Source organism: Streptomyces sp. NPDC055815 (assembly GCF_053616475.1).
In genome coordinates this window covers 1-53,625 of the sequence record NZ_JBSHDU010000059.1, presented here as the reverse complement: position 1 = coordinate 53,625, position 53,625 = coordinate 1, and the positions used below count along the sequence as shown (strand labels likewise).

The window sequence follows — 53,625 nt, the reverse complement described above, 5'->3', positions numbered from 1 at the left end:
GTGTCGCACCGGCCGCACCACCGGCGCGTTGCAGCGATGCAGTGATCAGCGGCCCGCTCCCCCGGGCCGTGCCCCGGTGGGCGCGGGAGCCCCAGAACCGCGAGGAAGAAGACCATGACCGTGGACTCCCAGGGGACGGCGACCGCCGGTCCCCAGGACGCGCCCGGGAGGGCGGCAGGGAAGTCGCAGACTCCGCCACCCTCTCCGGGCCCGAAGGAAGTCCTTCAGCCTCCACGCGGCAGGCGCTCCCTGCCCAGCGGGGTGCTGCCCTACCTGCTCGTCGCGCCTGCCCTGCTGTCCATGGCGGTGCTGCTGCTCTACCCGCTGATCCGCAATGTGATCCTCTCCTTCCAGGAGCTCAACCGGAAGGAGTTCATCACCCGCGAGACGGTCTGGACCGGCTTCGACAACTACACCGAGCTCCTCGGCGACGCGGAATTCTGGACCGTCGTCGTCCGAAGCGTCGTCTTCACCGCCGTCAACGTCGCCCTCATCATGGCGATCGGCACCGGCATCGGCCTGCTGCTCAACCGCCTCGGCAAGAAGATGCGCCTGGTCCTCTCGCTGGCCCTGATGTTCGCCTGGGCCATGCCGATCGTCGCCTCCGTCACCGTCTTCCGCTGGCTCTTCGACGAGCAGTTCGGCGTCGTGAACTGGCTGATGCGCACCCTGGGCTTCTCCGGCTACGAGCAGCACAACTGGTTCGAGACCGGCTTCTCCACCCTCGTCATCGTGCTGATCCTGCTCGTCTGGGGCTCCGTCCCGTTCGTCGCCCTCAACATGTACGCCGGCCTGACCACCATCGGGTCCGAGCTGTACGAGGCCGCCAAGATGGACGGCGCCAGCGGCTGGCGCACCTTCTGGGCCGTGGTCTTCCCGAACCTGAAGTCCTTCTTCATGATCACGACGTTCCTGGAGATCATCTGGATCTTCAAGGCGTTCGCCCAGGTCTACGCCATGAACCTCGGCGGCCCCGACCGCGGCTCCGAGACGCTCCCGGTCTTCGCCTACATCGAGGGCGTCGGCCAGTTCCACTACGGCGTCGCCGCCGCCATCTCCATCCTGACGATCGTGATGCTCATCGCGGTCATGTCCTTCTACTTCCGCCTGATCCTGAAGGAGGAGGAGCAGCTGTGAGCGCCGCCACCACCCCGACCCCGCAGAAGCTGCGCACCCGGAAGCCGCTCACGGTCGCCGCGGTCGCCAAGAACCTCGGCGCCCTCGTGCTCGCCGTCGTCTTCGTCTTCCCGGTCTACTGGATGTTCTCGTCCTCGCTGAAGCCGCAGCACGAGATCATGACGAAGGACCCGGTCTTCGTCTTCACCCCGACCTTCGAGAACTACGGCACCGCCACCGGCGTCGACCTGTTCTGGACGTACGTCACCAACAGCCTCACGGTCACCATCGGCGCCGTACTCCTCGCCCTGGTCGTCGCCCTGGCCGCGAGCTTCGCGATCGCCCGCCTCCGGTTCAAGGGCCGCAAGGGCATCGTCCTCATCGTGATGATGGCGCAGATGGCCCCCTGGGAGGTCATGGTCATCGCGATGTACATGATCTCCCGTGAGAACGACCTGCTGAACAGCATCCCGATGCTCACGCTGATCTACTTCGTCATGGTCCTCCCCTTCACGATCTGGACCCTGCGCGGCTTCATCGCCGCCGTCCCGGTCGAGCTGGAGGAGGCCGCGCAGATCGACGGCTGCACCCGCGGCCAGGCCTTCCGCAAGGTGATCTTCCCGCTGCTCGCCCCCGGCCTGATGTCGACCTCGCTCTTCGGCTTCATCACCGCCTGGAACGAGTTCGCCATGATCCTCATGCTCAACAAGGAGAAGGAGTCGCAGACCCTGACGCTCTGGCTGACCCAGTTCCAGACCGCGTTCGGCAGCGACTGGGGCGCCACCATGGCCGCCTCCACCCTCTTCGCCCTCCCCGTGCTCGTCGTCTTCCTCTTCCTCCAGCGCAAGGCCGTCGGCGGCATGACCGCCGGCGCGGTGAAGGGATAACGGACCCCCATGACCACACTCGTACACGGCTCGGACACCCTGACCCGTGACGCGCTCACGGTCCTCCAGCCCGGCTTCGTCGGCACCACCGCCCCCGACTGGCTGCTCCGCCGCATCGGCGAGGGCCTGTCCTCGGTCGGCCTCTTCGGCCGGAACATCGTCGACCCCCAGCAGCTCGCCGCGCTCACCGCGCAGCTGCGCGCCGAGCGGGACGACGTCCTCGTCGCCATCGACGAGGAGGGCGGGGACGTCACCCGCCTGGAGGTCAAGCAGGGCTCGTCCTTCCCCGGCAACTACGCGCTCGGCAGCGTCGACGACGTCGAGCTCACCCGGGCCGTCGCCCGCGAGCTCGGCCGCCGGCTCGTGCAGTGCGGCGTCGACCTGAACTGGGCGCCCTCGGCGGACGTCAACTCCAACGCCGAGAACCCCGTCATCGGCGTCCGCTCCTTCGGACCCGACCCGGACCTGGTCGCCCGGCACACCGTGGCGTACGTCGACGGCCTCCAGGGCGTCGGGGTCGCGGCCTGCACGAAGCACTTCCCCGGACACGGCGACACCAACGTGGATTCCCACGACGCGCTGCCCCGGATCGATGTGGACCTCGCCACACTGCACGCCCGTGAGCTGGTACCTTTCCGCGCGGCCGTCGCCGCGGGTACCAAAGCGGTCATGAGCGCGCATATCCTGCTCTCCGCGCTCGACCCCCACCGTCCGGCCACCCTGAGCCCGCAGATCCTCACCGGTCTGCTGCGTCAGGAGCTGGGCTTCGAGGGGCTGATCGTCACCGACGGCATGGAGATGCAGGCCGTCGCGGCGACGTACGGCATCGAGCGCGGATCCGTCCTCGCGATCGCCGCGGGCGCCGACGCCATTTGCGTCGGCGGCGGGCTGTGCGACGAGGACACCGTGCTGCGGCTGCGCGACGCGCTCGTCACCGCGGTACGGACCGGTGAACTGCCCGAGGAGCGGCTGGCCGACGCCGCGGCGCGCGTGCGCGCCCTGGCGGCCTGGACCCAGGCGCACCGGGCCAGGGGGGCTGTGGCGGTGCCGGGCGTGGCATCAGAGGAGGGGACCGCGCCCGGCACCGACATCGGACTCGTGGCGGCCCGCAGGGCCCTCAAGGTGACCCGGGGCGAGCACGCCCACACGCCGATGACCGGTGCTCCCTACGTGGCCGCCTTCACTCCCGTCGCCAACTTCGCGGTCGGCGACGAGACGCCCTGGGGCATCGCGGCCGAGCTGGAGCGGCTGCTCCCCGGCACCGAGACCGGCTCGTACGACGAGTCGTCCGTGGCCGACGTCCTGGCCGCCGCGGGGGAGCGGCGGATCGTCGCGGTCGTACGGGACGCCCACCGGCACCCGTGGATGACCGAGGCCCTGGACGGCCTCCTCGCGGCCCGCCCCGACACCGTCGTGGTCGAGATGGGCCTCAACGAGGCGGAGCCCCGCGGGGCCCTGCACATCGCCACGCACGGCGCGGCCCGGGTCTGCGGCCGCGCGGCGGCGGAGGCCGTGGTCGGCGCCGGCGCCGGCGCCTGACGCCTGACGCCGCGGACGTACATCGCCGTACATGGCCGTACATGAAGGGGCCCGGCACCTGATCCAGGTGCCGGGCCCCTTTGTCTGCGTATGCCCTAGATGCCCTGCCAGGACGGCTTGTTCGCGTAGGTGTGCCGGAAGTAGTCGGCGAGCTTCAGCTTGGAGGCCGCCGCCTCGTCCACGACGACCGTGGCGTGCGGGTGCAGCTGGAGCGCGGAGGCCGGGACGAGCGCCGCCACCGGGCCCTCGACGGTCTGCGCCACGGCCTCGGCCTTGCCCTCGCCGGTGGCGAGCAGCACCAGGTGACGGGCCTCCAGGATGGTGCCGATGCCCTGGGTGATGACGTGGTGCGGGACCTGCTCGATGTCGTCGTCGAAGAAGCGGGCGTTGTCCACGCGGGTCTGCTCGGTGAGCGTCTTGATCCGGGTGCGGGAGGCGAGCGAGGAGCACGGCTCGTTGAAGCCGATGTGCCCGTCGGTGCCGATGCCGAGGATCTGCAGGTCCACGCCACCGGCCTCGGTCAGCGCCCTGTCGTACGCCTCGCAGGCCGCCAGGACGTCCTCGGCGGAGCCGTCGGGACCCATGAAGGCCTCGGGGGAGAGCCCGAGCGGCTCGACGACCTGGCGCAGGACGGTGGAGCGGTACGACTCGGGGTGCCCGGCGGGCAGGCCCACGTACTCGTCCAGCTGGGCGATCCGCGCTCGGGAGGCGTCCACGGCACCGGCGGACACCTGGGCGACGAGGGCGTCGTAGATCGGGATCGGGGTCGAGCCCGTGGCCACGCCGAGCAGCGCGTCGGGCTTGCGGCGCAGGAGGTCGGCGATGCCGTCCGCGATGAGCTCGCCGCCGGCCTTGGCGTCCTTGACGATGACAACTTCCACGCTGTGCCTGCCGATCTGATGAGGGGCTGCTGAAAGGACCGTGTGGTATAGACCAATCTGGGTCCAAATCTAGCAGAGGGGAGGCCTTCCCCTCATGCCGTTCCACCCCGCGGACGGCGCCGCTTCCATCGTCGGCCGCACCCGCCCCACCAGCCACTCGAACCCCGCCCCGCCCCCTTCGCGCGCCACCCCGGCGCACCTCCGCCTCCGCCCCTGCGTCGGCCCGGCGAAATCCGTCCCCGCCCCGCGCGGCAGTCCGGCGAACCTCCGTCCCCGCCCCCGGTCTCAGGCCAGCGAGCCCCCCGTCACGTCGATCCAGTCGCCCGTCACCCAGCGCGCGTCGTCGGAGACCAGGAAGGCGACCACGTCCGCTATCTCCGGCGGCGTCCCGACCGCTCCCAGCGTCGCCATCGCCGCCGCCCCCGCCCAGGCCTCCTCGTTCCCCCGCAGCCATCCGGCGTTGATGTCCGTGTCCACGATCCCCGGCGCCACCGCGTTGACCGTGATCCCGCGCGGGCCGAGGACCTTCGACAGATAGCGGGTGAAGACGTCGAGCGCGCCCTTCGACATCGCGTACGCGATCAGGTCCGGCATGGCCGCCGCCCGGCTCAGGCCCGTCGAGACGTTGACGATCCGGCCGCCGTCCCGCAGCCGCTCCGCCCCCAGCTGCGCCAGGAAGAAGGGCGCCTTCGTGTTGACCGCGAAGATCCGGTCGTACTCCTCGTCGCCGATCGTCGCGAACGGCTGCGACGCCCCGATCCCCGCGTTGTTCACCAGAATGTCCAGACCGTCCGCGTGGGCGTCGAAGGCCCGCCACAGCGCCGCCGCGTCACCCGGGACCCCCAGCTCCTGTCCCACCGCGAAGGCGGAGCCGCCGGCCGCCTCGATCGCGGCGACCGTCTCCTTCGCCGCCGCCTCGTTCGTCCCGTAGTGCACCGCGACCCGCGCGCCCTCGCGGCCGAGCCGCTCGGCGATCCCCCGTCCGATGCCCCGGCTCCCGCCCGTGACCAGTGCCGTCTTCCCGGCCAGCCTTCCGTCGAGCATGCCCATGGCGACGCCCCCCTCTTTCTGTAGCGGTCGTTATGCAAAGACCGTACCCCACGATCCGTAGCGAGCGCTATAGAATTCACTCCATGGTGACGAGACAGCGCGGCCGCCCCCGCTCCTTCGACCGGCTCACGGCCCTGGAGCAGGCGACGATGGCCTTCTGGGAGCACGGTTACGAGACGACCTCCGTCGCCGACCTCACCCGCGTCATGGGCATCAGCGCGCCCAGTCTCTACGCCGCCTTCGGCGACAAGAAGACGCTGTTCGAGGAGGTCGTCGAGGCGTACGCGCTCAGCTACGGGGCCTACGGCGGCCGCGCCTTCGCCGAGGAGCCGACCGCCCGCGCCGCCCTGGGGCGCATGCTGCGCGAGGCCGCCGTGCTCTTCACGGAGCCTGGACACCCGCACGGCTGCCTGATGATCACCGCCGCGGTGAACTGCTCGACCCCCGAGGTGGAGCAGGCCCTGCGGGACCGGCGGAACGCCAATCTGGCCGCCTTCGAGAACCGAATCCGTGAGGGCGTGGAGGCCGGCGACCTCCCGCCGGACACCGATCCGCGCGCCCTGGCCCGGCTGACCGGCGCCGTCCTCCAGGGCATGTCCCTGCAGGCCCGCGACGGGGCGACGGCGGAGGAGCTGACGGCGGTGGCGGAAGCGGCGATGCGGGCCTGGCCGGAGGCCTGAGAGCCGTCCGCTTCAGTCGGCCGAAGGGCGGCGCGAAGGCCCCGGAAAAACCCGCGGGCCGCGGCGCCCGGCGGGACCCTCAGCCCGCCCGGCACCGCAGCCCGGAGTTGCCCGGCCGGGGGTGTGCGGTCCCGCGGCCGTGTGGGAGGTCTCGGCGCAGTCAGGGCAGAGAGCGCCGGGTACCTCGTTCCATCCTCCTGTGCGGGGAGGATGGAGGTCTATGACGTTCATTGTGGACTAGACCATTCTTGTCTGTCCATCCACAGGAACGCGGTCCTTCCCGGCCCATCCTCCAACACGGAGCCCCGGAGATCCAGGTTCACCGCCCCTGTAATTCCGCAGGTACGCTCGCACCGTGCCCTCCATGAACGACCTCGTCCGCCAGCACACCGCCCTGAGCGACTCCGACCTCGAGTGGCTCCATCTGCTGGTGTCGGAGTGGCAGCTGCTCTCCGACCTCTCCTTCGCCGACCTCGTGCTCTGGGTCCCGACCCTCGACGGCACGCGGTACGTCTCCGTCGCCCAGATGCGGCCCAACACGGGCCCCACCTCCTACCAGGACGACATGGTCGGCCACCTGGTCCCGCGCGGCCGCCGCCCGCTGCTCGACGCCGCCCTCGACGAGGGCCGGATCGTCCGCGAGGGCGACCCGGAGTGGCGCGAGGAGGTCCCGGTGCGGGTCGAGTCCATCCCGGTGCGCCGCGAGGGCCGGGTCCTCGGCGTCATCGCCCGCAACACCAACCTGCTGACCGTCCGCACCCCCTCCCGCCTGGAGCTCACCTACCTCCAGTCGGCCTCCGACCTCGCCCAGATGATCGCCGCCGGAACGTTCCCCTTCCCCGGCGAGCAGGTCGACATGGACTCCTCGCCGCGCGCCGGCGACGGTCTCGTCCGCCTCGACGCCGAGGGCGTCGTCCAGTACGCCTCGCCGAACGCCCTCTCCGCCTACCACCGGCTCGGCCTCGCCGCCGACCTGGTCGGCCAGGACCTCGGCCAGATCACCGCCGAACTCGCCCCCTCCCGCGGCCCGGTGGACGAGGCCCTGGTCAAGCTGGCCTCCGGCTACGCGCCCCGCGAGTTCGAGGTCGAGGGCAACGGCGGGGTGATCCAGCTGCGGGCGATCCCGCTCAAGCCCAAGGGCACCCGGATCGGTTCGCTCGTCCTGCTCCGGGACGTCACCGAACTGCGCCGCCGCGAGCGCGAGTTGATCACCAAGGACGCCACCATCCGGGAGATCCACCACCGGGTGAAGAACAACCTCCAGACGGTCGCCGCCCTGCTCCGCCTCCAGGCTCGCCGGATGGACTCCGACCGCGGCCGCGAGGCCCTCAACGAGGCCGTCCGGCGCGTCGGTTCGATCGCCATCGTCCATGAGACGCTGTCCCAGAACCTGGACGAGCGGGTGCAGTTCGACGAGATCGCCGACCGGGTCATCGCGATGGTCGCCGAGATCTCCCCGGGCAAGGTCACCTGCCGGCGCAACGGCCGCTTCGGCATCCTCGACGCCGAGGTCGCCACCCCGCTCTCCATGGTCCTCACCGAGGTCCTGCAGAACGCGCTCGAACACGCCTTCGTGCAGGGCGAGCAGGGCACGGTCGAGGTCAGCGCCGTCCGCGGCGAGACCCGGACGGACGCCCGGCTCCTGATCACCGTCCAGGACGACGGCCGCGGCCTGCCCGAGGGCTTCGACCCGCAGCGGGCCGGCAACCTCGGCCTGCAGATCGTACGGACCCTGGTGGAAGGGGAGTTGGGCGGTTCCTTCGACATGCTGCCGGGCGCCGAGCGCGGCACGAAGGTGGTCCTCGACATCCCCGTACGGCCGCAGAAGTAGTCGTACGGCCCAGCGCACAGCAGCGAGCCCCGGACCGAAGGGAATCGGTCCGGGGCTCGAATGCTGTGGGTTACTGCTGCGCGCTGCGGCTCGGGGCGGTGATTGCGTACGCGGTGTACGCGCCGCTTGCCTCAGGCTGTGCAGGTGGCTCAGGCGCTGGCGTTACGCGCCCGGTTGCGAGCGGCACGGCGCTTCATCGCGCGGCGCTCGTCCTCGCTGAGGCCACCCCAGACGCCGGAGTCCTGGCCGGACTCGAGCGCCCACTGCAGGCACTGCTCCATGACGGGGCAGCGGCGGCAGACGGCCTTGGCTTCCTCGATCTGCAGCAGCGCAGGACCGGTGTTGCCGATGGGGAAGAACAGCTCGGGGTCTTCCTCACGACAAACGGCGTTGTGACGCCAGTCCATGGCTGCTACCTCTCTCAGTGTTACGTGCGAGTTGCTTGTGAATGTGAACGCTTTCACGAATCCCTCCGCAAGGGAAGGGCCGACTGCCAGTTGAACTGGTGTGGTCCTGTTGCTTGGGGTGGGGTTCTGGCTCTCAGTGGAGGCCGGTGTTGCGGGCCGTCCCGATCGCCAAGAAGAGACTCCCAAACCCCAGGGGCGGATACAACCCCTTCCGGAAAGTTTTTTTTGATTCCTCGGTGTCGGCTAGGTCACAGCCGTACTTCTAAGGGGTGGATGCGCGCCTAAACGTTCGAGTGAAAGGACTTTGGGCCCTTCCACTCACACAATCACACGCAGTGCACGGCGAACGCCTGTGAACGTCACGCTCGTACGCAGTCCGAGGTGGTCTCCGTCCATCTGCAGGGGGAGGGGCACCTTCGAATGCAAGGTGAAGTCGGTCAGATCGTGCAGAGGTACGGCATGCTTGCCGCGCGGACCCCGTTCCGGGGTCGAGGTGAGCAGCTGGGTGGCGTAACGGGCCACCGCAGGGGTGGAGAGCCGGCGCAGTCCGAGGACGTCGAGCGCGGTCTCGAAGGACGCCTCCGGGGACGCGTACACCGGGCGATTGCCCAGGTAGGTCCAGGGGGAGGTGTTGCAGATTATGGAGAGGACCAGGTCCTCGACCGGCTCCGCGCCCGGGCGCTCCAGGGTGATCGTGCCGTGCCGACGGTTCGGCTCCTCCAGGAACTGGCGCACCACCTGGCGCAGATAGAGGGCGTGCGTCGATCTCTTGCCGCGCTCGCGCTGCTGTTCGACCCGGCCGATGACGCTCGCGTCGAAGCCGAGTCCGGCACAGAAGGTGAACCAGCGTGCGGGCACGGACTCGTCCTCGGTGCCCGGCGTCCCGGACGCGAGCCCGAGGCTCACCGTCCGTGTCCGCCGCTCACGCAACGCGTCGAGCAGGGCGCCGGTCGCCTCCACGGCGTCGTTCGGCAGTCCGAGGGCGCGGGCGAAGACATTGGTCGAGCCGCCGGGGACGACGGCGAGGCTCGGCAGCCGGTCCGGATCGGGCCCGTCGTGCAGCAGTCCGTTGACGACCTCGTTCACCGTGCCGTCCCCGCCGAGGGCCACGACCAGGTCGATGTTCCCGGCCTCGGCGGCCCGCCGGCCCAGGTCGCGCGCGTGCCCCCGGTACTCGGTGGTGACCGCCTCCAGCTTCATCTCGCTGGCCAGCGCGTGGATGAGCACGTCGCGGGTGCGGGCACTGGTGGTGGTGGCTGCCGGGTTGACCACGAGAAGTGCGCGCATGGGCGCCAGCGTACCTACCCGGCGGTACCGGGGCCCAGCCCAGCCCGATCCCCGGACACCCCGACGGGGCCGGGTCCAGCGGATCGCGCCCGCCTCCGACGGAGCCGGGCCGGGTGGATCCGCGTACACCTCCGACGGAGCCGGCCCGGGCGGATCCGCGTACACCTCCGACGGGACCCGGTGCGGGGCAGGGTGCGGGGTCCGGCCCGGGTTCCCCGGCGCCCCCGTTACGCTGCCTTGCATGAGCAGTACGGAGCAGACCCCCCGCCCCGCCCGCCTGGCCGCAGCCGCGGGCGTGGCCCTCGTCGAGGCCCTCGGGCTCCTCGCCGGAGGCGTCTACATGCTGGTGCGGAGCCTCCTCGACGGCGGCGACGTCACCAGCGGGGTGACGGGCGGTGTGACCGTGATCGCACTCGGACTGATCCCGCTCGCCGCCGCCCGCGGCCTGTGGACGATGCGCTCCTGGAGCCGCGGCCCGGCCGTGATCACCCAGATCCTCGCCCTGCCGGTCGCCTGGCAGATGCTGCAGACCGAGGGCGTGATCCCCTTCGGGATCGTCGTCGCCGCGCTCGCCGTGACCGGGCTCGTCCTCCTGGTGAACCCGGCCACGACCGAGGCGCTCGGCATCAGGCGCCCCGGCCAGGGCGCCTGAGCGACTACTCCTCCACCAGGAGCTTCTCCCGAAGCGACGCCAGGGTCCGGGCCAGCAGCCGTGAGACGTGCATCTGGGAGATGCCCACCTCCTGCGCGATCTGCGACTGGGTCATGTTCCCGAAGAATCGGAGCAGCAGGATCCGCTTCTCCCGGGGCGGCAGGTCCTCCAGGAGCGGCTTGAGCGACTCCCGGTACTCGACCCCCTCCAGGGCCTCGTCCTCAGCGCCCAGCGTGTCCGCCACCGCCGGCGACTCGTCGTCGGTGTCCGGGACGTCCAGGGAGAGCGTCGAGTAGGCGTTCGCCGACTCCAGACCCTCCAGGACCTCCTCCTCCGAGATCCCCAGCCGCTCCGCCAGCTCGTGCACGGTCGGCGACCGCCCGTGCTGCTGGGACAGCTCGGCCGTCGCCGTGGTCAGGGACAGCCGCAGCTCCTGGAGCCGGCGCGGCACCCGGACCGCCCACCCCTTGTCACGGAAGTGGCGCTTGATCTCGCCGACGACCGTCGGCGTCGCGTACGTGGAGAACTCCACCCCGCGCTCCGGGTCGAACCGGTCGACCGACTTGATCAGACCGATCGTCGCCACCTGCGTCAGGTCGTCCAGCGGCTCCCCGCGGTTGCGGAAGCGCCGGGCCAGGTGCTCCACCAGCGGCAGGTGCATGCGCACCAGGCGGTTGCGCAGCTCGGCCTTCTCCGGGGAGCCCTCGGGCAGCTCGCGCAGCTGGACGAAGAGCGCGCGGGCGCCGCTCCGGTCGTGCGGGTCCGGGACGGCGGGGGCCTCCGGACCCTCGTCGTCCTCCTCGGCGTCGGCGTCGTCGGCCTTCTCCGCCGCCTCGGCGTCGTCGGGGATCAGCGCCTCGGGAGCCTCGGGGGAACCCTCGGAACTCGCCGGGGCCTCGGAGACCCCTGGTGTCTCGGGAACCTCGTGGTGCTGCTCGTGCTCGCTCATGTGGTCCGCCTGCTCCGTAGCGACCCTGTTCGGCCGCGCCTGCTGCTCAGGGATGCCGGCCGTCGCGTCCCCGCTCCTCACGCCGGGCCTGGCCCCGCGCCGCGCTGTTTGTACAGGCTGATCGAGACCGTACGGTCCTCGGCCACCGACGACTCCACCTTCCCGGCGAGCGCCGACAGCACGGTCCACGCGAAGGTGTCCCGCTCGGGCGCCCTGCCGTCCGTCGTCGGGGCGGAGACGGTCACGTCGAGGGAGTCGTCGACCAGCCGGAAGACACAGCTGAGGACGGACCCCGGCACGGCCTGCTGGAGCAGGATGGCGCAGGCCTCGTCGACCGCGATCCGCAAGTCCTCGATCTCGTCGAGGGTGAAGTCCAAGCGCGCCGCGAGGCCGGCCGTGGCCGTACGCAGCACGGACAGATAGGCACCCGCAGCGGGCAGCCGGACTTCCACGAAGTCCTGGGTCCCGGGCTCGCCTGCGATCTGGGACACCCTCACCTCCAAGGTGGCACAAGCTCATTCGGGGTCCGGGGGGAGAGGCCCCCGGACCGGGCGGTACGCAGGGAGCCTGCGCGGTCCGCCGTGACGCTATCGCGATCCATCCTGCCGTGTCGCCGGGAACCCCGGAGACCAGGTGGTCCCGCGCCCCCGCCCCTCGGCGGCCGCGGAGAACCCGCGGAGGGGTGACGTACCCAGCGTCCGGGGCATCGAACCGTCCGTGACCGTGCGGGCCGCGAGGCGGCACCCCGCCCATGACCCTCCGGCCGCGGGCCGGCCCCCCCGGCCTTCAGACGATCGAACCGTCGACGAAGCACCAGCGCCAGGCCTCGCCCGGCTCGTAGGTCCGCATCACCGGGTGCCCGGTCGAGGAGAAGTGCGCCGTCGCGTGCCGCCCCGCCGAGGAGTCGCAGCAGCCCACGTGCCCGCAGCTCAGACAGAGCCGCAGCTGGACCGGGTGCGTGCCGTCCGCCAGGCACTCGGGACAGGTCTCGGCCAGCGGCGCCGGTTCGGGGCGCGGCATTTCGGCAACGTGCGGGCACTCACTCATGATGGCCAGGTTACGTTGCGGCACGGGACGGGGTCGGGAGCATGGACGCACTGCAGCTGGTGGGACTGGTGGCGGCGAGCGCCGCCGTGGCGGGGTTCGCCCGCAGGACCCCGGTGCCCGCCCCGCTGCTCCTGGTCGCCGTCGGCCTCGCCGCCGCGTACGTCCCGGGGGTCCCCGACTACACCCTCGACCCGCACATCGTGCTGCCGCTGATCCTGCCCCCGCTCCTCTACACGGCCGCCGTCGACTCCTCGTACCTCGACCTGCGGGCCAACATCAGGCCCGTCGCGCTGCTCTCCGTCGGGTACGTCCTCTTCGCCACCGTGGCCGTGGGCTGGCTCGCGTACGTGCTCGTGCCCGACCTGCCGCTCACCGCCGCGCTCGTGCTCGGCGCCGTCATCGCGCCGCCGGACGCGGTCGCCGCCACCGCCATCGCCCGCCGTCTCGGCCTGCCGAACCGGATCACCACGATCCTCCAGGGCGAGTCCCTCGTGAACGACGCCACCGCGATCACCGCGTACAAGGTCGCCCTCGCGGCCGCCGTCGGCGAGGGCATCAGCTGGGGCGGCGGACTGTGGGAGTTCGTCCTGGCCGCGGTCGGCGGCATCGGCGTCGGCCTCGTCCTGATGGTGCCGATCCACTGGCTCCGCACCCATCTGCGCGAGGCCCTCCTCCAGAACACCCTCTCCCTGCTCATCCCCTTCATCGCGTACGCCGCAGCCGAGGAGGTGGGCGCCTCCGGAGTCCTCGCCGTCGTCGTGGTCGGCCTCTTCCTCGGCCACAAGGCCTGGAAGGTCGACTTCGCCACCCGGCTCCAGGAGGAGGCCGTCTGGAAGATGGTCGCCTTCATCCTGGAGTCCGCCGTCTTCGCCCTGATCGGCCTCCAGCTGCCGTACGTCGTCAAGGGACTCGGCCGGTACGGCATGGGGGAGGCGGCCTGGTACGCGGTCGGGGTCTTCGTCGCCGTGGTCGTCGTCCGCTTCGTCTGGGTCTACCCGGCGACCTTCCTGCCCCGCCGGCTCTCCTCGGGCATCCGGGAGCGGGAGCCCGAGGTGGACTGGCGGGCGCCGCTCGTCGTCGGCTGGGCCGGCATGCGCGGCGTGGTCTCCCTGGCCATCGCCTTCTCCATCCCCGTCGTCACCGACGGGGTGGAGTTCCCGGCCCGCAACCTCGTCCTCTTCCTCACCTTCACCACCGTGATCGGCACCCTCGTGGTGCAGGGCCTCACCCTGCCGCCCCTGATCCGCCTCCTGAAGCTGCCCGGACGCGACCGGTACGCCGAGACCCTCGCCGAGGCCCAGGCCCAGAGCGAGGCCTCGCGGGCCGCCGAGGAACGCCTCGAAGAGCTCCTCGCCGACGAGCGCAACGCCCTCCCGAAGCCCCTCGCCGACCGGCTCCGCACGGTCATGGAGCGGCGCCGCAACTCCGTGTGGGAGCGCCTCGGCGCCGTCAACGAGGTCACCGGGGAGACCGCGGACGACACCTACCGGCGGCTCTCCCGCGAGATGATCGACGCCGAGCGCGCCGTCTTCGTCCAGCTGCGCGACGCCCGCCGGATCGACGACGAGATGATGCGCACCCTGCTCCGCCGCCTCGACCTGGAGGAGGCGGCGGCCTACCGGGAGACCGACGACTAGGGCCTGTCTCAGGGCCCGTCCGGCGTCAGACGGTCTCGGGCGCGCCCGTGATGACGGCCGCGAGCCGGGTGCCCGGCGGGAAGGCGCCCTCCTCCGCGAGGGTCGTCAGGCCGTACAGCATTTTGGCGACATACAGCCGCTCGATGGCGAGTCCGTGCCGCGCCTCGAAGTCCTGTGCGAACGCCTCCAGAACCGGGGGCACGCGCGCGTAGCCGCCGCCGTGGAAGCGCTCGTCCAGGGTCCAGTCGCCGCGCGGGCCGCCGAAGGCCGTCTCCTGGAGGGCGCGGACCTCCCCGCCGAGGAAGCCGCCCTTGAGGACCGGGACGCCGAGCGCCCGCTGCCCGGGGGAGAGTCCGGCCGCGAGCCCGGCCAGGGTGCCGCCCGTCCCGCAGGCGACCGCGACCGTGTCCGCCGCCCCGGCGAGCTCGCGGCCCAGCTCCACGCAGCCGTGGACGGCGAGCGCGTTGCTGCCGCCCTCCGGGACCACGTACGCGCCCGCGGGGGCCCGCTCCAGGAGCGCCGCGCGCGTGGCCGGATCGTTCTTCGCCCGGTACGTGGCCCGGTCCACGAACTCGAGACGCATCCCGTCCGCCGCGCACCGCGCGAGCGAGGGGTTCAGCGGCCGTCCGGCCAGCTCGTCGCCCCGGACCACCCCGACCGTCTGGAAGCCGAGCAGCCGCCCGGCGGCGGCCGTCGCCCGCAGGTGGTTGGAGTACGCGCCGCCGAAGGTGAGCACGGGCCGGCCGGCCGCCTCGCGCAGGTTGAGCGCGAGCTTGCGCCACTTGTTGCCGGGCAGGTCGGGGTGGATGAGGTCCTCGCGCTTCAGGAGCAGCGTCAGCCCGCGCCGGGCGAAGCGCTCGTCCTCCACCGGCTCCAGGGGCGAGGGGAGCCGGGGCAGCAGACGGGAGAGGTCGAACGCGTTCACCGGGCCATTCTCGCCGCCGCGCGGGCCCCCGGCGCGGGCGGCCCGGGCCCTCGGGGCTCAGCGCAGCAGCTCGGCGACCCGCTCCCGCATCGACGCCATCGTGAACCCGCGCGGGTCCACCTTGCCCGGCTGCCACTCCAGGTGCCCGATGACCGAGCGGTGGGTCCAGCCGTGCGCCCGGCAGACGGCCGCCGCCGCCTTCGCGATGGCCTCCAGCTGGACCTTCGGCCACGGGTCCTCGCCGTCGCCGAGGTTCTCGCACTCGAAGCCGTAGAAGTGCCGGTTGCCGTCCGTGGTGGCCTCGTCGTCCGGCGGCAGCCGCCGCTCGGCGATGACCGCCCGGAGGACCTCGTCGTCGCCGAGCCCCGCGTGGTTGGCGCGCCCGTAGCCGACGAGGTGGACCGTGCCGTCCTTGGCGATCACGCCGTGGCAGAGCGGCCCCGGCAGGGCCGCGTAGCCGTCCCGGCAGATCCGGACGGTGTTGGCGGTGCCCCGGGTCACGGTGTGGTGGATCATCACGCCGTTCACCGGGCCCCAGGGGCCCTTGTGGTTGCGGTTGTGGGTGGACCAGTCGCCGACCTGGACGACCGCGAGGCCCTCGTCGCGCAGCGCGCGGAGGAACCTGTTCGCCGACATGGGTGAGGCCATGACCGACTCCTTCCGGAGGACGGGGTGGGCTTCCGGAGTACCGGAGTCCGGCACTCCGCTGCCATGCGTTCGGGCGGTGTGCGAGCCGATCCGGACAGTTCGTCAGGAGACGTGTGGGGCTGCGCTGTTCGGATGGAAATCGTGTGACATACCCCGAAGATCGTCGAACAGTCCCACCCGAATGTGTAATGGCGTCGACACGCTCCGTGCTGAAAGGCTTCTCGCGCAACTCAGTCATACGAGAGGGAGTTCCATGTCCGTTGGTTCGGTTGACGGCGAGGTCCGCGCGGAGCCGCAGTCCCCGCAGCAGAGTCTCGGCACCGCCGCCGCGCGGAACCTCGCCACGACCACCAAGTCGGCCCCGCAGATGCAGGAGATCACCTCCCGGTGGCTGCTGCGGACGCTGCCGTGGGTCCAGGTGCAGGGCGGCACCTACCGGGTGAACCGGAGGCTCAGTTACTCCGTGGGTGACGGCCGCGTCACCTTCGTCCAGACCGGAGAGCGCGTCGCGGTGATCCCCGCCGAACTCGGCGAACTCCCGGCACTGCGCGGCTACGAGGACGAGAGCGCGCTGACCGAGCTCGCGGCCCGCTGCTCCCAGCGGGAGTACGCGGCGGGCGAGATCATCGCCGTGGCGGGCGCCCCCACCGACCGGGTGTACCTGCTCGCGCACGGCCGCGTCGAGCAGATCGGCGAGGGGCCCTACGGCGACGAGACCGTCCTCGGTGTCCTCGCCGACGGCGCCTACTTCGGCGAGGCCGCGCTGGTCGCCGCGGACGCCACCTGGGACTGGAGCGCCCGGGCCGCCACCGCCTGTACGGTCCTGGAGCTCACCCGGGACGACGTGCGGAACCTCGCGGACCGGGCCGGCTCGCTCGCCGCCCACCTCGCGGGCGTGGCCGCGGCTCCCGACCGGAGCACCAACACGTACGGCGAGGCCGCCATCGACCTCTCCGCCGGCCACGTCGGCGAGGCGGTCGTCCCGCACACCTACGTCGACTACGACGCCTCGCCCCGCGAGTACGAGCTGAGCGTCGCCCAGACCGTGCTGAAGGTCCACAGCCGCGTCGCCGACCTCTACAACCAGCCGATGAACCAGACCGAGCAGCAGTTGCGGCTCACGGTCGAGGCGCTCCGCGAGCGCCAGGAGCACGAGCTCATCAACAACAAGGAGTTCGGCCTCCTCTCCAACTGCGACTACGGGCAGCGGCTCCAGCCGCACGACGGCGCCCCCAGCCCGGACGACATGGACGAGCTGCTCTCCCGCCGCCGGGGCTCCAAGATGTTCCTCGCCCACCCGCGCGCCATCGCCGCCTTCGGCCGCGAGCTCAACAAGCGCGGTCTGGTGCCCGAGACGATCGAGGTCGCGGGCAACCGCATCCCGACCTGGCGCGGGGTGCCGATCTACCCGTGCAACAAGATCCCGGTCTCGGACGCCCGGACCACCTCGATCATCTGCATGCGTACCGGCGAGGCCGACCAGGGCGTCATCGGTCTGCACCAGACCGGTCTGCCCGACGAGATCGAGCCCAGCCTCTCCGTCCGCTTCATGGGCATCGACGAGCAGGCGATCATCTCCTACCTCGTCACGGCCTACTACTCGGCGGCGATCCTCGTCCCGGACGCCCTCGGCGTCCTGGAGAACGTCGAGGTCAGCCGCTGGCGCTGAGCCGTCTGCGCCCGGGGGTGGGGCCGAACCCTCCCGCCCCCGGGCGCTTCCGGCCGATCGCCGTGCGGACCGCCGTGAAGGATGCGAAGGAAATGACCGTGACCATGACCAGCGTGGACGCCGACGGGCAGGGGGCCGTGACGCTCCTGGACCGGACGCGTGCCGCCGTCAACCCCCGACTGCGCTCGACCGTCGAGTCCCTGCCGGGCTCCATACGGCGGGTGGCGATGTACCACTTCGGCTGGGAGCGCGCCGACGGCAGCCCGGACGCCGGGCAGCCCGGCAAGGCGATCCGGCCCGCCCTGGTCCTCGCCGCGGCCCGCGCCCTCGGCGCCGACGACGAGCGGGCCGTGAACGCCGCCGCGGCGGTGGAGCTCGCGCACAACTTCACCCTCCTCCACGACGACATCGTCGACGAGGACCCGACCCGGCGGCACCGGCCCACCGCCTGGACCGTCTTCGGCATCCCGGACGCCCTCATGGCCGGGGACGCGATGAGCGCGCTGGCCCTGCGGCTGCTCGCCGAGGACCCGCACCCCGCCTCCGCGGCGGCCTCCGCGCGCCTCGCCGCCTGCGTCATCGAGCTCTGCGCCGGCCAGCAGGCCGACTGCGCCTTCGAGCAGCGCGATCCGCGCGAGGTCTCCCTCGACGAGTGCCTGGCCATGGCCACCGCCAAGACCGGCGCCCTGCTGGGCTGTTCCTGCGCCCTCGGCGCGCTCTACGCGGGCGCGGGGGAGGAGGAGGTCGCGGCCATGGACGCCTTCGGCCGGGAGGCCGGGCTCGCCTTCCAGCTGATCGACGACCTCATCGGCATCTGGGGCGACCCGGACCGCACGGGCAAGCCGGCCGGTGCCGACCTCGTCGCCCACAAGAAGTCGCTGCCGGTGGTGGCGGCGCTGACCTCCGGCACGCGCGCGGGGGAGGAGCTGGCCGAGCTGTACGCGCTTCCGGCCCTCGACGCGGCGGCGGTGCGGGCGGCGGCGGACGCCGTGGAGCGGGCCGGCGGCCGCGACTGGGCGCAGGCCCAGGCGGCCGAGCGCATGGGCCGCGCCGTCGAGCACCTGGCCCAGGCGGTGCCGGACCTGGCGGCCGCGGAGGACCTGCTGGCCCTGGCGGAGTTCGTGACGCGGCGCACGCGCTGATCAGGCCTCCGGGACGATCCGGTTGACCACGGTCTCGATCATGTCGTCCAGGTCCCGGTCGCCGAGGATCCCGGGGACGGTGAAGTGGTCGAGGAGCAGTCCGGTGAGGGCGACGTAGAGCACCCGGACCGTGTCCGCGTCGCCCGGCATGCCGGAGTCGAGGTGGAGCCGGATGTTCAGGTCGAGATCGGCCCGGAGCACCTCGGTGAACCGCTTCTGCAGCTCGGGGCGGCGCGCGGCCTCCAGACGCAGCTCGAAGAGGCCCAGGTAGCAGGTGCGCTCGGCGGTCATGCGCCGGGCGAGCCAGCGCATCAGCTCGACGACCAGCGCGCGGCTGGGCGTCGGAAGCAGCGCGGCGTCGATCGCGCCGGGCTCCGGGGTGAGCCGTACGAAGATCCGGTCGGCGACCTGGGAGAGCAGCTGGTCCCGGTCGCTGAAGTAGTTGGACGAGGTGCCCGTGGGGACCCCCGCCCGGGCGTCGACCGCCCGGAAGGTCAGCCCGCGGGCACCTTCGTCCGCCAGGACCTCGATGGCGGCGTCGAGCAGCGCCGTACGACGTTCGGGGTTTCTCGCCACGTAGGCCTCCTTGGAAAAGGGTCTTGCGCAACCACTACACATGAAGCACTATAACTGTCGTGGTTGCGATCGCAGCCGCACCCCGATCACGAAGAGGACCGGTTTGCGCAAGCTCACGTACTACATCGCCTGCACCATCGACGGCTTCATCGGCGACCCCGAGGGCGATGCCACCTCCATGTTCAAGTACACGGAGGGGCCGTACATGGCCTGGATGGGCACCGAGTACCCGGAGACCATTCCGACGCAGGGCCGGGAGATGCTCGGCATCGACGGCGAGAACAAGCACTTCGACACCGTCATCCAGGGGCTCGGGTCCTACCGGCTCGCCCTGGACATCGGCGTCACCAGCCCGTACAACCACCTGCGCGAGTTCGTCGCCACCCGCTCGCTCGCCGAGTCGTCCCACCCGAACGTCGAGCTGATCGCCGACGACCTCGTCGGCCGCGTCCGCGAGCTCAAGGCCGAGGACAGCCCGCTGGACATCTGGCTCTGCGGCGGCTCCACCCTCGCCGGCGAGCTCATCGAGGAGATCGACGAGCTGGTCATCAAGACCTACCCGCAGGTCTACGGCTCCGGCATGCCGATGTTCGGCGCAGGCTTCGAGCCCCGGGACTTCGAGCTCGGCGACGTCCGCGCCTTCGAGAACGGCGTGCTCGTCCGTACGTACACCAGGAAGCGGTAGCGGCGCCGGGCGGCCTCGCCCGCGGCGACCTACCCTGGATGCATGGGTGACGAGGCACCGCGCACGACGCGGAACCCACTGGCCGAGCGGCACTGCCCGGCCTGCGGCGGACCGCTGGCCGTACTGGCCACCCGGCACAAGGTCCTCGGGGCCTGGGTGCCGGAGTGGGAGGTGCAGCCCTGCCGCAACCCGGAGTGCCCGCTGTACGAGGGGGCGGAAGCCGCTACCACGCACGTGACCGGCAAGAACGGCGAGATCGGGAGAAGTCCGGCCCCGGGGTGACCGGACGCGCGGCGGAGCCGGTCATACCGCTACAGTCCGCGCATGTCATCGGAGTCCACAGAAGTCTGGACCGGTTGGTACCGGGACCGCAGCGGCGCGGAAGCGATCGTCCTCACGGCCGACGGGCGGCACGTCGCCACCCGGATCCGGGGGACCGAGTACACCGGCGAGAGCTTCGCCGCCCTCGCCGCCGCCGACGAGGGCGGGCGGCCCCTCACCAACTGCGTCCTGGAGTGGGACCTGCCGCTCCCCGTCGTCGTGGACGGCGCCGCCCAGCAGGCCACCCTCGCCTGCCTGCTGACGCTCGGTGAGCGCGCCGACCTCAGCCTGACCCTGCACTACGGCGGCGCCGCCTTCGAGGCGTGCGTCGCCGGGGGCGACTTCGAAGGAGCCCTGGAGCGGGTACGCAGCCAGCTGCCGCCCGGCGCGGACTTCGGCCGACGGCTCCTCCAGGCGGCCTGAGGCGCGGGACGGCGGCGCCCCGCGGAGAGGGCGCCGCCGCCACGTACAGACTTCGCGTCAGCTCTTGAAGGCGGAGGCGAGGCCGTAACGCCACAGCTGGTCGACGCGGGAGCGCTCCTGCGCGTTCGGCTGGGCGTTCTGGCAGGACGTGCCGGGGCCGCCGCCGGACATCAACTCGCTGCACGGTCCCGTGTAGTGGTCCGGGAGCCCGAGGACGTGCCCGGTCTCGTGGGCGGTGACCCGGGTCGAGTTGTACTGCTGGTTCTGCCGGTAGTCGAGGAAGATGTAGCCGCTGCCGTGGCCGTCGGTGCTGGCGTACGAGCCGCGGGAGTCGTTGCCCTCGTAGTACGCGAAGTCCGGGTTGCTGCCCTCGACGAGCCGGACGTTCACCACCGAGCTGTTCCAGATCTGCGCGGAGCGCGATATCTGGGTGCGGAAGCTCGGCGCGTTCGCCGCGCTGTAGACGACCGTGACGGCCGTCGCGCCCGGCGTCGCGGCCCGCTTCCTCGCCACCGACTTCACGACGGCGTCGAAGAAGGCCTGGTTGGCCTTGGCCTCCTCGGCCGAACCGGCGTACGCCACGGCGGCGTTGCCGGTGGCGACCGTGGTGACCGTGGTGCCCGTGGTGCCTGTGGTGCCTGTGGTGCCCGTGCCGACCGCCGCCGCCGGGGCCGTACCGAGAGAGGCGGCGAGACCGAGACCGAGGGCGGCGGTCAGCACGGAGGTGAGGACCTTGGGGTGAGTCATGGGGGGCTCCTCCTGTTGGGTTTCGGAGAGAGTCTCGGGGAGCCGACCCGCGAAGGGATGATGTCATCCCCCGATAACCCCACCGCATCACCGGAGCCAAAACACCTCAACCCCCTTGAAATGCAAGGCAATTGAAGGGACGCGGCCGTCTGGTGCGACTCCCGGGACCCGCCCTACCCTCGGGACATGGAGCTGGAGGTGAGACATCTGCGCGCGCTCTGCGCCATCGCGGACACGGGGAGCCTGCACAAGGCGGCCCGCCAACTCGGCATGAGCCAGCCCTCGTTGACCACCCAGCTGCGCCGCATCGAGAACTCCCTCGGCGCCGAACTCTTCTCCCGCGGCCGCACCGGCTGCCACCCCACCCCGCTCGGCCGCTCCCTGCTCAGCCGGGCCCGCCCCCTCGTCGCCGACATGGCCGCCCTCGTCACCGAGACCCGGGCCGCGGCCGCCCGCGCCGACGGACCCGGACTCCGCCTCGGCTCCACCGCCAGCCGGGCGCTGCCGGGCTGGCTGCGCCGGCTCCGGCAGCGGCTGCCCGGCACGGACGTCGGCCTCCGGGTGGACGTCTCCGCCAACGCGCTGCTGCGCACGGTCGCCACCGGGCAGCTCGACGTGGCCTTCGTGCACGAGGTGGAGGGCTGCCCGCTGAGGGTCCCCGAAGGCCTCACCGGCCGCGTCCTCGTCGCCCGCGAACCGCAGTTCGTCTCCATGGCCCGCGACCACCCGGCCGCCGCCCGCCCCGTCGTCGACCTCGTCGACCTCGCCGCCGACCACTGGATGGTCGACCCGACCGTCGACGGCGAATGGGACGGCCTCCGCCGGGTCCTCGGCGCCGCCGGCATCGACCCGCCCCTGCTGCACGGCGACTACCACACGGCCGCCTCGCTCATCGTCCTCGGCGAGGCCGTCGCCCCCTGCCAGCCCACCTCGGTCCCGCGCGAGGACATGGCCATCCGCCCCCTGCGCGGCGACCCCCTCGGCGTCCGCCTCCTCCTCTACGCGCGCCCGGGCGCACCCCTGGACGTCCTGTACGCCGAACTCGCGGCGGCCTACCGGGAGGTGGCCCTGCGGGCGGCCCCGTACCGCGAGTGGCTCCGCCGTCAGGGCACGACGGCAACGATGTCGGTGGGACCGTGCATGATGACGGCATGAGCGCACGCGAGGCAGAAGTACGGCACGCCCACCCCGAGGACCTGCCCAGGATCGTCGAACTCATCACCGAACACGCCGCGTACGAGAAGGCGGCGCCCCCGGCCCCCGGCCTCGCCGACCGCCTCGCCGGCCTCCTCTTCGGCCCCGAGCGCCCCCGCCTCCGCTGCTTCGTCGCCGTCCTCCCGGACGGCACCCTCGCGGGCTACGCCACCTGCGCCCCGGAGCTCTCCACCTGGGACGGCACGGAGTACCTCCACATGGACTGCCTCTACCTCACGGAGCCGTCCCGCGGCCACGGCCTGGGCCCCCTCCTGATGACGGCCCTCCGCACGGAGGCCCGCAGCCTGGGCCTCCCGGAGCTCCAGTGGCAGACGCCCGCCTGGAACGAGGACGCGATCCGCTTCTACGACCGCCTGGGAGCGACCTCCAAGGAGAAGCGCCGCTACACCCTCCCGACGGAGGCGTAGGACCGGGGGAGTCCCGGGGAGGTCCCGCCCTTCACCGAATTCACCGGATCCACCGAATTCGTACAACCATCCGCACGCTCAGGAGTCATGTAGGGCGACTGCGCCGTAGGCGCGTTCGATCCGTTGTCCAGGGGGACCCACATGACTCATCGCATATCCCTGCGCGCCCGCGTGCTCCCGGCCGTGGTCGCGGCCGGGATCCTCGTGCCCGTCGTCGCGGGCGCGGCGCCCGCTTCCGCCGCCACCGCGCCGCAGGTCAGCTGCACGTCGGGCAAGGCCGGGCTCGCCGCCCAGCTGCAGAGGGACATCACCGCCGCCCTCGCCACGCGCAGCGGCACCGTCGCCGTCGGCCTGCGCGACCGCACCACGAACACCACCTGCACCCTGCGCGCCACCACCTCGTACGACTCGGCCAGCGTCGTGAAGGTGACCGTCCTCGCCACGCTCCTCTGGGACGCGAAGAAGACCAACCGGTACCTGACCTCACGCGAGGCCACCCTCGCCACCGCCATGATCACCAAGTCCGACAACGCGGCCACCACCGCCCTGTGGAACCAGCTCGGCGTCACCAAGGTGAAGGGCTTCCTGGCGGCCGCCGGCATGACGCGGACGGTGCCGGGATCCGGCGGCTACTGGGGGCTCACCCAGATCAACGTCACCGACGAGCAGCGGCTGCTCTCCCTGATCACCGCCCGGAACTCGGTCCTGAGCGACAACGCCCGCGCGTACATCCTCAAGCTCATGGGGAACGTCATCACCTCGCAGCGGTGGGGGACCCCGGCGGGCGCGCCCTCCTCGGTGTCGAAGCACGTCAAGAACGGCTGGCTGCAGCGCGCGACGCGCGGCTGGCGGGTGCACAGCGTCGGCACGTTCCAGGGCGGCGGCCACGACTACACCATCACCGTGCTCACCGACGGCAACAGCACGATGACCTACGGCGTGAACACGATCCAGGCCGTGGCCAAGGTGATCCACCGCGACCTGTTCCCGACGGCCCCGACCGCGACCCGCTACACCCCGACGACGACGCCGAGGGAGGCGTTCGTAGCGGTACCCCAGGGCTGACGCCCTGGCCCCGCCCGGTAGGCAACAGGGCCCGGGCCGCGCGTCGCGGCCCGGGCCCTGGCGCTGGTACGTCAGCTCTGTGAGGGCTCGCCGCCCACCTGCCCGGCGCCCTCGTCCGCGCCTGTCTTCTCGCGCATCTTCCGCACCAGCTCCGCCTTCTTGTCCGCCGCCTGCCGGCGGTCGAGGTTGCGGTGAGGGCCGTTGTTCTGCCGTTCGGCACGGGACAGCTTCTTGCGCTGACCGCCGCCCTGGCCCACGGGGTTGTTGATGTTCTTGCTGTCGGTCACGGGTTCTCCCGGTCAATGAAGTGAAGTGATCTCCGGATTCGCCGGTGCGGCCGGCCGGCGACGTCGAAGAACGTCAGCACAGACCGATCCCGCACTCACTCGTGAATCGGCGTCTGGAAGAACATGACAACGACGTTACCCGCTCGTGCGCGCTTCGGTGAGCCGGCTTGATCGCGATGGCCAGGGACCGGCGAGTAGACGTCCTGCCTCCTCGACGATCGAGTCCGCCAGGGATTCCCGGTCGCTGCATGGGACCGCCGCCGAGCCGTTGTAGGCGTCGGTCTTGTCGACGAGCGACCTGAGCGACTGCGGCTGGGCCAGTGTGCTCCACCCTTCGTACGTGATGAGATCACCGCCGGCGCCGGGGTCAAGGCTGCCGTTCACGATCAGCTGGAGCCACCAGCGGACGAGCTCCCAGCGGGCCGCTTCCCCCGGGAGGTCCCGGACCACGTCGAGTTCGTCGAGCACCTGGTCGAAAAGGGCGTCGGCCTGGTCGTGCTCGGAGCGTGCCAGGCCGGCGAGGAGGGGGAGGGACTCCGTCTCGACGTCGAGGACCAGGGCCGAGAGGCCGGCCTCGATGAGCTGCTCGGGGTGGTGCCGTCGGCCGATCAGGCGTTCCAGGGCGAGCATCCGGAGGCACTCGACCGCCTCCTGTGCGCTCGTGGCGTACGGAGTGAAGGGCGTGGGCGCGGTGACGTCGATGCCCGGCCCGCCCTCGACGAAGGACGACCAGAAGTCGACGGTCGCGCGGGCGAGGAGGCCGCTCGACCGGCCGGCGAACTCATGGCGGACGTAGTCGGCGAGGTCGTTCCCGTACAGGATGATGTCGGTCTGGTGGACGGACAGGACGGGATGCCCGTGCTCGCCCGCCGCGCCGGGCAGGTAGCGGTGTCCGTAGACCGGGACCAGCTGCGGCACGCTCTCCAGCTCGGTCCTCGCGACGCGCAGCGCCTCGGACGTCTCCGCGGGCCTCGACGGCCAGGCGCGATGCCAGAACCCGTTGTGCTCCACGTCGAAGAGCACGCCGTCCACCGGCCCCGCCAGCCGCCCGGCCAGGTCCTCGGGGTCACCGTCGCGCCAGTCGGGCCACCCCGGCGAGCCGTGCGGGAGCCCGGCGGAGAGAAAGACGCGATGGTCGGCAGCGAAGGCAAAGCCGAACCGCGCCTCGACCGCGTCGAGTTCCCGCTCGGTGAGCCCGGGCCCGATCTCGGTCCGAAGCATGCCCTGAAGGGCCCGGGCGGCGTCCAGGGTCAGTCGTGCGCTCGACGTCGTGTTCACGCCTGCCAGCGTAGTGAGCGGTACGGCCGGGGAAGAAAAGACCGCACCCGGCCCGACAGGGACGCCGTGTTCGGCGGTCTGCGGACCGGGTGCGGTCAGGAGGACCAGTCGATTCAGGAAACCGAAGGTCGGAGGGCGTGATCGAAGATCAGGCCTTCTTGGTCTCCCAGAAGATGCGGTCGATCTCGGCGATGAGCTCCAGCGCCTTCTCGCCCGTCTTCGGGTCGGTCGACGCCTTGGCGGCCGAGAGGGCCTTCAGGGTGTCGTTGACCAGCTGGTTGAGCTCGGGGTACTTCTCGAAGTGCGGGGCCTTGAAGTAGTCGCTCCAGAGCACCGAGACGTGGTGCTTGGCGAGCTCCGCGCGCTGCTCCTTGATGACCGTGGCGCGGGCACGGAAGTGCGGGTCCTCGTTGGCCAGGTACTTCTCCTGGACAGCCTTGACGGACTCGGCCTCGATGCGGGCCTGGGCGGGGTCGTACACGCCGCACGGGAGGTCGCAGTGGGCGCTGACCTTCACCTTGGGGGCAAACAGGCGGGAGAGCATTGAGCCGTCCTTCCTCGTGATCGTCTTCTCAGGTGGGACATTACTCGGTGAGAAGGGCGTTTTCGCGGGCGCCCCCTGGGGCTTAGGTCAAAAGTCCAGGGTCACCATGGGACTCGTGTACGAGTCGACGAGTCGACGCTGGTGTGGAGCGGGAGGTGCCGGATGGTGGGGTCGGGGCGGGAGCGGGCGGCGGAGGCCGGGGCGCCGTTCGGGATCGCCGAGGTGACGGGCATTTCGATGGTGCCCACGCTGTTGCACGGCGACCAGTTGCTCGTGCAGTACGGGGCGCGCCTGCGGGCCGGTTGTGTGGCCGTGCTGCGCCATCCGCTCCAGCAGGATCTGCTCATCGTGAAGCGGCTGATCGAGCGACGCGACGGCGGCTGGTGGGTGCTGGGTGACAACCCGGACGCCGAGGGGGACAGCCGCGTCTTCGGGGCCGTACCGCCCGAGCTGGTTCTCGGGCGGGTGCGGGCGCGGTACCGGCCGGTGACGCCGGGGCGTCAGCGGTCGGCGGGGGTGATGCTCTCCTGGCTGGTCTCCTCGGTCAGGCCGGTGTGGTCCGACCGTTCGGCCTCCAGGCGCTTGCGGGCCCGGTAGGCGGCCACGTTGGCCCGGGTCGCGCAGCGGTCCGAGCAGTAGCGGCGGGAGCGGTTGGTGGAGGTGTCCAGGTAGGCGTTGCGGCACGGCGGGGCCTGGCAGAGGCCGAGCCGGTCGGCGCCGAACTCCGTCAGGTGGAAGGCGAGGCCCATCGCCGAGATGGCGGCGTAGCCCGTCGTCGCGTTCGAGGAGTGGTCGGCGAGGTGCATGTGCCAGCGCGGCCGGCCCTCCTCGTCGAGGGTGTCGTGGCCGGAGATCTGCGGGCTGACCGGGAACTCCAGGAGGAGCGAGTTGAGGAGGTCGACCGCCCCCGTGTGGTCGCCCTCGTCGGCCGCGGCGAAGACGGCCCGCAGCCGGGCGCGCACCGTGCGGAAGCGCGGCAGGTCCGCCTCGGTGACCCGCCGGGCCATCTGGGTGGCGGGGCCGAAGAGTTCCCGGAGCACCTCGACGGAGCTCAGGGTGTCCTTGCCGCGGGCCGGCTCCTCGGTGTTGACCAGACGTACGGCAAAGTCCGAGTAATGGGCCAGTTCCACTTGTAGTCCTTACTTCGGCGGGCTAGTGTCTCGGTCGGAGGGGGTAACGGCTGTTTCCCCTTCGAGGGTATTACGAATGGTAGGGCCGACGCGGGGAGGAACGACCATGACCGGAACCGACTGGGCGGGCTGGCAGCAGAGCTGGGACCGTCAGCAGGAGTGGTACATGCCGGACCGTGAGGAGCGGTTCCGCGTGATGCTCGACATGGTCGAGGCGCTCGTGGGGCCCAAGCCCCGCGTCCTCGACCTCGCGTGCGGTACGGGAAGTATCACGAGCCGGCTGCTCCGTAGGTTCCCCGACGCCACCAGCGTCGGCGTCGACCTCGATCCGGCCCTCCTCGCCATCGCCGAGGGCTCCTTCGCGGGCGACGAGCGCGTCACCTTCGTGACCGCCGACCTCAAGGACCCCGCCTGGGCCGCGAGCCTGCCCCACGAGACGTACGACGCCGTCCTCACCGCCACCGCCCTCCACTGGCTCCACAGCGGGCCCCTGACGGCCCTCTACGGGCAGCTCGCCGGCCTCGTCCGGGACGGCGGGGTCTTCATGAACGCCGACCACATGATCGACGAGGCCACGCCCCGTATCAACGCCGCCGAGCGCGCCCAGCGGCACGCCCGCATGGACCGCGAGAAGGCCGCCGGCGTCCTCGACTGGGCCGACTGGTGGGCCCTCGCCGCCAAGGACCCGGTCCTCGCCGAGCCCACCGCTCGCCGCTTCGAGATCTACGGCGAGCACGCCGACGGCGACACGCCCTCCGCCCAGTGGCACGCCGACACCCTCCGTGCCGCCGGCTTCGGCGAGGTCCGGCCGGTCTGGGCCTCGCCCTGCGACACGCTGGTGCTCGCGGTGAAGTGAAGCGAAGTGAAGTGAAGTGAAGTGAACCGAAAGGGGCCCGCCGGTTCTTCCCGGCGGGCCCCTTTTTCGCTACGCGCCGCTTCTCGGCACCTTCGTCCCGCTTACAGGACCTTGGACAGGAACGCCTTCGTCCGGTCGTGCTGCGGGTTCGTCAGGACGTCCCTCGGGTGGCCCGACTCGACCACCACGCCGCCGTCCATGAAGACCAGCGAGTCGCCGACCTCCCGGGCGAAGCCCATCTCGTGGGTGACGACGACCATCGTCATGCCCGACTCGGCCAGGTCGCGCATGACGTCGAGGACGTCACCCACGAGCTCCGGGTCGAGCGCCGAGGTCGGCTCGTCGAAGAGCATCAGCTTCGGTTCCATCGCCAGAGCACGGGCGATGGCGACACGCTGCTGCTGTCCGCCGGAGAGCTGCGAGGGGTAGTTCCCCGCCTTGTCGCCGAGGCCGACCCGGTCGAGCAGGCGCTCGGCGCGCTCGCGCGCCACCGCCTTGGACTCGCCCTTCACCTGGATGGGTGCCTCCATGACGTTGGCCAGGGCCGTCATGTGGGGGAACAGGTTGAAGCGCTGGAAGACCATGCCGATGTCGCGGCGCTGGAGCGCGACCTCGCTGTCCTTCAGCTCGTACAGCTTGTCGCCCTTCTGGCGGTAGCCGACCAGCTGGCCGTCGACCGACAGGCGGCCGGCGTTGATCTTCTCCAGGTGGTTGATGCAGCGCAGGAAGGTGGACTTGCCGGAACCGGACGGGCCGATCAGGCAGAACACCTCGCCGTTCTGCACCTCCAGGTCGATCCCGCGGAGGATGTGCGCGGCGCCGTAGGACTTGTGGACGCCCTCGGCCTTCACCATGGCAGTCACTTGGCCACCGCCTTGCGGTTCGTGAGGGAGGAGAGGTTCGCCTTGACCTTCTGCCACGGCGTCGGGGGCAGCGACCGCAGCGAGCCCTTCGCGTAGTGCCTCTCCAGGTAGTACTGGCCGATGCTGAAGATCGTCGTCAGGACCAGGTACCAGATCGAGGCGACGAAGAACATCTCCATCACCGCGAACGAGGTCGACGCGATGTCCTGGGCGGCCCGCAGCAGGTCCGGGTACTGGACCGCGACGACGAGCGACGAGGTCTTCAGCATGTTGATGAACTCGTTGCCGGTCGGCGGGATGATCACCCGCATCGACTGCGGCAGGATCACCCGGCGCATCGTCTTGCCCTGCGACATGCCGAGCGCGTGCGCGGCCTCGGTCTGACCCTCGTCGACCGACTGGATGCCGGCCCGGACGATCTCCGCCATGTACGCGCCCTCGTTCAGGCCGAGGCCCAGGAGGGCGGCCAGGAACGGGGTCATGACGTCGGTCATCTCGTCCTTGTAGAACCCGATGTTGAACACCGGGAAGATCAGGGCGAGGGAGAACCAGATGAGCAGCTGGACGTAGACCGGGGTGCCCCGGAAGATCCAGATGTAGAGCCAGGCGACCGCGTTGGTCACCGGGTTCTTGGAGAGGCGCATGATCGCGAAGACGATGCCGAGCACGAGGCCCAGCGCCATCGAGGCCACGCTGATCAGGACGGTGTGCCACAGGCCCGAGATGATGCTCGGGTCGAAGAGCTTCTCCGGCACGGTCGCCCAGCGCACGTTGCCCTGGGAGAACGCGTAGCCGAGGAGGCCGAGGAGGGCGGCGACCACGACAGCCGCCACCCAGCGGCCGTAGTGGCGAACCGGGATGGCCTTGATCGCCTCCGGCGGGGTCCCCGCCGGGGCGGGACCCGCCCCGGCCGGAACCTTGTCGATCTTGTCAGTCACTGCGACTGCCCTTCAGTGGTGCGAGGGAGGGGTGAGGAAGGGCCGGAAGGTCAGGAACCGCCGTTGATCTTGGCCGCGGTGACGGCACCGTCGCCCGCGTTCCACTTGTCGAGCGCGGCCTTGTACGAGCCGTCCTTGATGGCCGCGTCCAGGGCCGCCGCGAGCGCGTCCCGCAGCTGCGTGTTCTTCTTGTCGACGGCGATGCCGAAGAGGCCCGCGTCCGTCTTGTTGGCGATCGCCTCGAAGTCGTTGCCGCCACCGGCCGTCTGGGCGATGTAGGCGGCGACCGGCGAGTCGTTCAGGTCGGCCACGGCGCCGCCCGCCTTGACGCGGGTCTGGGCCTCGGCGTCGGTCGGGTAGGACTCGAAGGTCAGCTTCGGCTTGCCTTCCTTCTCGCACTTGGCGGCCTGGTCCTTGGCGGCCTGCTCGTACGTGGTGCCGCGCTGCACGGCCAGCTTCTTGCCGCACAGGTCGTCGAGCGACTTGATGTTCTCCGGGTTGCCCTTCTTCACCAGGATGCCGGTGGAGGCGGAGAAGTAGTCGACGAAGTCGACGCCGGCGCCGGTCTTGTTGCCCTTCTCGTCCAGGCCCTCCTCACGGGCCTTGGTGTCCGTCATCGAGGACATGACGACGTTGGTGCGGCCGGTCGTGAGCGAGGTCAGCAGCGTGTCGAAGGTGCCGCTCTCGAACTGGAACGTCACGCCGAGCTGCTTGGACAGGGCGGCCGCGATGTCGGGGTCGACACCGACGATCTCGGTGCCCTTCTTGAACTCCATCGGGGCGTACGTGGCGTCCGTGCCGACCTTGATGACGCCCGACTTCTGGATGTCGGCCGGGAGCTTCGAGAAGAGCGGCGCCTTGCTCGCGGCGGCGGAGCCGGTCTCCTTGGTGGAGCCACCGCCCTCGGTCTGGTCGCCACAGGCGGTCAGCAGCATCGAGCCGGCGACCGCGATGGCGGCGACCGCGGCAAGACGGGAAGTGCGGGTCTTGGCGGTCGTACAGCGCGTGGAGCGTGCGGTCATGGTCGGGTTCCTCCGGCGTGTGAGGGAGCTGCCAGGTGTCGCGTACGTCTCTTCGAGTGTCGCGACCTCGTGTGATTACGGCATCTTGCCATTCGGACTGCCACAAACCGACGGCCTCGGATGTCAAAATCGGATAACGGGTCACCCCGAAATCGCGACAGGCCGGTACATCAGGGCCGGATCTTCTTCGGAATCCCTTCCCTTCTGCCGGAAGATCTGCGGTTCATCTCGCCATTCGGACGAGTGGAAGGCCGCCAATCGGGTACGGAGACCATCTATCGGGACATCGGGTGACGTGTCGTTCTCCGTCCACCTCCGGATGCACTCGGTATGAGTCGCGTCACCGAACGGATATGGACTCGTCTGCGGTGCCGTCCGTCCGGTAAGAAGGATCCTTACACCCCTCATCCGGGGCTCAGGGCGCGTTGTGCGGCGCGCCCGCGCGGCTGCCAGACACGGCGGCCGCGGGACCCGCCCACCGCTCCACACCAGGAGCGGCCAACCCTCAAATGAAGCAGACTCAAGGGGTCACCCAATGGCAGCGGAAATCGTCAATCCTCACAACGACAGTGGCACGGAAGCTCCCGAGGAGCCCTTCGATCCCGTCTTCGCCCTCCACCGCGGCGGCAAGATGGCCGTGCAGGCCACCGTCCCCGTCCGGAACAAGGACGACCTGTCCCTCGCGTACACGCCCGGCGTCGCCAAGGTGTGCACCGCGATCGCCGAGCAGCCCGAGCTGGTCAACGACTACACCTGGAAGTCCCAGGTCGTGGCCGTCGTGACCGACGGCACCGCGGTGCTCGGCCTCGGCGACATCGGCCCGGAGGCCTCCCTCCCGGTCATGGAGGGGAAGGCGATCCTCTTCAAGCAGTTCGGCGGCGTGGACGCGGTCCCGATCGCCCTCGCCACCACCGACACCGACGAGATCGTCGAGACCGTCGTCCGCCTCGCCCCGTCCTTCGGCGGAGTGAACCTGGAGGACATCTCGGCCCCGCGGTGCTTCGAGATCGAGCGCAAGCTCCAGGAGCGCCTCGACATCCCGGTCTTCCACGACGACCAGCACGGCACCGCCATCGTCACCCTCGCGGCCCTGCGCAACGCGGCGAAGCTGACCGGCCGGACCCTCGGCGACCTGCGCGGTGTCATCTCCGGCGCCGGCGCGGCCGGTGTGGCCATCGCCAAGTTCCTCCTGGAGGCCGGCCTCGGCGACGTCGCCGTCGCCGACCGCAAGGGCATCGTCAGCCGCGACCGCGAGGACCTCACGGACGTCAAGCGCGAGATCGCCGAGCTCACCAACAAGGCGGGCCTCAGCGGCTCCCTGGAGACCGCCCTGGCCGGCGCGGACGTCTTCATCGGCGTCTCCGGCGGTACGGTCCCCGAGGCCGCCGTCGCCGCCATGGCGCCGAACGCCTTCGTGTTCGCCATGGCCAACCCGAACCCCGAGGTCCACCCCGACGTCGCGCACAAGTACGCGGCCGTCGTGGCGACCGGCCGTTCGGACTACCCGAACCAGATCAACAACGTCCTCGCGTTCCCCGGCATCTTCGCCGGCGCGCTCCAGGTCCGGGCCTCCCGGATCACCGAGGGCATGAAGATCGCCGCGGCCAACGCCATCGCCGACGTCGTCGGTGACCAGCTCGCCGCCGACTGCGTGATCCCGTCGCCGTTCGACGAGCGGGTCGCCCCGGCCGTCGCGGCCGCGGTCGCCGCCGCCGCCCGCGCCGAGGGCGTCGCGCGCCGCTGACGCGCTTCAGGTACGCCGAAGGGCCCTGCTCCTGTCCGAGAGGACCGGACGGGGCCCTTCGGCGTACGGAGGCGGTGCGCGGAGGCGCTGGGCGGGTGTGCCGTACGGAGGCGCTGTGCGGTGGTGCCGTGTCGGTGGGGTCCCGGGTGTACGGGGGTGCTGTGCGGTGTGCCGTGTCGGTGGGGCCCCCGGGTGTACGGGGGCGGGCGCGGCGGTACGCGGTGGGGTGCGCGTCACAGTCAGGTGCGGTTCCGTCACGCACCCGCGGGCCCCTAGGGTCGGGCTCATGTTCGCTGCCTACGCTGCCCGAATCGACCGCGACCAGCCCCTGAACGGCCTCGAATTGGGCGAACGCCCCGAGCCCGAGGCGCGTCCCGGCTGGACCACCGTCACCGTCAAGGCCGCCTCGCTCAACCACCACGACCTGTGGTCGCTGCGCGGGGTCGGACTGCCCGAGGAGAAGCTGCCGATGATCCTCGGCTGCGACGCCGCCGGCATCGACGAGGACGGCAACGAGGTCGTCCTGCACTCCGTCATCGGCCAGACGGGTCACGGCGTGGGGCCGAACGAGCCCCGCTCCATCCTCACCGAGCGCTACCAGGGCACCTTCGCCGAGCGGGTGAGCGTCCCCTCCTGGAACGTGCTGCCCAAGCCGAAGGAGCTGTCCTTCGAGGAGGCCGCCTGCCTCCCCACCGCCTGGCTGACCGCGTACCGCATGCTCTTCACCAACGCCGGCGTACGGCCCGGGGACTCCGTGCTCGTGCAGGGCGCGGGCGGCGGCGTCGCCACCGCCGCGATCGCCCTCGGCAAGGCGGCCGGCCTGCGGGTCTTCGCCACCAGCCGCGACGAGGCCAAGCGCAAGCGGGCCGTCGAGCTCGGCGCCGTCGAGGCGTACGAGCCGGGGGCGCGGCTCCCGCAGCGGGTGGACGCCGTCATAGAGACCGTCGGCGCCGCCACCTGGTCGCACTCGGTCAAGTCGCTGCGGCCCGGCGGCACGCTCGTCATCTCGGGCGCCACGAGCGGCGACCGGCCCTCCCATGCCGAGCTGACCCGGATCTTCTTCCTGGAGCTGAAGGTCGTCGGCTCGACGATGGGCTCCAAGGACGAGCTGGAGGACCTGCTGTCGTTCTGCGCGGCGACGGGCCTGCGGCCGGTGATCGACGAGGTCCTGCCGCTGGACCGGGCGCGCGAGGGCTTCCAGAAGATGGCCTCCGGCGAGCTCTTCGGGAAGATCGTTCTGAAGACCTCGTGACGAACCCTTGATACAGGTCGGTCGACCTGATGGGATCTCCGGCACGCGAAACATGAACATCGCTCACCTTGTTGTGTCGCCATGTCGTGTCCCTTGTCGTGTCACCTTGTCGTGCCGGAGGTCCACCTTGTTGCGCACCACCCTCGCGGCGACCGTCGTCGTCGCCTCGCTGCTCGCCCCGACCACCGCCAGGGCGGAGACCGGCGGTGACGCGATACCCGCCCTCACCGACGCGCGCGGCCGGGTCCTCACCCTGCGCGGCTGGAACGTCGGGGACAAGGCCCACAGCGGTGACAGCGCCCTCTCCTCGATCACCGAGAAACACTTCCGCGACATGCGGGCCAAGGGCTACAACACGGCCCGGCTCCTGGTCTTCTGGGACGACCTGGAACCCCGGCCCGGCCAGTACAGCCAGACGTACCTCCGCAAGATCGAACGGGTCCTGGACTGGGCCGAGCGCCATGACGTCAAGGTCGTCCTAGACGCCCACCAGGACGTCTTCGGGCCCGCGTTCGGCCACCGGGGCGTGCCCGCCTGGGCCACCAGGACCGACGGGCTGCCCTTCACCCCGCACCCCGACGACTGGTTCTCCGAGTACTTCGAGCCCGCCGTCCAGCGCGCCTTCACCCACCTGTACGAGGACGAGGACCTGCGGCGAGCCCAGGCCCGCATGTGGCGGGTCCTCGCCGACCGCTTCGAGGACCACCCGGCCGTCCTCGGCTACGACCTGATCAACGAGCCGATGGGCGAGCTGCGTGAGGGCGAGGACCTGGCGACGGCCGCCCGGCGCATCGAACGGGACCAGATCACCCCCATGTACAACCGCCTTGCGGACGCGATCCGTTCGGTCGACGAGGACGGCTGGGTCTTCGTCGAGCCGACCCCGATCGTGGGCGAGGGCGTGCCCACGGGGCTGGGGAAGGTCGACGACCCGAAGGTGGTCTACGCCCCGCACTTCTACAACAGCACGATGGAGGCGGGCGGCGACTACGACCCGTCGGCCGGCTGGATCGAGAACTACGAGGCGGCGGTGACCCTGTACCCCAAGGAGTACAAGGTGCCGGTGGTCGTGGGGGAGTGGGGGCCCCTCAACAACTCCCTTCCGAACATGAACCGCTTCTACCGCGAGGCCATGGCCTCCCTCGGCCGCTACGGCTCCGGCTGGACCGGCTGGGAGTGGTGCTACGGCGGCGGCTACTGCGCGGTGGACGCCGACGGGGCCTTCCGTACGAACAAGGAGCTGACCGCCGAGCCGTACGCGGAGGCGGTCGCCGGCACCGTCCGCTCCACGGCGTACGACCCGGGGGCCGGGGTCTACCGCCTCTCGTACGACGCGGCCGGCCGGCGCGGCTCCCGCCTCACCGAGCTCTCCCTGCCGCCCGGCGACTGGCGGGTGACCGCCCGCGGCGGCGCACTCGTCCTCCGCAAGGACCGCTCCAGGGCCTGGATCCTCGCGACCCCGAACGCCCGGGTGACGGTCACGGCGACACGGGGCTGACGACCCCGCTGCCGGTCCGGCCCCTCGACGGGGTGCCGGCCCGGTCAGGTCGCCGGGCCCGTCAGGTCGCCGGGCCCGGTCCGGTCCGGCCTCGGCCCGGTCCGGCCCGGTCCGGCCCGGTTCCGGTCCGGCCCCGTCCGTCAGGGCTTTCTCTCGGGGTTCAGCAGGGACGTGATGCGGAGGGCCGCCGTCGACAGGTGGCGGCGGGTCTCCGTCAGCTGGTCCTGGGTCACCCCGTGGTCGCGGGCCGCGTCACGGATCTCGTCGCGGAAGCGGTCCAGGAGCCGGTCCAGGTCGCGGGCCGGGTCGCCCGTGCCCGCCGTGTCCCGCGCCCACTCCGGGGTCTCGTCGGTGGGGGAAGCCGGCTCCTGCGAGGCGGCCTTCGGGTGGGTCGTGCCCGCCACCAGGTCGCCGAGCTGGGCCGTGATGCCCGAGATCCCCTCCCAGACCCCCTTGGGCCAGTCGCCCCGAGAGAACCGGTCCTGGACCTCCTCCTGCACCTGCTGGGCGATCCGCTGGAACTCCTTCGCCTGGCGCCGCGCCGAGCGGGCCTCCTCGCGGGCCTCGCGGGCCTGCTGCTTCCACTCCTGCGTGAAGCGGCGCATCTCCTCCTTCGCCTCGGCGAACGAGGGGGGATCCACCGTCCGGCTCCGGCCCGCGGCCGCGCGCATCTCGCTGCGGACCCGGCCGGCCGCCCCGCGCACGTCGTCGCGGATCTCCGCCGCAAGCTCCGAGACCGATTCGCGGATCTCCCGCTCCAGGTCGTCCAGTTCGGCGCCGCGACCGGCCAGCTCGGCGCGGCCGGCGTCGGTGATCGAGTAGACCTTGCGGCCGCCCTCGCTGGCGTGGGTGACGAGGCCCTCGGCCTCCAGCTTGGCGAGGCGCGGGTAGACCGTGCCCGCCGAGGGTGCGTACAGCCCCTGGAAGCGCTCCTCCAGGAGCCTGATCACCTCGTACCCGTGGCGCGGGGCCTCGTCGAGCAGTTTGAGGAGGTACAGGCGGAGGCGTCCGTGGGCGAAGACGGGCGGCATGTCAGAGCACCTTTCCGGTCGAGGAGGAGGTCGAGGAGGCGACGGCTTCGCCGTCCTCCTCGGGCTCGGGGCGGCGGAGCAGGGCGATGGAGCCGGAGACGGTCGTCGCCTTGAGGGTGCCCCGGCCCGAACCGAGCGTGCCGGTGATGGACTTGGCGCCCCACTGGCCTCCCACCCGCAGGTCCTCGAAGGCGTTCGACACGGCGCCGCTCGTGGTGCTCGCCTCCACCCGGGCGTCGGCCGGGTGCGGGAGCCGGATGGCGACCTCGCCGGAGACGCTGGTGAGCCGGATGTCGGCGGGCGGCCCGTCGATCCTGGCCGGGTCGAGGTCGATGACCATGTCGCCGCTGACCGTGTCGGCCTTCACGGAGGAGCCCGCGCCCTCGATCACCGTCACATCGCCGGTCACGGAGCTGACGCGCAGGGCGCCGGTGACCGACTGGGCCTCCAGGCTGCCCGAGACGCTCTCGGCGCGGACCGGGCCGGAGAGCCCCAGGAGCGTCGTGTCGCCCGTGACGCCGCGCACCTCCGTACGCCCTCTGATCCCCGTCACGACCGCCTCGGCGCCGACCACGCCCACCTCGACATCGACGCCCGCCGGGACGGCGACGGAGACCACGGCCCGGCGCCGCCGGTACTCCCTGCGCTCGAACCACTTGAGGATGCCCTTCCAGTGCAGGTCCTCGTAGGTCACGGTCAGCGTGGAGCCGTCCTGCGTCACGATCAGCGGCGGACCCTCGATCTCCGAGATCTCCACACGGGCGGCACTCTCGTCCGTCCCCACCACGTTCACCGTGCCGTTGACGATGCGGACCTGCAGCAGCGTCACGGGGTCGGCCGGAGCCAGCTTCGTCGGCTCGGTGACGGACCACTCTGTCATGGTGCTGACCTCCCGTATCGGCAACGCAACATATCGCGTCTCTCGATAGACACGATATATCGCGGTCAGGTGGAGTCAACCCTGACTCATCCCTGACAGGGGAGGGGCAATACGCGTCGTACATGGACAAATTGGCCTAGCGTAGGGCCCATGAACGCGACATCCGGACCGCTCCCCGTCGGAGCCCTGCTGCTCTGCCGCGCCGAGCCCCCGGCGGTCCGGCCGCCGGCCCAACTCCTACGGGAACAGCTGCTCCTCGCCCCCGCGGGCGCCGAATGGAGCGTGCTCGTACCGGAGGGGAAGCCCTGGCTGCACGGCGGGGAGCCCGTCGAACAGGTCGTCACCGGCTGGGCCACCGCCCTCGCCGTCTCGGCCGCCGGCTGGCCCGTCGTCGCGCTCTGGTGGGACCGCGACCGGGCCGGCCTCACGCTCGCCGCCGGCTTCCGCCGTACGGTCGGCTACACCTGGCTCGCCGACGGCACCCCCGTCGGCGAGGACGAGGCCATGCGCACCTTCGCCGCCCGGCTCGGCCTCGATCCCGTCCTGGACGTGCAGGCCCTCGAACCGCTCACCGAGCCCGACCGGGAAGCCGACGCCCACACCCGGCTCCTCGGCGTCGTCGCGGTCCTCGCCCGCGCCGGGCTCGCCCTGCCCACCGGGATCGTCCCGGGCGAGAGCGCCGACCGGCTCCGCTCCGTCGCCCTGGCCCAGGGCGCGGAGCAGCTCGAAGGGGCGGGGTGGCGGGAGGCCGTGCGCGCGGAGCTGGACGTGGTGGAGGGCGGTCCCCTCGGCCCGTACCTGCGCGGCCCGAAGGCGCGCGTACTGGGCGGGGCGCAGCTCCTCGTGGGGGTGCCGCTCTTGCTCTGGGGCGCCGGGCGGCGCAGCGGCGGCTGGGCGACGGCCGGGGCGCTGCTCGTCGCGCACGGCGCGTTCGGGCTGGTCTACGACCGGCTGCGGGAGCGGTGACCCCGCAGCCGGAGGGAGTTCCTACTCGTCCTCGTCCTCGTCGTCGTCCAGGCGGGCCAGCCAGGTCGCGAGGCGCTCGACGGGCACCTCGAAGTCGGGGTTGAGGTCGACGAACGTCCGCAGCTGCTCGGCGAGCCACTCGAAGGTGACCTCCTCCTCGCCGCGCCGCTTCTCCAGTTCCTCGATGCCACGGTCGGTGAAGTACATGCGATCAGGATAGGCCGTACCCCTCACGTCCCCTGTCGCCCGTCAGTCCCACCGATTAGCCTTCTGGATCCAACATCGCTTCGGGGAGCGGGGGGCCGCTGTGGCACACGGGATCGCTCGGATTCGACTGGACGACGGCACGCCCGTCTGGGCGCGGGTCAGCGACGCGGAGGAGCTCGGCAGGGGCGGCGGCTTCCAGGACACCGGCGTCAGGGACCGGGTGGTCTCGATGGCCGGCGGGCTCACGGACGTGGTGCGCGGGGTCGTCGGCTCCCTGCGCGCGGGGCTCGATCCACAGGGGCCGGTGGAGGTCGCCGTCAGCTTCGGCATCGAACTCTCGGCACAGTCCGGCAAGGTGATCGGCGTCCTCGCGGACGGCGCGGGCAAGGCCTCGGTGAACGTCTCCCTCACCTGGACCGAACCGGGCCCGGCAACCGCCCCCGAGGCGACCGGGACGAGCCCGACGGCCGAAGCCGGGGCGACCGGGACGAGCCCGACGGCCGAAGCCGGGGCGGAGGCCGCGACCGGATCCGCAGAACCCGCGCCGGGCTCCGCCGTGGCGGCGCCCGCGGAACGGCGCTCAGGCATCGTCCCGCAGCGGCGCCCGGCGGCCGATGGCACCGCATGAGCGCCTTCGACGCTCTCGTGCGCCCCGCACTCGTACGCATCGGCGCTCCCGACGGCGGGTATGACCCGCACGGCGACCAGTTCTGGGGGACCGGCTTCTTCATCGCCCCCGGCTGGGTGCTGACGTGCGCCCATGTCGTGGCCGAGGGGGGTGGCGAGGTGTGGAGGAAGGAGCCGGCCGTCGGCATCACCTGGCAGGACGGCAGGACCACGCGCCGGTCCGTCGGCACGGTGGTGCTCGCCCTGCCCCGGCCCGAGGACCCCGACGTGCGCCCCGAGCCCTGGGGCTTCCCCGACGTCGCGCTCGTGCGCGTGCCCGGCACCGAAAAGGCCTCCTGCGTCCAGCTCGCCGAGCTGCCCCCGGACCGGACCACCAGGATCGGCCTGCACGGCTGGTCCCGGGAGACCGGGGAACTGGGCATCCGCCAGGTCCACGGCGAGCTGAGCGGCGTCGACACCATGGCCCTCGTCACGAAAGAGGTGTTACCCGTCGAGGGCTGCTCCGGCGGCCCCGTCGTCGACGACGCCACCGGTGCCGTGATCGGCTTCAACAAGGGCCGCTGGTCCCACCAGGGCGCCCTCGTCCCGATCACCGCGCTGCGCCGCCTGCACGACGCTCCCGGGGGCGAGTTCTGGGCCGAGGCCCTCCGCGACCACGACCGCCATCACCTCGGCCACTACCTCCAGTCGCTCGACGACGGATACGACTGGACGCGCGCGCAGGAGCGGCTCGACGGCCCGCAGCCGCTGAGCCCGAAGCTCCGCACCAGGCTCCGGGGACAGCTCGCCGCGCTGCCCCCGCCCATCAACCCCGGCGAGATCATGGACCTGGTCGACCAGGTCAAGGCCTGGATCAGGAACACCACGACCCCGGACGCCTTCGAGGACGACCCGCGCACGTGGAGCGAGGGCGCCGCCCTGCTGTACGGGCTGCGCGCGCCCGACCGCAGCGATCCCGGCGACCCCGGCCTCGACGCCGTGCTCCTGTACGCGGCCCATGTCGTCCGGCGGGTCACCGGGCGCCCCGGCGGTCTGGGCGACGAGGCCGCCTTCCGGGGCTGGATCATCGACCGGGCCGCCGACGCGGGCCCGTTCCTCCGCCGTGAGATCGACGACCTGATCGGCGCCGGCCGCGCGGCGGCCCCCGCCTCCGTCCGCGAGCGGCGGGCACGCGCGGACGTGCTCCTGGAGATCGACACGCCCCGCTGGGGCCGGCGTTACCCCTGGCGCGTGAAGCTGCTCCGCGACGGGCACATGGTCACCCCGCTCCACGGCGACGACCGCGGCGTCGAGCGGGCCCAGCTCAAGGAGACCCTGCGCGGTCCGCTCGCCGAGGCCCTCCGGCTCGGCGACAACGGACCGCACCTGGCCTCCGTGGAGGCCGTGCTGCCCCGCGAGCTCTTCGACGAGCCGCTCGACACCTGGCGGCTCGAACCCTCGCAGGGCCCCGACGAGGCGTGGGGGTCCATCACCCTCGGGCAGCGCCGCATCGTGGTCATCAGGGACGCCCGGCGCCACGGCAAGGACGCGTCGCCCGAGTGGCGGGAGCGCTGGGAGGCCGGGGAGCGCGGGCCGCTGCGCGCGGTCCCACTGCGCGCCGAGGTGCCCGGGGCCGGCCCGGACGCCCACACCCCGCGCGTGCGGCGGGAGATCTGGGCGGAGACGTACGACCGGCTCCGTGAGGCCGAGGGCGGCACCGTTCCCGTGTACTGCGGCCCGGTGGGCAGCGGCGACGGGCTCATGGCGATGAACGCGGCCCTCACCGCCGGCCATCCGCTGGCCCTCTGGCGGACCGGCGCCCACGACCACACCGACTGCGCGGACTTCCACGCGCGGGCGGAAGGGCTGCTCGCGGAGGCGCGCACGGCCGAGGGGCTCGGCAAGCCCGTCCGCTCGCTGCGGACCCTGGCGCCGGAGCGGGCCGACCTCGCCTGGGCCGAGACCATCGCCGTCCTGTACGACCCGCCCGACCGCCCGCCGCACGGCGGCCGCCTGGAAGCGCCCCCGCTACTCGGCGAGGAGGACCCGTGACGGCACCCCCGCGCGCCGCGCGCCGGACGGCGGTCCTGGACCTGTCCCCGCGCGCCGCGCGCGCAGTCTCGTCCCGTGCCCCGTCCAGCCCACCCCCGTACGCGAGTTGGGCGGTTTCCGGTGCCGTCCGGGACGACCGGATTCGGGGTCGGCAGGGGCCGCCCCCGGGGGGTAAGTTCAGGAAGCCCGGCCGGCACACCACAGCCAGGAGGAGTCCATCGTGAACGATTGGCGGATCTACCGTGGGGCCGGGCATCCGCACGACGAGATACGGCGCCTGCCCGCCCCGCCGCCCTGGCGCGACTTCTCGACGGGCGGCGCGGACGACACCCTGGCCGGCTCCGACCGGCGGCTCGGCGTCAAGCGCAGACTCGTCCAGAACCACCACCCCCGGCCCGAGGAGACCGACGCCGTCAACGCCGCCCTCTACCTGCGGCGTCCCCTTCTCGTCACCGGCAACCCCGGCACCGGCAAGTCCACCCTCGCGCACGCCGTCGCCCACGAACTGCGCCTCGGCCGCGTGCTGCGCTGGCCGATCGTCAGCCGCTCCACCCTCCAGGACGGCCTCTACCGGTACGACGCCATCGGCCGCCTCCAGGACGTCCAGCTGGAGCGCGCCCAGAGCGGGGCGTCCGGCTCCGCCGCCGCGGCCCCGGCCGGCATCGGCTCGTACATCCGGCTCGGACCGCTCGGCACCGCGCTGCTCCCCTCCGAGCAGCCCCGCGTGCTGCTCATCGACGAGCTGGACAAGAGCGACCTCGACCTGCCCAACGACCTCCTGAACGTCCTGGAGGAGGGCGAGTTCGCCGTCCCCGAGCTGGAGCGGCTCGCCGACCGGGAGCCGGTCGTCGAGGTGCTCAGCGACGACGGCCGCAAGGTGCCGGTGTACGGCGGCCGGATCCGCTGCACCACCTTCCCCTTCATCGTGCTCACCTCCAACGGCGAACGCGACTTCCCCGCCGCCTTGTTGCGCCGCTGCATCCGCCTGGAGCTCGAACCGCCCGGCGAGGAACAGCTCGGTGCGATGATCGAGGCCCACCTCGGGACCGAGGCCGCCGCGGGCGACGGCGAACAGGGCCTGGTCCAGCGCTTCCTGAACCGGGAACCCGGTGAGGTCATCGCCACCGACCAGCTGCTCAACGCGCTGTACCTGACCCAGCACGCCTCCCGCGCCGAGCGGGTGACCAGGGAACGCATCGCGGACATGCTCATGCAGCCGCTCGATCAGCCGAGGTGATGACCGGATGCACCGGACGCGCCGGATGCCTCTGGAGGAGCTGACCCGCAGACTGCGGGCGGGCGGCGTGGACCCGTCCGCCGAGGCGGTCGCGGACGCGCTCTGGCTGTCCCAGTGGCTGCCGGAACCGGAAACTCCCGATCCGGATCCGTCGGCCCGCGCGGACGACGGGAGCGAGGGCGGGAGCGCGGACGACGAGGGCGCGGTGACCGCCCGACCCGCCGGTGAGGGGCGAGATCCGGCCAATCGCGAGGAGACGCCCCCGCGTACGCCCGGGCCCACGCCCGCGCGTGGAGGCGGTGACTCCGTCTCCCTCCACATGCGCGCCGGAGCCGCTCCCGCGGCCGGAACGCGCGTCCGCCCCGGCAGGGGTACGAGGCGGGGCGCGGCCCTGCCCGTCCGCGCGCCCGGCGCCAACGCCCTGCCGGGACTCCTCGGCCTCCAGAAGGCCCTGCGCCCGCTGCGGGGGTACGCCCCCGCCCCGCCGCGCCCCGACGAGGGCGTCCTCGACGAGGAGGCCACCGCCGACCGCAGCGCCGCCGCGGGCATGCTGATGCCCGTCCTGCGCCCCGCCGCCGTCCGCCGCCCCGACATCCAGCTCCTCATGGACACCGGCCCCGCCATGGTCGTCTGGGACCGCATGGTCGAGGAGCTCCGCCAGGCCTGCCAGCAGTCCGGCGCCTTCCGCGACGTCCAGGTGCACCGGCTGTACGACACCGGCGAAGGACCGCCACTCGTCACCACGACCAGCGGCAGCGACGGCAGACCGCGACTCCGCCCCGTCGACCAGCTCCACGACCCCACCGGACGCCGCCTCACCCTCGTCGTCAGCGACTGCGTCGGCCCCCTGTGGCAGCGCGGCGCCGCCCAGCGCTTCCTGCGCGACTGGCCCCGCCACTCACCGCTCGCCCTCGTCCAGCCGCTGCCGCCCCGCCTCTGGCCGCGCACCGCCCTCCCCGCCGAACCGGGCACGTTCCAGCGCTCCGCGGCCCCCAGGGGCCCCGCCGTCTTCCGCTCCGACGACGAACCGTGGGCCGCCCTCGACCCGGCCCGGCGGGCCGTGCCCGTGCTCACCCCCACCCCCGAGGCCTTCGCCTCCTGGGCCCGCCTCCACACCGGCCACGGCGGCGACACCGTCCGCGGCTGGGCGGCCTGGCTCGCCCCCGAGCCGCCGCGACCGCAGGCGCCCCGCACGCCCCGCGCCCCGCGCGGCGACGAGGAACTCCTGCACGCCTTCCGGGCCGGCGCCTCGCCCGGCGCGCTCCGGCTCGCCGTCCACCTTGCGGCCGCCCCGCTCACCCTCCCCGTCATGCAGCTCGTCCAGCGCGCGATGCTGCCCGACACCGGGCCCATGGAGCTGGCCGAGGTGCTGCTCAGCGGACTGCTCCGCCGGCTGCCCGGCCCCGCCCCGTACCCCTGCTTCAGCTATCCGCCCGGCATCCAGCAGCTCCTCCTCGGCTCGCTCGACCCCGGCGCCGCCGCCCTCGTCCTCAAGCACTGCTCGGCCTATGTGGAGCGGAACTTCGGCCAGGGCATGCGCAACTTCCCGGCGCTCGCCGCCGCCCGCCTCGCCGGCCACGGCGCCGACGGCGAGGACGGGCCCGGCCTCGCCGCCCCGCCCGACGACACCGACGACCCCGCCGGCCCCGAGGGCGCCGAGGCGGAACTCTTCGCCCGCATCCCCGCGCGCGTGCTCCGCTTCTACCACCCCGACCTCGTCACCCCCGACCCCCTCACCGAAGCCCGCCGCCTCCTCGAACAGGGCCGCGCCCAGTCCGACCCCGCCCTCCTCGCCGCCGCCCGCGAGCGCGCCGAGGAGGCGCTCCCCGCCGCGCCCGTCGCGGCCCGGATCCTCCTCGGCCGCATCCTGTACGCGGAGGCGGGCACCGGCGCCGCCCGGCGTGCGGGCCGCCGCCACGAGCTCCTCACCCGGGCCGCCGACACCCTCGTCCACGCCGGGGAGCTGGCCAGGCCCGGAGACGACCACTGGGCCGAGGCCCGCCTCGAACGGGCCGCCGTCCACCACGCCCTGTGGCAGGAGACCGCGGACCCCGGGCAGCTCGACGCCGCCCTCGCCGTGCTCGCCGGGGACGCCGGCCAATGGCCACCGGCCGCCCGGCCCGCCCTGCGCCTGCGCCGGGGACGGCTGCTCCTCGCGCGCGGTGACGGCGCCGCGGCCGCCGAGGAACTCACCGCCGCCCTCGACCTCGGGGAGAGCGCCGCCGCCCTGCTCGACCTCGCCGACGCCCTGCACCTCGCCGAGGCCGGAGCGGACCGCGTCGCCCCCGTCCTCGACCGCGCACAGGCCCTCCTCGGCGACGGCCGCGCCCTGAGACTGCGTCACACCGCCGCACGGGCCCGCCTGTACGACACCGCGGGCGACGGCACGGCGGCCGACGAGGCGTACGAGGAGGCCACGCTGCTCGCCCCCGTCGAGAACGGACAGCGCGGCCGGCTGCTGCTCGCCTGGGGCGCCTCGCTGCTGCGCCGCGCCGCCGCCGGCACCGGGACCCGGCCCGTCGACCGCGCCGAGTCCGTGCTGCGCGAGGCCCTCACCTGCCTCCCCGCCGGCGCCGCCGACCGCGAGCGGGCCCGGATCCTCATCGGCAGCGTCCTCGCCCTGCGCTTCGACCGCGCGGGCTTCCTGCCGGACCTGTACGAGAGCCGCCATCTCCTCGACGAGGCCCTCCGCGCCACCCGCGACCCGGCGACCCGGGCCGAGGTCTGGCTGCAGCTCGGCTGGGTGCAACTCCAGCTGAGCGAGGCGGCGCGGGACGGGCAGCTCGTCGGCGCCCTCACCGCCTTCCGGCGCGCCGCCGAGGAGACCCGCGCCGCCCGCGGCGACACCCCGGGCACGGTCACCCTGGCGCGGGCGCTCCACGCCCAGGGCGCGGTGCTGTACCTGATGGACCGCGTCGGCAGCGCCGCGACCGCCCTGACGGAGGCCGCCGAGCAGTGGCGGCGCCTCGACGGCATGCTGGTGCCGGTCGACTGGGCGGACGTGGAGCGGACCAGGACCCTGCTCGCCGAGGTCGGCGCCGACCCCCGCCCGCGCCCGGACCGCTTCTCCCGCGAGGAACGGCGCCGGATCGCGCCGCCCTGGTGGGCATGGCGCGAAGGGGAAACGGAACGGCTTGATAACGGGGGCGCGCATGGGCGCAGTTGAGTCGAACGGGTTTCTGCCTTTCGGACGTCGGGAAGAACCGCTCCGCCGCTACGACCGTGGGGGGCAAGGGCTGGTGAGGAGGAGCCGAGCGTGTTGGAGCACACGAAGCGGGTCGCAGGCGTCGACCGGGTCGGGGGACGTCCCCGGCGCCTGCCCGATCTCACCGGCGTGGACCTGCGGACCCTGCGCTTCATGGACGATCCCGACCTGGCGGCGGCCGTCGAGCGGGTGCTGTGGCACCCGCAGGAGCTGGCCGACTCCTGGACGGAGAGCGCCGGGACCAGGGTCCACGGCTGACCGCCGGCGCCAGGGGCGCGCCGACCGACCGTTTCCGGCCAGATGCGCACCGCCCGTCGGCCGGGGGAGGCGGGAGTGAACACCGCCTCCCTGCCCGCGTCCGTCTTCGTCCAACTGGCCCGGATCAGCCCCGCTCCGGCCGGGCTCGCCCTGCTGCGGTCCGCCCTGCACGCCCGACGGCTGCTGCTGTTCAAGGCGCTCCTGGTCCGCGTCCACCGGCAGCGGGCGTCCGTCGGACCGGGCGCGCTCGACCGGTTCGAGCGCTCCTGGGACCTGCTCGAACGGGTCGAGCGACACCATCCCGCCGTGGTCCGGGACGTCCTCGACTACCCGACGACCGGGGCCTGGCTGGCCGGCGCGCTCACCGAACCCGCCGGACCGGCCTTCGACCGGCTGCTCGGCCACCTCGACCACCTCGCGGTCACCGCCGCCCTGCGCGGTGGTGACCCGCTCGACCTGACCGTCGAGACCCCGGACGGCCTGCTTCCGCTGCCCGGGGTGGGCCGGCTGCGGGTGGCCGCCGACCGGGTCCGGATCAGCGCCGAGGAGCGGACCGCACGCTTCCACCCGGACGGCTCCCACCACGCCGCGCCCGCCGTCCTGACCACGACCGGCCGGGGCCGCGGTCTCCTCACCGGCCATGGATCCGGCTGGAGCGCGATCCGCACGCTCCCCCACAGCACCACCCGCCTCGACGACCTCGATCCGTACCGGGTGCCGCCGGGAGCGGGCGGCGGCATGGCGGTCATCGCGGCCGATCCCGCCGAGACCGACCACGCCGCCTGGTCCGCCCTGTGGCGTGCCGCCCGGGACCTCCTCGTCCGTACGGACCCCGGCCGGGCCGCCGAGGTGGCCCGGGGCGTCCGCGCGGTCGTCCCGGTCCTTCCGCACGGGCCCCGGCACCTGGGCGGCACCCTGAGCGCCGCCCCCGGAGCCGTACTCACCTCGCTGCCCGAGGGAGCCCCGGGGATGGCCGAGACGCTCGTGCACGAGCTGCACCACAGCAAACTGGCGACGCTCCACGAACTCGTACCGCTGTACGGCCCGGGGCGGGAGGCCGTGCACCGGGTCGGCTGGCGGCCGGACCCGCGGCCCGTCGCCGGCGTGCTGCACGGCGCCTACGCGCATCTGGCCCTGGCCGATCTGTGGCGGCGCGTGGCCACCACCGAAGGGGTGCCGACGGCTTGGAGGACCACGGCCGGGCAACAGTTCGACGACATCCACGATCAGGTGGGCGCGGCGCTGCCGATCCTGCTTGAATCCGATGAACTGACCGGGGAGGGGCGGGAGTTCGTGCATCACATGAGGCGACATCACGTGAGCCTCGGCGCGACTCCCCTCGTCGCTGGGTAACACTGTGCCCACGGCACATGACACTGCGTTGCGCGGAAGCGGGACGGGAGACACGGCAGATGGCGGAACAGCGGTCGGGCGGTACGGCGGACCACGGGGCCGGAAGAGCGCCGGAACACGTCCTCGTGGTCTTCCCCGGCTATCACCGCCCGTGGGCGACCTGGATCAACCAACGACTCGACGCGTACGGGGTGCGCGCGAGCCTGCAGCGCTGGGACCCGCCCCGCGAGGTGCCCCTGGAGGACTCGCTCGGCGACCTGCTGCTCGCCCGCGGCCAGGTGCTGCTCGTCCTGGACGACTGGTTCTTCCAGCTCGGCCCGCGCCCGGCCGGCGAATGGAACGACGCGCTGCGCGGCTTCGTCGCCGCCCACGCCGAGCGGTTCGCCGCGGTCAACCTCACCAACCGGACCCTGCTCCCCGCCACCGCCGTCCTCGAACCCGTCAGCCTGTGGGGCGTCGGCGAGGAGGAGGCCGAGGCCCGGCTGCTCAGCCGGCTCGGCATCGAACCCCGCCGTGCCACCGGCCGCCGGCTGCCCGCCGGGGCGCTCGTCCGCTTCCCGGACACCCCGCCCGAGATCTGGGGCGAGATCCCGCGCCGCAACCCGCGCTTCACCGGCCGCGACGACCTGCTCACCGAGCTCCAGGAACGGCTCATGGACGCCGAGCGCGGCAGCGCCGCGTGCACCCTGCTCGGCATGTCCGGCATCGGCAAGACCCAGCTCGCCGCCGAGTACGCCCACCGCTTCAGCTCCGACTACGACGTCGTCTGGTGGGTCAGCTCCGACGACCGCAACGTGCAGCGCGACCGCTTCGGCGAACTCGCCACCGAACTCGGCCTCCCCACCGGCAACGAACCCGGAGAACGCATCCGCGCCGTCCGCGAGGCCCTGCGCCGGGGCGACCCGCACTCCCGCTGGCTCATCGTCTTCGACGGCTGGGACGACACGGACGGCGTGAACGTCATGCTGCCGCACGGCCCCGGCCACGTCCTCGTCACCTCGCGCAACCGCGGCTGGGGCGACTACACCGACATCCTCGAAGTCCCCGGCTTCGACCGCGCCGAGTCCACCGCCTACCTGATGCGGCGCGCCCCGCACGTCACCGCGCCCGAGGCCGACGAGGTCGCCGCCGAGTTCGGGGACGTACCGCTGCCGCTCGTCCAGGCCGCGGCCTGGCTCGGCGAGTCCCGCATGGACGTCTCCGAATACCTGCACATGGTCCGCGAAGGACGGATCTCCGCCGTCGAACCGTCCGGAGACGGCTTCCCGCAGGCGTCCCTGACCTCCTGGTCGATACTGATCAACCGGCTCCGACGCGCCCAGCCGCAGGCCATCGACGTGCTCAGCCTGTGCGCCTCCTTCGCCCCCGGCCGCATCCCGCTCGGTCTCATCCGCGCCTATCCGCAGGCGGAGCTCCCCGAGGACCTGCGCTGGATGGTCACCGACCTCGCCGCCTGGTCCCGCGCCCTGGACACCCTCGTCAACTACTCGGTGCTCACCCGCGAGACCCGGGGCCCCGTCAACAACGCCGAGGTGGGGCCGCACCAGGAGTCCGTGCACATGCACCGGCTCGTCCACGACATCGTCGCCCGGCTCACCGAGGGCGACCACCGCGAAGCCCACCGCAAGGCCGTCCGCACCCTGCTCGCCGAGGCCGACCCCGGCAACCCCATGGACAGCCGCCACTGGCCCCGTTACGCGGAACTCCTGCCCCATCTGGAGCCCTCCGGAGCGCTCCTCAGCCACAACCCGCGCACCCAGACCGCCGTACTCAACTGCCTGCGCTACTGCTTCCGCAGCGGCGAGTTCAAGGCCGGCGTCCAGCTCGCCGAGAAGATCCGGGACAACTGGTCCACCTTCATGGGCCCGCTGGACCAGCCCATGCTGGACCTGACCACCCAGCAGGGCAACATCCTGCGGTCCTTCGGGCGCTTCCGCGAGGCGTACGAACTCGACCTCGCCCAGCGCGACCGACTCGCCGCCGCCCAGCCCCCCAACGAACTCGGCACGCTGCTCTCCAACAACGCCATCTGCAGCGATCTGCGCTTCCTCGGCCAGTACAAGGAGTCGGAGAAGCTCCAGCGCCAGGTGCTCGCCGACGCCGAACGCCTCCTCGGCGAGAGCGAGTTCTCCACTCTCGTCGCCCGCCACAACCTCGGCGTCACCTTCCGGCAGCTCGGCCGCTTCCAGGAGGCGTACGAGTCCGACGCCGAGACCCTCGCCCACAGCGAGCGGGTCCTCGGCAAACGCCACTCCCACACCCTCAACTCCAGCAACGCCCTCGCGCACGACCTGCGGCTGCTCGGCAAGTACCGCGAAGCCCTCGCCCGCCAGGAGGCCAACGTCCTGCGCCATGTGCAGGTCCTCGGCCCGCAGCACCTCCAGACCCTGTACGCCCGCACCCAGCTCGCCCTGTGCCGGCGCCGCGAGGGCGGCTTCCAGCAGGACCTCGGCGCCACCATGGCCAGCCTGCTCGACCAGCTGGAGCAGGTGCACGGCCGCACCCACTACATCACCCTCACCTCCCTCAACAACTACGCCAACTTCCTGCGCGAGCACGGCGACCTCGACCACGCCCGCGAGCTCAGCCACGAGGCCGAGGCCGGCTACCGCGCCCTCCTCGGCCCCGCCCACCCGGTCGCCACCGGCGTCCTCGCCAACACCGCCCTCGTCCTCCAGGCCTCGGGCGAACGCGCGGACGCCCTGGCCATCCTGGAGGCCGCGCTCGCCGGACTGGCCTCCTCGCTCGGCCCCGACCACCCCTGGGTGCTCGGCTGCGCGCTCAACACCAGCGCCGCCCGCAACTTCAACGGACGCGTGCACGACGCCGCCGAGCTCAGCCGGGACACCCTGCGCCGCGCCCGGCACACCCTCGGCAACGAGCACCCGCTCACCCTGTCGAGCCAGGTGGCCCTCGCCACCGACCTGCGCGGCCTCAGGGAGAACGAGGAGGCGAGCAAGCTGGAGGAGGACGCCCTGCTCACCCTCACCCGCACCCTGGGCGCCCAGCACCCGCACACCCTCTCGGCGCGCCAGCGCAACCGGCCCTACTGGGACTTCGAGGCCAACCTGGGCTGACAGCCCGTACGAGCGAGGGAAACGCCGGAGGCCCGGCACCCCGAGTGGGGTGCCGGGCCTCCTTCCGTACGCGTACGGAGTGGTCGATCAGGCGTCGAAGACCTCGTTGACCAGCTGCTGCTGCTCCGCCTGGTGGCGCTTGGCCGAGCCGACCGCCGGGGAGGAGGAGTGCGGACGCGAGATCCGGCGCAGGCGCTCGCCCGCCGGGATGTCCGCACCGACCGCCAGGTCCAGGTGGTCGATCAGGTTGAGCGCGATGAACGGCCAGGCACCCTGGTTCGCCGGCTCCTCCTGCGCCCAGATGTACTTCGCGGCGTTCGGGTACTTGGCGATCTCGGCCTGCAGCTCGGCACCCGGCAGCGGGTACAGGCGCTCCAGACGGATGATCGCGGTCTCCGTGTCACCACGCTTCTGACGCTCGGCCTCCAGGTCGTAGTAGACCTTGCCCGCGCAGAAGACGACCTTGCGGACGTTCGCCGGGTCGACCGTGCTGTCGCCGATGACCGGGCGGAAGCCGCCCGTGGTGAACTCCTCCACCTTGGACGCCGCGGCCTTCAGACGCAGCATCGACTTCGGGGTGAAGACGATGAGCGGCTTGTGGTGCGGGTTGTGCACCTGCCAGCGCAGGAGGTGGAAGTAGTTCGACGGCAGCGTCGGCATGGCGACCGTCATGTTGTCCTGGGCGCACATCTGGAGGAAGCGCTCCGGACGCGCGGACGAGTGGTCCGGGCCCTGGCCCTCGTAGCCGTGCGGCAGGAGCAGCGTGACGCCGGAGGTCTGGCCCCACTTCTGCTCGGCCGAGGAGATGAACTCGTCGACGACGGTCTGCGCGCCGTTGACGAAGTCACCGAACTGGGCCTCCCAGATGACCAGGGAGTCCGGGCGGGCCAGCGAGTAGCCGTACTCGAAGCCCATCGCCGCGTACTCGCTGAGCAGCGAGTCGTAGACGTTGTAGTGGGCCTGGTCCTCGGTCAGGTAGAGCAGCGGGGTGTAGTCCTCGCCGGTCTCCTGGTCGACCAGGACCGCGTGGCGCTGGCCGAAGGTGCCGCGGCGGGAGTCCTGGCCCGACAGACGGACCGGGGTGCCCTCCATCAGCAGGGAGCCGATGGCGAGGGTCTCGCCGAAGCCCCAGTCGATGGTGCCGTCGTCGATGGAGGCGGCACGGCGCTGCATCTGCGGGAGCAGACGCGGGTGGACCGTGATCCGCTCCGGGACGTTGACCTGCGACTCGGCGATCCGCTTCACGACCTCCTGGGAGACCGCGGTGGTGACGGCGACCGGGAACTCGGCCTGCGCGTCCGGCACGGTGGTCGCCGCCGGGGCGGCGGTGGCCTCGCGGACCTCCGCGAACACCTTCTCCAGCTGGCCCTGGAAGTCCTGGAGCGCCTGCTCCGCCTCTTCGAGGGTGATGTCGCCGCGACCGATGAGCGACTCGGTGTACAGCTTGCGCACCGAACGCTTCTTGTCGATCAGGTTGTACATCTGCGGGTTGGTGAACTGCGGGTTGTCGCCCTCGTTGTGACCGCGGCGGCGGTAGCAGATGAGGTCGATCACGACGTCCTTGTTGAACGTCTGGCGGAACTCGAAGGCGAGCCGCGCGACGCGGACCACGGCCTCCGGGTCGTCGCCGTTCACGTGGAAGATCGGCGCCTCGATCATGCGGGCCACGTCGGTCGCGTACATCGAGGAACGCGAGGACTCCGGGGCGGCGGTGAAGCCGACCTGGTTGTTGATGACGATGTGGACCGTGCCGCCGGTGCGGTAGCCCCGCAGCTGCGACATGTTCAGCGTCTCGGCGACGACGCCCTGGCCGGCGAAGGCCGCGTCGCCGTGGAGGGCGACGGGCAGGACGGTGAAGTCCGTGCCGCCCTTGTTGATGACGTCCTGCTTGGCGCGGACGACACCCTCGAGGACCGGGTCGACCGCCTCCAGGTGCGAGGGGTTGGCGGTGAGCGACACCTTGATCTGCTCGCCGTCCAGGCCGGTGAAGGTGCCCTCGGCGCCCAGGTGGTACTTGACGTCGCCGGAGCCGTGCATCGACTTCGGGTCGAGGTTGCCCTCGAACTCGCGGAAGATCTGCGCGTACGACTTGCCGACGATGTTCGCCAGGACGTTCAGGCGGCCGCGGTGGGCCATGCCGATGACGACCTCGTCGAGGCGCGACTCGGCGGCCGAGTCGATGACCGCGTCGAGCAGCGGGATGACGGACTCGCCGCCCTCCAGGGAGAAGCGCTTCTGGCCGACGTACTTCGTCTGCAGGAAGGTCTCGAAGGCCTCCGCCGCGTTCAGCCGGCGCAGGATCCGCAGCTGCTCCTCGCGCTCCACGCGGGAGTGCGGGCGCTCGACGCGGTCCTGGATCCACTTGCGCTGCTTCGGGTCCTGGATGTGCATGAACTCGACGCCGGTGGTGCGGCAGTACGAGTCGCGGAGCACGCCGAGGATGTCGCGGAGCTTCATCATCGACTTGCCGGCGAAGCCGCCGACCGCGAACTCCCGCTCCAGGTCCCACAGGGTGAGGCCGTGCTCGGTGATGTCCAGGTCGGGGTGCTTGCGCTGCTTGTACTCCAGCGGGTCGGTGTCGGCCATGACGTGGCCGCGGACCCGGTAGGAGTGGATCAGCTCGAAGACGCGCGCGGCCTTGGTGACGTCGTCGTCGTGCGAGGCGTCGATGTCCTTGAGCCAGCGGACCGGCTCGTAGGGGATGCGCAGGGCCTTGAAGATCTCGTCGTAGAAGCCCTCCTCGCCGAGGAGGTAGTTGGCGACGACGCGCAGGAACTCGCCGGAGGCGGCGCCCTGGATGACCCGGTGGTCGTAGGTCGACGTGAGCGTCATGACCTTCGAGATGCCGAGCTTGTTGAGGGTGTCCTGGCTCGTGCCCTGGAACTCGGCCGGGTAGTCCATCGAGCCGACGCCCATGATGACCGACTGTCCGGGCATCAGACGCGGCACGGAGTGGACGGTGCCGAGGCCGCCGGGGTTGGTCAGGGAGACCGTGACGCCGGTGAAGTCCTCCATCGTCAGCTTGCCCACGCGGGCGCGCTTGACGATGTCCTCGTAGGCCTGCCAGAACTCGAAGAAGTTGAGCGTCTCGGCCTTCTTGATGCCCGCGACGACGAGCTGGCGGTCGCCATTGGGCTTGACCAGGTCGATCGCGAGGCCGAAGTTCACGTGCTCCGGCTTGACCAGGGTCGGCTTGCCGTCCTTCTCCGCGAAGGAGTAGTTCATCGACGGCATGGCCTTGATCGCCTGCACCATCGCGTAGCCGATGAGGTGCGTGAAGGAGATCTTCCCGCCCCGGGCGCGCTTCAGGTGGTTGTTGATCACGATCCGGTTGTCGAAGAGCAGCTTCACCGGGACGGCGCGGACGGACGTGGCCGTCGGCACCTCCAGGGAGGCGTTCATGTTCTTCGCGACCGCGGCGGCGGGGCCGCGCAGCGTGATCAGCTCGGGGCCGGCGGGGGCCTCCTTCGCCGGGGCGGCCTTGACCGGCGCCGGAGCGGCGGCGGCGGGCTTCGCGGCGGCCGGCGCGGGGGCCGCGGCCGGCTTCACGGGAGC

The 53,625-nt window shown here is 72.1% G+C and carries 50 protein-coding genes; 28 read left to right on the top strand and 22 right to left on the bottom strand.

Going from position 1 to position 53,625, the window contains the following annotated elements; all coding sequences use genetic code 11:
• Positions 1 to 114: 114 nt before the first annotated feature.
• From ACWGN5_RS30260 to ACWGN5_RS30250, 3 genes are read left to right on the top strand one after another with little or no spacing between them, the layout of a single operon-like run.
• A complete protein-coding gene (locus ACWGN5_RS30260) occupies positions 115 to 1,137 on the top strand; it encodes a carbohydrate ABC transporter permease (protein ID WP_453520990.1) in 1,023 nt (340 codons plus the stop codon).
• A gap of 29 nt (positions 1,138 to 1,166) precedes the next feature.
• Entirely contained in the window at positions 1,167 to 2,003 is an 837-nt protein-coding gene (locus tag ACWGN5_RS30255; protein WP_453520995.1) for a carbohydrate ABC transporter permease, read from the top strand.
• Between the two features lie 9 nt (positions 2,004 to 2,012).
• Entirely contained in the window at positions 2,013 to 3,542 is a 1,530-nt protein-coding gene (locus tag ACWGN5_RS30250) for a glycoside hydrolase family 3 protein (RefSeq protein WP_453520987.1), read from the top strand.
• A 95-nt stretch (positions 3,543 to 3,637) separates the two neighbouring features.
• On the opposite strand, the gene nagB is transcribed toward ACWGN5_RS30250, so the two are convergent.
• Entirely contained in the window at positions 3,638 to 4,423 is a 786-nt protein-coding gene (nagB, locus tag ACWGN5_RS30245) for a glucosamine-6-phosphate deaminase (protein ID WP_453520985.1), read from the bottom strand.
• A 285-nt stretch (positions 4,424 to 4,708) separates the two neighbouring features.
• Entirely contained in the window at positions 4,709 to 5,473 is a 765-nt protein-coding gene (locus ACWGN5_RS30240) for an SDR family oxidoreductase (protein WP_453520983.1), read from the bottom strand.
• 83 nt (positions 5,474 to 5,556) lie between these two features.
• Between ACWGN5_RS30240 and ACWGN5_RS30235 the strand changes: the two genes are divergently transcribed.
• Together ACWGN5_RS30235 and ACWGN5_RS30230 are read left to right on the top strand one after the other, a co-directional pair.
• A complete protein-coding gene (locus tag ACWGN5_RS30235; protein WP_453520981.1) occupies positions 5,557 to 6,153 on the top strand; it encodes a TetR/AcrR family transcriptional regulator in 597 nt (198 codons plus the stop codon).
• 364 nt (positions 6,154 to 6,517) lie between these two features.
• The gene (locus tag ACWGN5_RS30230; protein WP_453520992.1) at positions 6,518 to 7,984 is read left to right on the top strand and encodes a sensor histidine kinase; all 1,467 of its coding nucleotides are present in this window, start codon (positions 6,518 to 6,520) and stop codon (positions 7,982 to 7,984) included.
• A 149-nt stretch (positions 7,985 to 8,133) separates the two neighbouring features.
• On the opposite strand, the gene ACWGN5_RS30225 is transcribed toward ACWGN5_RS30230, so the two are convergent.
• Together ACWGN5_RS30225 and ACWGN5_RS30220 are read right to left on the bottom strand one after the other, a co-directional pair.
• Positions 8,134 to 8,391 (bottom strand): WhiB family transcriptional regulator, encoded by a 258-nt coding sequence (locus ACWGN5_RS30225; protein WP_003953983.1) that lies wholly within the window; start codon positions 8,389 to 8,391, stop codon positions 8,134 to 8,136.
• Positions 8,392 to 8,709: 318 nt separating this feature from the next.
• A complete protein-coding gene (locus ACWGN5_RS30220; RefSeq protein ID WP_453520979.1) occupies positions 8,710 to 9,678 on the bottom strand; it encodes a diacylglycerol/lipid kinase family protein in 969 nt (322 codons plus the stop codon).
• A 241-nt stretch (positions 9,679 to 9,919) separates the two neighbouring features.
• On the opposite strand from ACWGN5_RS30220, the gene ACWGN5_RS30215 reads away from it, so the two are divergent.
• The gene (locus ACWGN5_RS30215; RefSeq protein ID WP_453520976.1) at positions 9,920 to 10,330 is read left to right on the top strand and encodes a hypothetical protein; all 411 of its coding nucleotides are present in this window, start codon (positions 9,920 to 9,922) and stop codon (positions 10,328 to 10,330) included.
• A 4-nt stretch (positions 10,331 to 10,334) separates the two neighbouring features.
• Here ACWGN5_RS30215 and ACWGN5_RS30210 read toward each other — a convergent pair whose 3' ends face one another.
• The 3 genes from ACWGN5_RS30210 to ACWGN5_RS30200 form a co-directional block, all read right to left on the bottom strand.
• Positions 10,335 to 11,360 (bottom strand): RNA polymerase sigma factor SigF, encoded by a 1,026-nt coding sequence (locus ACWGN5_RS30210; protein ID WP_453520974.1) that lies wholly within the window; start codon positions 11,358 to 11,360, stop codon positions 10,335 to 10,337.
• A complete protein-coding gene (locus ACWGN5_RS30205) occupies positions 11,357 to 11,770 on the bottom strand; it encodes an ATP-binding protein (protein ID WP_015036094.1) in 414 nt (137 codons plus the stop codon). The genes ACWGN5_RS30210 and ACWGN5_RS30205 overlap by 4 nt, the downstream gene beginning before the upstream one ends.
• Positions 11,771 to 12,065: 295 nt before the next feature.
• Positions 12,066 to 12,326: a UBP-type zinc finger domain-containing protein gene (locus tag ACWGN5_RS30200; RefSeq protein WP_453520970.1), complete on the bottom strand. Its 261-nt coding sequence runs from the start codon at positions 12,324 to 12,326 to the stop codon at positions 12,066 to 12,068.
• A gap of 41 nt (positions 12,327 to 12,367) precedes the next feature.
• Here ACWGN5_RS30200 and ACWGN5_RS30195 point away from each other — a divergent pair, with 41 nt between their 5' ends.
• Entirely contained in the window at positions 12,368 to 13,963 is a 1,596-nt protein-coding gene (locus tag ACWGN5_RS30195) for a Na+/H+ antiporter (protein WP_453520967.1), read from the top strand.
• A 25-nt stretch (positions 13,964 to 13,988) separates the two neighbouring features.
• Here ACWGN5_RS30195 and ACWGN5_RS30190 read toward each other — a convergent pair whose 3' ends face one another.
• Together ACWGN5_RS30190 and ACWGN5_RS30185 are read right to left on the bottom strand one after the other, a co-directional pair.
• Positions 13,989 to 14,888, bottom strand: a complete 900-nt coding sequence (locus ACWGN5_RS30190) for a 1-aminocyclopropane-1-carboxylate deaminase/D-cysteine desulfhydrase (RefSeq protein WP_453520964.1) — start codon at positions 14,886 to 14,888, stop codon at positions 13,989 to 13,991.
• A 57-nt stretch (positions 14,889 to 14,945) separates the two neighbouring features.
• Positions 14,946 to 15,536: an N-acetylmuramoyl-L-alanine amidase gene (locus tag ACWGN5_RS30185; RefSeq protein ID WP_453520962.1), complete on the bottom strand. Its 591-nt coding sequence runs from the start codon at positions 15,534 to 15,536 to the stop codon at positions 14,946 to 14,948.
• A gap of 253 nt (positions 15,537 to 15,789) precedes the next feature.
• Here ACWGN5_RS30185 and ACWGN5_RS30180 point away from each other — a divergent pair, with 253 nt between their 5' ends.
• Both ACWGN5_RS30180 and ACWGN5_RS30175 read left to right on the top strand, forming a co-directional pair.
• Positions 15,790 to 17,205 carry a family 2B encapsulin nanocompartment shell protein gene (locus ACWGN5_RS30180; protein ID WP_453520960.1) on the top strand — a complete coding sequence of 472 codons (1,416 nt, stop codon included), beginning with the start codon at positions 15,790 to 15,792 and terminating at the stop codon, positions 17,203 to 17,205.
• Between the two features lie 92 nt (positions 17,206 to 17,297).
• Complete coding sequence (locus ACWGN5_RS30175; RefSeq protein ID WP_453520958.1) at positions 17,298 to 18,347, top strand: family 2 encapsulin nanocompartment cargo protein polyprenyl transferase; 1,050 nt, start codon at positions 17,298 to 17,300, stop codon at positions 18,345 to 18,347.
• Here the strand turns inward: ACWGN5_RS30175 and ACWGN5_RS30170 are convergent, their stop codons facing one another.
• Positions 18,348 to 18,923: a TetR/AcrR family transcriptional regulator gene (locus ACWGN5_RS30170; RefSeq protein ID WP_453520955.1), complete on the bottom strand. Its 576-nt coding sequence runs from the start codon at positions 18,921 to 18,923 to the stop codon at positions 18,348 to 18,350.
• Between the two features lie 103 nt (positions 18,924 to 19,026).
• On the opposite strand from ACWGN5_RS30170, the gene ACWGN5_RS30165 reads away from it, so the two are divergent.
• The 3 genes from ACWGN5_RS30165 to ACWGN5_RS30155 are packed head-to-tail and all read left to right on the top strand — an operon-like array spanning position 19,027 to position 20,352.
• A complete protein-coding gene (locus ACWGN5_RS30165) occupies positions 19,027 to 19,608 on the top strand; it encodes a dihydrofolate reductase family protein (protein WP_453520952.1) in 582 nt (193 codons plus the stop codon).
• Between the two features lie 42 nt (positions 19,609 to 19,650).
• Positions 19,651 to 19,890: a hypothetical protein gene (locus ACWGN5_RS30160; RefSeq protein WP_453520949.1), complete on the top strand. Its 240-nt coding sequence runs from the start codon at positions 19,651 to 19,653 to the stop codon at positions 19,888 to 19,890.
• Between the two features lie 42 nt (positions 19,891 to 19,932).
• The gene (locus tag ACWGN5_RS30155; RefSeq protein WP_453520947.1) at positions 19,933 to 20,352 is read left to right on the top strand and encodes a DUF6304 family protein; all 420 of its coding nucleotides are present in this window, start codon (positions 19,933 to 19,935) and stop codon (positions 20,350 to 20,352) included.
• Positions 20,353 to 20,409: 57 nt separating this feature from the next.
• Here ACWGN5_RS30155 and snpA read toward each other — a convergent pair whose 3' ends face one another.
• The gene (snpA, locus tag ACWGN5_RS30150) at positions 20,410 to 21,099 is read right to left on the bottom strand and encodes a snapalysin (protein WP_453520944.1); all 690 of its coding nucleotides are present in this window, start codon (positions 21,097 to 21,099) and stop codon (positions 20,410 to 20,412) included.
• Between the two features lie 186 nt (positions 21,100 to 21,285).
• On the opposite strand from snpA, the gene ACWGN5_RS30145 reads away from it, so the two are divergent.
• The 3 genes from ACWGN5_RS30145 (at position 21,286) to ACWGN5_RS30135 (ending at position 23,786) form a co-directional block, all read left to right on the top strand.
• Complete coding sequence (locus tag ACWGN5_RS30145) at positions 21,286 to 22,254, top strand: LysR family transcriptional regulator (RefSeq protein ID WP_453520942.1); 969 nt, start codon at positions 21,286 to 21,288, stop codon at positions 22,252 to 22,254.
• Complete coding sequence (locus tag ACWGN5_RS30140) at positions 22,251 to 22,721, top strand: N-acetyltransferase family protein (RefSeq protein WP_453520939.1); 471 nt, start codon at positions 22,251 to 22,253, stop codon at positions 22,719 to 22,721. Before ACWGN5_RS30145 ends, ACWGN5_RS30140 begins: the two co-directional genes overlap by 4 nt.
• Before the next feature lie 141 nt (positions 22,722 to 22,862).
• Complete coding sequence (locus ACWGN5_RS30135; protein ID WP_453520936.1) at positions 22,863 to 23,786, top strand: serine hydrolase; 924 nt, start codon at positions 22,863 to 22,865, stop codon at positions 23,784 to 23,786.
• Between the two features lie 71 nt (positions 23,787 to 23,857).
• Here ACWGN5_RS30135 and ACWGN5_RS30130 read toward each other — a convergent pair whose 3' ends face one another.
• From ACWGN5_RS30130 to sodN, 3 genes are all read right to left on the bottom strand, one after another.
• Positions 23,858 to 24,073: a DUF6243 family protein gene (locus ACWGN5_RS30130; RefSeq protein ID WP_453520934.1), complete on the bottom strand. Its 216-nt coding sequence runs from the start codon at positions 24,071 to 24,073 to the stop codon at positions 23,858 to 23,860.
• Between the two features lie 135 nt (positions 24,074 to 24,208).
• On the bottom strand, positions 24,209 to 25,351 hold the full coding sequence (locus tag ACWGN5_RS30125; protein WP_453520931.1) for a hypothetical protein: 1,143 nt from the start codon (positions 25,349 to 25,351) through the stop codon (positions 24,209 to 24,211).
• A gap of 148 nt (positions 25,352 to 25,499) precedes the next feature.
• Positions 25,500 to 25,895 carry a superoxide dismutase, Ni gene (gene sodN, locus ACWGN5_RS30120; protein WP_041131199.1) on the bottom strand — a complete coding sequence of 132 codons (396 nt, stop codon included), beginning with the start codon at positions 25,893 to 25,895 and terminating at the stop codon, positions 25,500 to 25,502.
• Between the two features lie 162 nt (positions 25,896 to 26,057).
• On the opposite strand from sodN, the gene sodX reads away from it, so the two are divergent.
• On the top strand, positions 26,058 to 26,492 hold the full coding sequence (sodX, locus tag ACWGN5_RS30115) for a nickel-type superoxide dismutase maturation protease (RefSeq protein ID WP_453520929.1): 435 nt from the start codon (positions 26,058 to 26,060) through the stop codon (positions 26,490 to 26,492).
• Here sodX and ACWGN5_RS30110 read toward each other — a convergent pair.
• Positions 26,396 to 27,025, bottom strand: a complete 630-nt coding sequence (locus ACWGN5_RS30110) for a CGNR zinc finger domain-containing protein (RefSeq protein WP_453520926.1) — start codon at positions 27,023 to 27,025, stop codon at positions 26,396 to 26,398. The two genes, sodX and ACWGN5_RS30110, sit on opposite strands and share 97 nt — an antisense overlap.
• 106 nt (positions 27,026 to 27,131) lie before the next feature.
• Here ACWGN5_RS30110 and ACWGN5_RS30105 point away from each other — a divergent pair, with 106 nt between their 5' ends.
• Entirely contained in the window at positions 27,132 to 27,881 is a 750-nt protein-coding gene (locus ACWGN5_RS30105; protein WP_453520923.1) for a class I SAM-dependent methyltransferase, read from the top strand.
• A gap of 101 nt (positions 27,882 to 27,982) precedes the next feature.
• On the opposite strand, the gene ACWGN5_RS30100 is transcribed toward ACWGN5_RS30105, so the two are convergent.
• Genes ACWGN5_RS30100 through ACWGN5_RS30090 form a run of 3 tightly spaced genes read right to left on the bottom strand, consistent with a single transcriptional unit; the run spans position 27,983 to position 30,704 of the window.
• Positions 27,983 to 28,744, bottom strand: coding sequence for an amino acid ABC transporter ATP-binding protein (locus ACWGN5_RS30100; protein ID WP_453520921.1), 762 nt, complete (start codon positions 28,742 to 28,744; stop codon positions 27,983 to 27,985).
• Positions 28,741 to 29,682, bottom strand: coding sequence for an amino acid ABC transporter permease (locus ACWGN5_RS30095; protein ID WP_453520919.1), 942 nt, complete (start codon positions 29,680 to 29,682; stop codon positions 28,741 to 28,743). The genes ACWGN5_RS30100 and ACWGN5_RS30095 overlap by 4 nt, the downstream gene beginning before the upstream one ends.
• A 50-nt stretch (positions 29,683 to 29,732) precedes the next feature.
• Positions 29,733 to 30,704: an ABC transporter substrate-binding protein gene (locus ACWGN5_RS30090; RefSeq protein WP_453520918.1), complete on the bottom strand. Its 972-nt coding sequence runs from the start codon at positions 30,702 to 30,704 to the stop codon at positions 29,733 to 29,735.
• 535 nt (positions 30,705 to 31,239) lie between these two features.
• On the opposite strand from ACWGN5_RS30090, the gene ACWGN5_RS30085 reads away from it, so the two are divergent.
• The 3 genes from ACWGN5_RS30085 (at position 31,240) to ACWGN5_RS30075 (ending at position 35,198) form a co-directional block, all read left to right on the top strand.
• The gene (locus ACWGN5_RS30085; protein WP_453520915.1) at positions 31,240 to 32,448 is read left to right on the top strand and encodes an NAD(P)-dependent malic enzyme; all 1,209 of its coding nucleotides are present in this window, start codon (positions 31,240 to 31,242) and stop codon (positions 32,446 to 32,448) included.
• A 286-nt stretch (positions 32,449 to 32,734) separates the two neighbouring features.
• Positions 32,735 to 33,700, top strand: coding sequence for a zinc-binding dehydrogenase (locus tag ACWGN5_RS30080; protein ID WP_351183971.1), 966 nt, complete (start codon positions 32,735 to 32,737; stop codon positions 33,698 to 33,700).
• A gap of 127 nt (positions 33,701 to 33,827) precedes the next feature.
• On the top strand, positions 33,828 to 35,198 hold the full coding sequence (locus ACWGN5_RS30075) for a cellulase family glycosylhydrolase (protein WP_453520912.1): 1,371 nt from the start codon (positions 33,828 to 33,830) through the stop codon (positions 35,196 to 35,198).
• Positions 35,199 to 35,338: 140 nt separating this feature from the next.
• Here the strand turns inward: ACWGN5_RS30075 and ACWGN5_RS30070 are convergent, their stop codons facing one another.
• Entirely contained in the window at positions 35,339 to 36,229 is an 891-nt protein-coding gene (locus ACWGN5_RS30070; RefSeq protein WP_453520911.1) for a helix-turn-helix transcriptional regulator, read from the bottom strand.
• Position 36,230: 1 nt separating this feature from the next.
• Positions 36,231 to 37,109: a DUF4097 family beta strand repeat-containing protein gene (locus ACWGN5_RS30065; protein ID WP_453520909.1), complete on the bottom strand. Its 879-nt coding sequence runs from the start codon at positions 37,107 to 37,109 to the stop codon at positions 36,231 to 36,233.
• 150 nt (positions 37,110 to 37,259) lie between these two features.
• Here ACWGN5_RS30065 and ACWGN5_RS30060 point away from each other — a divergent pair, with 150 nt between their 5' ends.
• On the top strand, positions 37,260 to 38,075 hold the full coding sequence (locus ACWGN5_RS30060) for a hypothetical protein (protein ID WP_453520906.1): 816 nt from the start codon (positions 37,260 to 37,262) through the stop codon (positions 38,073 to 38,075).
• 21 nt (positions 38,076 to 38,096) lie between these two features.
• Here the strand turns inward: ACWGN5_RS30060 and ACWGN5_RS30055 are convergent, their stop codons facing one another.
• The gene (locus ACWGN5_RS30055; RefSeq protein WP_018102711.1) at positions 38,097 to 38,282 is read right to left on the bottom strand and encodes a DUF6104 family protein; all 186 of its coding nucleotides are present in this window, start codon (positions 38,280 to 38,282) and stop codon (positions 38,097 to 38,099) included.
• 100 nt (positions 38,283 to 38,382) lie between these two features.
• On the opposite strand from ACWGN5_RS30055, the gene ACWGN5_RS30050 reads away from it, so the two are divergent.
• The 7 genes from ACWGN5_RS30050 (at position 38,383) to fxsT (ending at position 50,070) form a co-directional block, all read left to right on the top strand.
• Positions 38,383 to 38,910 carry a CU044_2847 family protein gene (locus ACWGN5_RS30050; RefSeq protein ID WP_453520903.1) on the top strand — a complete coding sequence of 176 codons (528 nt, stop codon included), beginning with the start codon at positions 38,383 to 38,385 and terminating at the stop codon, positions 38,908 to 38,910.
• Positions 38,907 to 40,940 (top strand): VMAP-C domain-containing protein, encoded by a 2,034-nt coding sequence (locus ACWGN5_RS30045; protein ID WP_453520901.1) that lies wholly within the window; start codon positions 38,907 to 38,909, stop codon positions 40,938 to 40,940. Before ACWGN5_RS30050 ends, ACWGN5_RS30045 begins: the two co-directional genes overlap by 4 nt.
• A gap of 220 nt (positions 40,941 to 41,160) precedes the next feature.
• A complete protein-coding gene (locus tag ACWGN5_RS30040; RefSeq protein WP_453520898.1) occupies positions 41,161 to 42,177 on the top strand; it encodes an AAA family ATPase in 1,017 nt (338 codons plus the stop codon).
• A 7-nt stretch (positions 42,178 to 42,184) separates the two neighbouring features.
• A complete protein-coding gene (locus tag ACWGN5_RS30035) occupies positions 42,185 to 45,343 on the top strand; it encodes an SAV_2336 N-terminal domain-related protein (protein ID WP_453520896.1) in 3,159 nt (1,052 codons plus the stop codon).
• A gap of 90 nt (positions 45,344 to 45,433) precedes the next feature.
• Positions 45,434 to 45,640 carry a hypothetical protein gene (locus tag ACWGN5_RS30030; RefSeq protein ID WP_453520893.1) on the top strand — a complete coding sequence of 69 codons (207 nt, stop codon included), beginning with the start codon at positions 45,434 to 45,436 and terminating at the stop codon, positions 45,638 to 45,640.
• Positions 45,641 to 45,715: 75 nt separating this feature from the next.
• Positions 45,716 to 46,993 carry an HEXXH motif domain-containing protein gene (locus tag ACWGN5_RS30025; RefSeq protein WP_453520890.1) on the top strand — a complete coding sequence of 426 codons (1,278 nt, stop codon included), beginning with the start codon at positions 45,716 to 45,718 and terminating at the stop codon, positions 46,991 to 46,993.
• A 59-nt stretch (positions 46,994 to 47,052) separates the two neighbouring features.
• Complete coding sequence (gene fxsT / locus ACWGN5_RS30020; RefSeq protein ID WP_453520887.1) at positions 47,053 to 50,070, top strand: FxSxx-COOH system tetratricopeptide repeat protein; 3,018 nt, start codon at positions 47,053 to 47,055, stop codon at positions 50,068 to 50,070.
• An 87-nt stretch (positions 50,071 to 50,157) separates the two neighbouring features.
• Here the strand turns inward: fxsT and ACWGN5_RS30015 are convergent.
• Positions 50,158 to 53,625, bottom strand: a 3,468-nt coding sequence (locus ACWGN5_RS30015; protein ID WP_453520884.1) for a multifunctional oxoglutarate decarboxylase/oxoglutarate dehydrogenase thiamine pyrophosphate-binding subunit/dihydrolipoyllysine-residue succinyltransferase subunit, incomplete at its 5' end; no start/stop codon positions are given.

Coding starts and splice junctions, on each gene's coding strand:
- ACWGN5_RS30260 (WP_453520990.1), top strand. CDS start 115: ATGACCGTGGACTCCCAGGGGACGGCGACCGCCGGTCCCCAGGACGCG.
- ACWGN5_RS30250 (WP_453520987.1), top strand. CDS start 2,013: ATGACCACACTCGTACACGGCTCGGACACCCTGACCCGTGACGCGCTC.
- ACWGN5_RS30240 (WP_453520983.1), bottom strand. CDS start 5,473: ATGGGCATGCTCGACGGAAGGCTGGCCGGGAAGACGGCACTGGTCACG.
- ACWGN5_RS30235 (WP_453520981.1), top strand. CDS start 5,557: ATGGTGACGAGACAGCGCGGCCGCCCCCGCTCCTTCGACCGGCTCACG.
- ACWGN5_RS30230 (WP_453520992.1), top strand. CDS start 6,518: ATGAACGACCTCGTCCGCCAGCACACCGCCCTGAGCGACTCCGACCTC.
- ACWGN5_RS30225 (WP_003953983.1), bottom strand. CDS start 8,391: ATGGACTGGCGTCACAACGCCGTTTGTCGTGAGGAAGACCCCGAGCTG.
- ACWGN5_RS30220 (WP_453520979.1), bottom strand. CDS start 9,678: ATGCGCGCACTTCTCGTGGTCAACCCGGCAGCCACCACCACCAGTGCC.
- ACWGN5_RS30215 (WP_453520976.1), top strand. CDS start 9,920: ATGAGCAGTACGGAGCAGACCCCCCGCCCCGCCCGCCTGGCCGCAGCC.
- ACWGN5_RS30200 (WP_453520970.1), bottom strand. CDS start 12,326: ATGAGTGAGTGCCCGCACGTTGCCGAAATGCCGCGCCCCGAACCGGCG.
- ACWGN5_RS30195 (WP_453520967.1), top strand. CDS start 12,368: ATGGACGCACTGCAGCTGGTGGGACTGGTGGCGGCGAGCGCCGCCGTG.
- ACWGN5_RS30185 (WP_453520962.1), bottom strand. CDS start 15,536: ATGGCCTCACCCATGTCGGCGAACAGGTTCCTCCGCGCGCTGCGCGAC.
- ACWGN5_RS30180 (WP_453520960.1), top strand. CDS start 15,790: ATGTCCGTTGGTTCGGTTGACGGCGAGGTCCGCGCGGAGCCGCAGTCC.
- ACWGN5_RS30175 (WP_453520958.1), top strand. CDS start 17,298: ATGACCGTGACCATGACCAGCGTGGACGCCGACGGGCAGGGGGCCGTG.
- ACWGN5_RS30160 (WP_453520949.1), top strand. CDS start 19,651: ATGGGTGACGAGGCACCGCGCACGACGCGGAACCCACTGGCCGAGCGG.
- ACWGN5_RS30155 (WP_453520947.1), top strand. CDS start 19,933: ATGTCATCGGAGTCCACAGAAGTCTGGACCGGTTGGTACCGGGACCGC.
- snpA (WP_453520944.1), bottom strand. CDS start 21,099: ATGACTCACCCCAAGGTCCTCACCTCCGTGCTGACCGCCGCCCTCGGT.
- ACWGN5_RS30145 (WP_453520942.1), top strand. CDS start 21,286: ATGGAGCTGGAGGTGAGACATCTGCGCGCGCTCTGCGCCATCGCGGAC.
- ACWGN5_RS30140 (WP_453520939.1), top strand. CDS start 22,251: ATGAGCGCACGCGAGGCAGAAGTACGGCACGCCCACCCCGAGGACCTG.
- ACWGN5_RS30135 (WP_453520936.1), top strand. CDS start 22,863: ATGACTCATCGCATATCCCTGCGCGCCCGCGTGCTCCCGGCCGTGGTC.
- sodN (WP_041131199.1), bottom strand. CDS start 25,895: ATGCTCTCCCGCCTGTTTGCCCCCAAGGTGAAGGTCAGCGCCCACTGC.
- sodX (WP_453520929.1), top strand. CDS start 26,058: ATGGTGGGGTCGGGGCGGGAGCGGGCGGCGGAGGCCGGGGCGCCGTTC.
- ACWGN5_RS30105 (WP_453520923.1), top strand. CDS start 27,132: ATGACCGGAACCGACTGGGCGGGCTGGCAGCAGAGCTGGGACCGTCAG.
- ACWGN5_RS30090 (WP_453520918.1), bottom strand. CDS start 30,704: ATGACCGCACGCTCCACGCGCTGTACGACCGCCAAGACCCGCACTTCC.
- ACWGN5_RS30085 (WP_453520915.1), top strand. CDS start 31,240: ATGGCAGCGGAAATCGTCAATCCTCACAACGACAGTGGCACGGAAGCT.
- ACWGN5_RS30080 (WP_351183971.1), top strand. CDS start 32,735: ATGTTCGCTGCCTACGCTGCCCGAATCGACCGCGACCAGCCCCTGAAC.
- ACWGN5_RS30070 (WP_453520911.1), bottom strand. CDS start 36,229: ATGCCGCCCGTCTTCGCCCACGGACGCCTCCGCCTGTACCTCCTCAAA.
- ACWGN5_RS30065 (WP_453520909.1), bottom strand. CDS start 37,109: ATGACAGAGTGGTCCGTCACCGAGCCGACGAAGCTGGCTCCGGCCGAC.
- ACWGN5_RS30060 (WP_453520906.1), top strand. CDS start 37,260: ATGAACGCGACATCCGGACCGCTCCCCGTCGGAGCCCTGCTGCTCTGC.
- ACWGN5_RS30055 (WP_018102711.1), bottom strand. CDS start 38,282: ATGTACTTCACCGACCGTGGCATCGAGGAACTGGAGAAGCGGCGCGGC.
- ACWGN5_RS30045 (WP_453520901.1), top strand. CDS start 38,907: ATGAGCGCCTTCGACGCTCTCGTGCGCCCCGCACTCGTACGCATCGGC.
- ACWGN5_RS30035 (WP_453520896.1), top strand. CDS start 42,185: ATGCACCGGACGCGCCGGATGCCTCTGGAGGAGCTGACCCGCAGACTG.
- fxsT (WP_453520887.1), top strand. CDS start 47,053: ATGGCGGAACAGCGGTCGGGCGGTACGGCGGACCACGGGGCCGGAAGA.